Raw genomic sequence first — 57671 nt, forward strand, 5'->3', positions numbered from 1 at the left:
TTACGACCGGTTGGGTGCGGGGATGACTCCGGCGTGCGCGCAGGCGTGCCCGACCGAGTCGATCCAGTACGGGCCCCTCGACGAGCTGCACGAACGGGCCGCGAAGCGGGTGGCGACGTTGCGGGGGCGGGGAGTTCCCGAGGCGCGGCTGTATGGCCATGACCCGAACGACGGTGTCGGTGGGGACGGGGCGTTCTTCCTGCTCCTCGACGAGCCCGAGGTGTACGGTCTGCCACCGGATCCGGTGGTGACCACCCGGGATCTGCCGGCCATGTGGAAACGCGCCGGCCTCGCCGCCCTGGCGATGACCGCCGCCACGGTGTTCGCGTTCCTGGGCAGGCGGCCATGACCCGCGGCGGTGAGCAGCTCACCGTGCCGGCGGCCGACTTCACCTCCTACTACGGCCGGCCGATCCTCAAGGGGCCGGTGTGGAAGCGGGACATCGCCGGTTACCTCTTCACCGGGGGCCTCGCCGCCGGGGGCTCGCTGATCGGCGCGGGGGCCCAACTGACCGGCCGGCCCGGTCTGCGGCAGGTGGGGCGCTGGACAGCACTCGGCGGTGTCACCGCCAGCGCGTACCTGCTGGTGCACGACCTCGGGCAACCCGCCCGGTTCCACCACATGCTCCGGGTCGCCAAGCTGACCTCGCCGATGTCGGTCGGCACCTGGATCCTGACCGCCTTCGGGCCGCTGGCCGGCATCGCCGCTCTCGCCGAGCTCGCGCCGCGGCTCCCGCAGCACGGTGTGCTGGGCCTCGCCCGCCGGCTGGTGCCACCCGTCGGCAACATCGCCGGCCTGGCCGCCGCAGCCACCGCCCCGGCGCTGGCCACCTACACCGGGGTGCTGCTCGCCGACACCGCCGTACCGTCCTGGCACGACGCGTACCCGTCGTTGCCGTTCGTCTTCGCCGGCAGCGCGCTCGCCGCCGCGTCCGGGGTCGGAATGATCGCGGCGCCCGCCGCGCAGACCGCCCCGCTGCGGCGACTCGCTCTCGCCGCCGCGACCACCGAAGTGCTCGGCGGTCGCCAGCTGGAGCGGATGGGGCTGACCGGTGAGCCCTACGAGCACGGCCGCAGCGGCCGGCTGGTCCGGGCCGGACGCGTTCTGCTCGGCGTGGGCACCGTTGCCGCGCTGTTCAGCCGACGCAGCCGGATCATGTCCGCGATCTCCGGCGCCGCTCTCGTGGCCTCGTCGGTAGCCACCCGGTTCGGCGTCTTCGAGGCCGGCCTGGTGTCCGCGCGGGATCCGAAATACACGGTCGTGCCGCAACGCGAGCGGCGCGACCGGAGGGAGGGCCGGCCACCGGCCGAGAAGGGGACGTAGCTCGACCAGCAGGCGCCAGCCAATGAGCCGGCAGACGGGGGACTCAGCTCATGGCACACACCGCAACTGATCCGGGAAGATCCACACCGACGCGTGGCCGATGGGGTCTCGTCGTCGCCGCAGTGCTCGTCCAGCTCGCGCTCGGCGCGGTGTACGCGTGGAGTGTGTTCAACAAGCCGCTCCAGGACGAGTTCGGCTGGGCCAAGTGGGAGGCGGTGCTGCCGTTCGAGGTGGCGATCGGGACGATCTTCATCGGCAGCCTGATCGGTGGCCGCATCCAGGACCGGCGCGGGCCCCGACCGGTCGCGCTCGGTGGCGGCGTGCTCTACGCGGTCGGCAACATGCTGGCCTCGCTCACGTCGTCGAAGGATGATCTCTGGTTGCTCGTGCTCACCTACGGCGTGCTCGGGGGCATCGGCCTGGGCGCCGCGTACATCACCCCGATCGCCATGCTCGCCAAGTGGTTCCCGGACCGACGCGGCCTGATCACCGGCATCGCGGTCGCCGGCTTCGGTTTCGGCGCCGTGATCGTCGCTCCGGTGGCGAAACGGCTGCTCAACGGTACGGACGACCCCACCCACGTGTTCTTCCCGCTGGGCGTCGCGTACCTGATCGCGATCCTGCTCGGGGCGTCCTTCTTCCGGAACCCGCCGACGGGCTACCAGGTGCCGGGGTTCACCCCGAAGACCACCGGTCGGGCCCTCGCGGGCACCCGGGTCTACACCCTGCGCGAGGCGCTGCGTACCCGGCAGTGGTACATGCTCACCGGCATCCTCGCGCTCAACGTCGCCTGCGGCATCGCGCTGATCTCCCAGGCGTCGGACGCCACCCAGGTCATCACCGGGGCGAGCGCGGCCACCGCCGCCACCCTGGTCGGCGTCCTCGGTCTGTTCAACGGCGCCGGGCGGGTGGCGTGGGCGTGGTTGTCCGACCGTACCGGCCGGATGCCGGCGTTCATCGGGATGCTGTTGTTGCAGGCGATCTGCTTCTTCATCCTGCCGCACGCGGCGTCGCTCGCGCTCTTCGCGGTCCTCGCCGCGCTGGTCTATCTCGCCTACGGCGGTGGCTTCGGCACGATGCCGGCCACCGCCGCCGACTACTTTGGCACCCCGAACGGCGGTGCCATCTACGGGGCGATGATCGTGGCCTGGAGTCTCGGGGGAGTGGTCGGCCCGCTGGTCACGTCGCTGCTCTACGAGGCGAGCGGCAAGAGCTACACGCTGCCGTTCACGGTCATCGCGATCGTCGCCCTGGTCGCCCTGGTGCTGCCGCCGATCACCCGGATGCCGTCCGAGCCGGGACGGCCCCAGGCGCGCGGCGGCCGCTGAACGGCGTGGGGTGCGTGCCGTAGTTCGGCACGCACCCCACACTGCCCAAGGGCTCACTAGTTGCGGGCGAAGCCACCCTTCGGCGCGATGATTTCGAGGTTCGTCCCGTCCGGGTCGTTGAAGTAGGCGACCTCGGTGCCGACGGCGTCCGGCGGGTTCACCTCGCCGGACGCGAAGGTGTATGGCTGCCCGAGGAAGTCGAACCCGGCCTCGCTCATCCGGTCGAAGACCGAGCGCACGTCGTCGACCTGGAAGCAGAGGTGCATCGAGCCGGGCCGGTTGGCGGCCACCTGGGCGGCGTCCCCGACCGGCTCCTGGAACTGGATCAGGTCGATACCGAGGTTGTCGAGGTTGAACGTCGCGTACCGCAGCTTCGTCGTCGGCAGCCCCTGGGACTGGGCGAACCCAGCGCCGTGCATGCTCTCGTCCCGTACGACCGGCTCTGCGCCGAGGAGGGCCTGGTAGAACTCGACCGAGCGGTCGAGGTCACTCACCGCGATCCCGACGTGCGCGGCCGTCTTGAGGCCGATGGACACCGTCGAGGGGTTGGGCACTGCCATTTGGGCTCTCCTTACCAACGTTCCGTGTTGCGGGTAGTGCTGCTGATCTTCATCTCCTACCCCGGGTGAGTCAGGCTCATGCCACCTCGTTGTCAGGTCCGTTCGACCCGCGCCTGCTGGTGATCGGTCAGCCGCAGCCCCACCCCGCGAACGACATCGATGGTCGCTCCGGTGCCGATGTCGTGCAGCTTGCGGCGCAGCCGTTTGACCAGCGACTGCACATCCGCCTTGCGTTCGCGTCCCTCGTCACCCCAGACCGACCGGTGCAGCTCGGCGTAGCTCCAGACCCGGGCCGGCTCGGTGACCAGGCAGGTCAGCAGATCGTGTTCCAGGCGGGTGAGGTCGACCTCCCGGTGCCCGCAGCGGGCGCTGGAACGCGCCGAGTCGATCACCAGGGCGGCGACCGGCGCGGGTGCGGGCGGGGCGGCGGCCTGCTGCGGAGCGGCGATCAGTCGTCGTAGCTCGTCGAGGTCGGCCACCAGCAGCAGCGGTGCGATGCCATCCAGGCGCTCGGCGAGCCGGATGCGCTCGGCCGGCGACGAGGTCACCGCGATCAGCAGTGGGAACGGCTCGTCGGCCGGATCACCCCTGTTCAACGTCGCCTCGTCGTCCTCGGCCACCGCACCGCCCGGGATCGATGGGCATCCCTGCCCAGCTCTCGTCATGGTCCTGACAATGATTGGCAAGCATGCCGCGAGCCATGGCGACTCTTAGCGACAACTTGCTCACGGCAAGTTCTTGATCGTCCGTTCTTCTCGATCATAGTGTCCACTCGGGCAACCGGCGTGACCCGCGCGGTGACATGGGGAGATCCACCATGGCCTATTCCACCCTGGGTCGTTCTGAGGGAGGCAGCACCAATGTCCAGACGTCCACAATGGCGGCGCGCAGCCAGATCACTGGTGAGCGCCGGGGCGGCGACGATCCTCGCCGCGACATGCTTGGCCACCATCGGCTCGGGCGCGCAGGCCGCGCCGGGCGGTGCGAGCGCGTCGACCGGAGACAAGATCCGACCGGAGCTCACCAAGCAGTTCCAGGCCAAGAGTGAAGGGGACTTCTGGATCCGGTTCAAGGACCGGGCGGACCTGAGCAAGGCCAGTGCCATCAAGGACTGGTCGAAGCGGGGAACGGCGGTGGCGGACGCTCTGCGCAAGACCGCTGCGGCGAGCCAGGGCAAGATCCGGGCCGACCTGAACAGCTCGGGCGCGAAGTACCAGACCTTCTGGGCGACCAACGCCATCCGGGTGAGCAGCGGCTCGCTGGCGATGGCGCAGAAGTACGCCGGGCACTCGGAGGTAGAGGGCCTCTACGCCCCGGTTGCCTACGAGGTGCCCAAGACCACCACGGGTACCGACGAGAAGACCGTGAACGCCCTCGAGTGGGGCATCACCAACATCAACGCCGACGACGTCTGGTCTCAGTACAACGTCAAGGGCGAGGGCATCACCATCGCGAACATCGACAGCGGGGTGCAGTTCGACCACCCGGCGCTGGTGAACTCCTACCGTGGCAACAAGGGCGACGGCACGTTCGACCACAACTACAACTGGTTCGACGCCGCTGAAGCCTGTGCGGCCGCCCCCTGTGACAACAACGGCCACGGTACGCACACGATGGGCACCATGGCCGGCTCCGACGACGGCGCGAACCAGATCGGTGTCGCCCCCGGGGTCAAGTGGATCGCGGCGAACGGTTGCTGCCCCAGCGACGCCGCTCTGATCCAATCCGGTCAGTGGATGCTCGAGCCGGTGGACCTCATGGGCCAGCACCCGGACGCGAGCAAGCGACCGAACATCATCAACAACTCGTGGGGCACCATCAACCCGTCCACCACGCCGTTCATGGAGGACATCACGCTGGCGTGGACCGCCTCCGGGATCTTCGGCGTCTGGTCCAACGGCAACAGCGGCCCGTCCTGCCAGAGCAGTGGCTCGCCGGGCAGCCTCGTCAGCAACTACTCGGCTGGCGCGTACGACATCAACAACAACGTCGCCGACTTCTCCGGCCGTGGCGTCGGCCAGAACGGCGAGATCAAGCCCAACATCTCGGCACCGGGCGTGAACGTCCGGTCGAGCTACCCAAACAGCACCTACCGCAGCATCAGCGGGACCTCGATGGCCGCACCGCACCTCGCGGGTGCGATCGCGCTGCTGTACTCCGCAGCTCCGTCGCTCATCGGTGACGTCGAAGGGACCCGCGCGCTGCTCAACGGCACGGCTGTCGACAAGGCCGACGACCAGTGTGGTGGCACCGCCGCCGACAACAACGTCTACGGCGAAGGTCTGTTGGACGCCCTCGCCCTGCTCAACACCGCCCCGACCGGCGAAACCGGCACCCTGGCCGGCACGGTCACCGACGCGGCCTCCGGCGCCCCGATCGCCGGCGCGACCGTGACGCTCACCGGCCCGGCCGGGCGTGAGCTGACCGCCGGCGCCGACGGCAAGTTCTCGAACCCGCTCCCCGCCGGCGACTACCAGGTCACCGTCTCGGCGTTCGGTTACGGCAGCACCACCAAGCCGGCAACTGTCAACAAGAACGCGACCACGACGCTCAACGTCGCCCTCGCGGCGGTGCCGACCGTCAACGTCAGCGGAGCGGTCACCGACGGCTCCGGTCACGGCTGGCCGTTGTACGCGAAGGTGAGCGTGACGGACCGGTCCGGCGTCTACGACTACACCACCCCGTCGAACGGCCGCTACAGCCTCAAGCTGCCGGTCGGGCAGACGTACACCCTGACCTACGAGTCGCAGTACCCCGGCTACGAGACCGTCACCAAGCAGGTCGTGGTCGGTTCGGGCAACGTCACCGCCAACGTCGCCGTACCGGTAAAGTTCAACTCCTGCAAGACCGCGCCCGGTTACACGACCGGCTCCGACGGTGCGTACGAGACGTTCGACGGCACGACCACGCCGGCCGGCTGGACGGTCGTGGACAACGCGGGCAGCGGTCAGGTCTGGAAGTTCACCGACGAGGCCCTCCGGGGCAACCTGACCGGCGGCAGCGGTAACTTCGCGATCATCGACAGCGACGCCTACGGGCCGGGTGCCAGCCAGGACACCTCCCTGGTCAGCCCGGTGGTCAACTTGACCAACGTCGCGACTCCGGTCATCCGGTTCAACCAGGACTTCAACCAGCTCAACGACGACATCGCCGATGTCGACCTGAGCATCGACGGTGGTGCCACCTGGGCCAACGTGCTCCGGCAGGAGACGGACGTCGCGGGACCGAGGGTGACCGAGATCGCGATCCCGCAGGCGGCCGGTAAGGCGCAGGTGCAGGTCCGCTTCCACTACTACGACGCCTCGTACGAGTGGTGGTGGGAGGTCGACAACGTCCTGATCGGCAGCCAGGTCACCTGCGTGCCGCTCGACGGTGGTCTGGTCGTCGGTCACGTCCGTGACAAGAACGACGACAGCTACGTCAACAGCGTGACCGTCACCAGCAAGGACCGTCCCGCCGAGAAGGCCGTCAGCGCGGCGACCCCGGACGACCCCGGGCTGGCCGACGGCTTCTACTGGATGTACTCGTCGCTGACCGGCGAGCACCCGTTCACCGCCACCGCCGTCAACTACGTCAGCCAGACCAAGACGGTCGACGTCGAGGCCGACTGGACGACCGCGGCGAACTTCCAGCTCGCGGCTGGTCGACTGGCGGTGACGCCGACGCAGCTGAGCGCGACGCTCCAGATGCCCAACGGCAAGACCAGCAAGACGTTCACGGTGACCAACACCGGCGGCGCGCCGGTCGAGGTGAAGTTCGGTGAGCGGGACAACGGGTTCGAACTCCTCCGGGCGGACGGGTCCAAGGTCACCAAGCAGCAGATTCTCGGTGCCAGCGGTGCGCCGGAGCAGCGGCTCGCTGTTCCGACGTCGTTCGGCGCGAAGTCGTCCGGCAAGGAGGCCAAGGCCGCCGCGGCTGCGGTCGGCCCGCAGGAGGCGCCGTGGACCGACATCGCCAACTACCCGGCCAAGATCATGGACAACCGGGTGGTGAGCCTGGACGGCAGGGTGTACTCGATCGGTGGTGGTGACGGAGAGTCTTCCACCGCCAAGAACTACGCCTACGACCCGGCCGCGCAGACCTGGACGGCGATCGCGGACCTGCCCAGCGCCCGTAACGCCATGACGGTGGGCGTCCTGGGCGGGAAGATCGTCGCCACCGGTGGCTGGGCCGCCGAGGGCCCGGACTCCGCCACCTGGTCGTACGACCCGGCGGCCAACGCCTGGACCGAGGTGGCCGACAACCCGGCGCCGCGGTCCGCGGCCGGTCAGGCCGTGGTCGGCGGCAAGCTGTACGCGATCGGTGGCTGCACCACCTCGAGCTGCCTGCCGATGTCGAACAGCGTGGTCCGGTACGACCCGGCCGCCGACAAGTGGGAGACGATGGCCAACTACCCGAAGTCGGTGGCCTTCGCCTCCTGCGGCGGGATCGACGGCATCATCTACTGCACCGGCGGCAACGACGGATCCGTCCCGCAGAAGGCCAGCTACGCGTTCGACCCGGATGCCAACACCTGGACCGCCGTCGCCGACGCGCCGTCTGACAACTGGGCCAGCTCGTACGCGGTGGCCGGCGGCAAGCTCCTCGTCGTCGGTGGTTCGCAGGGTGGGGCCATCAGCAACGCCGGCTTCGCCTTCGACCCGGCCGCCGGATCGTGGTCCAACCTGCCGAACGCCAACACTGCGAAGTACCGCGGTGGCGCGGCGTGCGGTTTCTACAAGATCGGCGGCGCGGCCGGCAGCTTCAACTCGGGGGTCGACAGCGAGGTGCTCCCCGGCCTCGAAGGGTGCGCTGAGGCGGCGGCCGAGGTCAGCTGGATGACCATCGACAAGTCCGCCGTGACTCTCGCGCCGGGCGCGAAGGTCACGGTCACCGTCGGCATCTCGGCGAACGTGGACCAGCCGGGCACCTACTCCGGCGGCGTCGGGATCTCGGAGAACACGCCGTACTCGGTGGCGCCGGTCGCGGTGACCATGACCGCGAACCCCCCGAAGACGTGGGGCAAGCTCATGGGTACGGTCACCGGCACCAGTTGCCAGGGTGCGACCAACCCGCTCACCGGCGCGGTCGTCCAGGTCGACTCGTGGGCGTCGTCGTACACCTTCGCGACCGACGCCCAGGGCAAGTACGCCTACTGGGTGGACCGCCGCAACAACCCGCTCACGATGATCGTCGCCAAGGACGGCTGGAAGCCGCAGACCCGTCAGACGAGGATCGACACCACCACTCCCACGGTGGAGAACTTCGGGTTGGCGCCCATCCGGTGCTGACGCCTGAGCGGTAGCTACACAGTCCGGCCCGCCTGGTCTCAGACCAGGCGGGCCGGACCCTGTTCGGCTCGTCAGACGGGGGAGAGCCGGAAGCCGACCCCGCGTACCGAGTGGATCGTCGCCGCCGCGTTCAGTCGAGCGAGCTTGCCACGCACCCGGCGCACCACCGAGTGCATGTCGGAGCCCCGGCCGAGGTGCCGGTTGCCCCAGACCTCCAGGTGCAGGCGCTCGTAGGTCCACACCTGCCCGGGTGCGTGCACCAGGCACAGCAGCACGTCATGCTCCAACCGGGTGAGGTCGATCTCTTGGTCGCGCCACCGCAGCACCCGGCGGTCGGAGTCGACGGTCAGATCCGGCGGCGGTGGCTGTGGGCTCGGCGTCGCCTCGGCGAGCACGGCCCTGGGCGGGGGAGCCGCGACGGCGGGCGTCTCGACCACCCCGAGGAACTCTCGTGCCTGCTCGACGGTCGAGACGATCAGGAAGGCGTCACTGCCGCCGAGCAGCCGGGCCAGATGTCGGCGTTCGGCCGGCGAGGACGCGATGCCGATGACCAGGCTGGCGACTGGAACTTGCTGCATTCCCCCAACACCTTCCGGTTCCCCAACTCACTCCGGATGGATTTTTCGCACCACCAACCGAAACATCGATCGGCGTCCTGACCCTAGTGGTGGCTGATCTCGGCTGGGTAAAACATAGTTGCATGTAAGCATGTAGATCTCTTCGTGCCGCCAGGTCCACCCGCCCCGCCGTCGACGATCCGCTTTTCCGGAAGCGGTGAGGATGGTTGTGACAGAACCAAGACAATCCGAGCACGGGGTACGGACCTGCCGGGGCGAGCATGGTCGCCATGTCCATCGGATCGTTGTACTCCGTCGGGCGGTCGACACCCGCCCCGCAGCCGGCACGCCCGCTGCCCCACGCCCGCGCGGCGGTGCCGCTGGGGCTCCGGCTGCTCGCGGCGGCGTTGTTTGGGCTGTTCGCCCTGGCCCTCACCGCCGCTGTCTTCGTGCGGACGTACACCGGGCAGTGGCTGGACGGTGTGCTCCTGCCGCGCGCCGAGCGGGGCGGAGGGTACGAGCAGCAGACCGTGCTTGTGGGTCCGGCCAAGACCGTGCTGGCCACCTTCGGCAGCCCGACACTCATCGCGACCCTGCTCGGCGCGGTGCTGCTGGTGGGTGTGCTCCGCCGACGGCTGGTGGCGGGGATCGTCGCTGTGGGCATGGTGGTCTGCGTGGCGCTGGTGGCCGGCGCGTTGAAGTCGGCGCTGCCCCGACCGGATCTGCAGATCGAGAGTTCCACCACCCACAACAGCTTCCCCAGCGGCCATGTCGCGGCGGCGACCGCCCTGCTGCTGGCGTTCATGCTGGTCCTGCCCGGGTGGGCCCGGCGGTGGCTGGCGGTGCCGGGCGCCGCGGGCGTCTCGGTGATCGCCTCGGCCACGATGATCGCGGGTTGGCACCGGTTCAGTGACGTGCTCGGTGGCGTACTGCTCGGGGTGACCCTGTTCTGCCTGGCCGCCGCCGCGTTGACGGCCTGGCCCACCGACCGCGACGCGGCCGGCCGTTCCGACGGCGGTCGCCTCTGGCACCGGTTGGCCGAGGCGGGGTTCGGGCTGGCCGTTCTGCTCTGGGCGCTGGTGGTGGTCGTGCCCGGTCTGGTCGCGTCGGTGCAGCGAGGGCTGCTGATCGCCATCGTGGCGGCGGGCGCGTTGACGATGTTCCTGGTGTGCGCGGTGGTGTTCCTGGTGCGTTCGACCGATTTCGCGGTGCCGCTCTCCCGGCGGAGCCGCACGCACCCACAGCCATCGCCCGAGCCGCAAAAGATCTCATGATGGGATACTTGACGACATGTCCCAGGTCCTACTGATCGAAGACCACCAGACGGTACGCGACGGACTGCAGTTGGCGCTTACCCGACAGGGGCACACGGTGCACGCCGTGGGCACCGGTGAGCAGGGGTTGGAGCAGCTGCGGGCGACCCCGGCGGATGTCGTGGTCCTCGATCTCATGCTGCCCGGGATGGACGGCTTCGAGGTCTGTCGCAGGATTCGCCAGCTCGGTGACCTGCCGATCATCATGCTCACCGCTCGCAACGACGACATGGACGTGGTGGCCGGCCTGGAGGCCGGCGCCGACGACTACGTGGTCAAGCCCGTGCAGGCCCGGGTGCTCGAAGCGCGCATCCGCGCGGTGCTCCGACGCACCGGCGGCGAAACGCGGCGTACCGGTGGTGAGCGGGTCGGCCTGGAGCAGCACGGCGCGTTGACCATCGACCGGGCGGCGCTGGTGGTCAGCAAGGATGGGATGCCGGTCAGCCTCGCCCCGACGGAGCTGCGGCTGCTGCTCGAACTCTCGCACACGCCGGGTCAGGTGCTCAGTCGCCAGCAGTTGCTGGAGGCCGTGTGGGAGCACGGCTACCTCGGCGACTCGCGACTCGTCGACGCGTGCGTCCAGCGGGTACGCGCCAAGATCGAGGTCGACTCGTCAACGCCGGTCTTCATCCAGACCGTGCGTGGTTTCGGATACCGGTTCGGCCCGCTGTGACACTGTGGCGCTGGGTCGGCGCGCGGGTCTCGGGCCTACGGGTCCGGCTGGTCCTGGCGTTCGCGCTGCTGGGCGTGATCACGACGGTGGCCGTGGCCAGTGGCAGCTACTTCCAGGCCCGCAACGTCATCCTCCAGCAGGCGCAAGACGCCGCGGTGATGTCGTTGACCGATCAGCTCACGAAGGTCTACCCGATCACCCAGCTCCCGCCGACCCAGGGCGAACTCGATCTGTTGGCCCAGCGCCTCTCCGACCGGGAGGGCTCCGTGGTGGTCATCTACCGGGACCTGTGGGCGCAGGGCTCCGACTCGCTCGATCTGCTCACCCCGGAGCTGCGCCAGGACGTCGGCGACGGCCGGATCGCCTGGCAACGTGTCTCGTCCGAGGGAGAACCCTGGTTGCTCATCGGCACTCAGTTGAGGTTCGCGCGGGCCGACGGTTCGTCCCGGCCGTCCGGGCTGGAGGTCTACTCGGTGCGCAGCCTGGTGGCCGAGCAGCAGAGCATCGACCGGCTCGCCACCCTGGCGTGGCTGACCGGCGGACTGTCCCTGGTCCTCGCCGTCCTGCTGGCCCTGCTGGCGGCCCGTGGTGTGCTGCGACCCGTCCGCGACCTGGGCCGGGCCGCCCGCCGCCTCGGCGAGGGCGACCTGAGCACCCGGCTGACGGTCCGGGGCGTCGACGAGTTGGCCGACGTGGCGCGGACCTTCAACGACACCGCGCGCACGCTGGAGCGGCAGGTCGGTGAGCTGCGGCGGCTGGAATCCGACGCCCGCCGCTTCGTGGCCGACGTCTCGCACGAACTCCGTACGCCATTGGCCGCGATGACGGCGGTCACCGACGTGCTCGACGAGGAGGCCGAGCACCTGCCCGGCGACGCGGGCCGGGCCGCCCGGCTGGTCAGCCAGGAGACGCAGAACCTCACGCAGCTTGTCAACGACCTCATCGAGATCAGCAGGTTCGACTCCGGCACCGCGCGGCTCGCCCTGGACGACGTGGACGTGGCCGCGGCGGTGACTGCGGCCCTGCGGATCCGCGGCTGGCTGGACCGGGTGCGAACGGAGTTGCCACCCGGAGTCGTGGTCCGACTCGACCCCCGCCGGCTGGACGTCATCGTCGCCAATCTGGTCGGCAACGCCTTTCGACACGGTGCCGAGCCGGTGTCGGTGCGCCTGAGCGCCGACCCGGACTGGGTCACCATCGAGGTTGCCGACCAGGGGCCGGGACTGGACCCGGAGGTGTTGCCGCACGTCTTCGACCGCCTCTACAAGGCTGACACCGCGCGAACCCGCTCCGAGGGCAGCGGCCTCGGCCTCGCCATCTCCTGGGAGAACGCGCGCCTGCACCGCGACGGCGAACGACGGGGGAGCCTCGTCGCGGGCAATCGCCCCGGTGGCGGCGCGGTCTTCACCCTGCGCCTGCCCCGGGACACCGCAGACGCCGGAGATGCCCGGTGATCGGCCGGCGGACGGGTCAGACGCTGCTCGCCGGTGGGCTGCTCCTCACGCTCGCGACGGGTTGTGGAGTACGGCCCAGCATCGTCATCACCGGTCGCCCCGCGGTCAGCGGTCCATCGCAGGGCATCGGGCTCTACCTGCTCAGGCAGGGTGAACTCGTGTTGGTCCTGCGGCCGGCGAAGGCGCAAGGCACGCCCGACACCGCCCTCGCCCTGCTCGCGGCCGGCCCGGATCAGACCGAGCGCGGCCGAGGCCTCACCAGTGAGGTGCCGGCCGGGATCGCCCCGGTCACGTCCGAGGTCGACCAAGCCGGTGACCTCACGGTGCGGACGGCCAGTGCGGCGCGGGCGTTGTCGGAGAACGCGGTCAACCAGATCGTCTGCACCGCGGCCGACGCCGCAGCGCAGGCCGGCCTCGTGGTGAGTTTCGCCCCGGTCACCATCGTCGGGCCCGACGGCACCCGACCACCTCAGCCATGTCCAATCAAGTGACCGGGGCGCCACCGGCGCGTCACACCAGGCCGACCGCTCGTTCCTGCCGGGCCAACCCGCCGTGGTGGCCCCGGTCCTGGTCGGCCAGCGCGCCGGCGATCAGGATGTCGATCAGGTCGGCGAACCCGAGGCCGGCCTTCTGCCAGATCTGCGGGAACTGCGACGCGGCGGTGAAGCCGGGGAAGGTGTTGACCTCGTTCACGATGGGCTCGCGCGACCCCTCGGTGGGCAGGAAGAAGTCCACCCGCAGCAGCCCGCGGCAGTCGAGGGCCTCGAACGCACGGATCGCCCGGTCCTGAAGCACCTCGGTGGTCGCCGCGTCGAGCAGGGCGGGAATCTGGAAGATCGCCCCGCCGTCGTACTTCGCGTCGTAGTCGAAGAAGCCGGCGCCGGTCACCCGGATCTCCAGCGGCGGGCCGGCCTCCACCCGACCGTCCGGGTGTTGCAGGACGGCCACGTCGATCTCACGCCCCCGCGCGCCCTGCTCGATGAGCACCTTCGGGTCGACCTGGCGGGCCTGCTCCAGCGCGGCGGGAACTCCCGCCCAGTCGTCCACCTTGACGACGCCGAGGCTCGACCCGGCCCGGGCCGGCTTGACGAAGACCGGCAGCTCCAGCCGTCGCTGGTCGTCGGGCGACAGGTCCTCGCCGGGAAGCAGGGTCACCCCGGGGCTGACCCGCAGGCCCTCCGCCGCGAGGAGCCGCTTGGTGACCCCCTTGTCCATGCCGGCGGCGCTGGCGAAGACGCCATTGCCGACGTACGGCACGCCGAGCCACTCCAGCAGCGACGACACGGTGCCGTCCTCGCCGTACGGGCCGTGCAGGGCCGGGAACACCACGTCCTGGGCACGCAGGACGCGCAACGCCTGCGGCAGTGGCGTCGGCTTGCCGCCGACGTGCCACCCGCCGTCGCGGTCGATGAGCACCTCGGTGACCTGGTACCGCTCACGGTCCAGGTGGGCGAGGATGCTCGCCGCCGAGCGGCAGGACACCTCGTGCTCGCCGCTCTGCCCGCCGAACAGGACTGCCAGTCGGGTTGTCATGAGATTCGTGCCCTTCCATGGAGGTGGTCGCGGGCCACCCGGGCCCCGATGCCAGTCAAGATCTCGTGTGGGTTGGTGTCGGCCCAGCGGGCCCACTCGACGACGCTCGGTGGGCTCTGGTCACCCTCGGTGGGGCCGAACACCACGACCGGGTCGCCGATCGTCACCGGAAGGTCCCCGGCGTCGACCACGCACTGGTCCATGGCGATGCGTCCGACGATCGGGCACCGCCGGCCGGCGAGCCACACCGAGGCGCGACCACCCGCGGCCCGGGGCAGCCCGTCGGCGTAGCCGAGCGGCAGCAGCGCCAGCGTCGTCGGTGCGCTGGTGACGTGCTCGGGCCCGTAGGAGACGCCCGTGCCGGCCGGCACCCGCTTGACGTTGACCACGCTCGTGCGCAGGGTCATCGCGGCGTGCAGCCCGAACTCGCCCGGGCCGCTGACGCCGAACGGGTCCACGCCGTACAGGGCGATCCCGATGCGGCAGAGGTCGAAGCGGGTCTGTGGTGCGCAGAGCGCGGCCGCCGAGTTGGCCAGATGGACGAGGTCGGGGTCCAGGCCAGCCGACCGCGCGTCCCGCAGCGCCTCCTCGAAGATCGCCACCTGCCGGGTCAGCTCGGGGGCGCCGGGCAGGTCGGCATCGGCGAGGTGGGACCACACCCCGCGCACCCGGATCCCGCCCTCTCGTTCGTACTTGCGGGCCCAACCGACCAACTCGGGCCAGTCGTTCCCGGCAGCCCCGTTGCGGGACAACCCGGTATCCGCCTTGAGCTGCACCATCGCCGGCACGCCGAGCAGTCGGGCCGCGTCGGCGACGGCGTGCAGGTGCGTCGTCGTCGACACGCCGACGTCGACGCCAGCGTTGATCAACATACCGAAGTCGTCGTACGGGCTGTGCAGCCAGCTCAACATGGGCGCCGTCACACCGGCTGCGCGCAGGGTCAGCGCCTCGGCCGCCGAGGTTACCCCCAACCACGTGGCACCGGCTCGCAGCGCGGCCTGGGCCACCGGCACGGCGCCGTGGCCGAACCCGTCCGCCTTGACCACGGCCATCAGGTCGGTGCCGGTGTGCGACGCGATCGTCCGCACGTTGCTGGCGATCGCGGTGAGGTCGATCACCGCCTCGGCCAGGGTGCTCATTTGGCCGCCTCCACCCGTCCGGATCCGGGGAGCGCGAACAGCCAACGGGCGTGCGCCGCCAGCAGCCCGCGGTGGATCGCCAGGCTCAGGCTGATCACCAGCCCGCTCAGCACAACCGGATAACCGAGCACGATCAGGCCCTGGGCGGACTTGGGGAGCCCGGAAACCGGTACGAGCAATAGCCGGTGCAGCAGGGCCAGGACCGGCATGTGGATGACGTAGATCGGAAGGGTGATGCGGCCGAGCCTAGCCAGTGGATCACTGAGTGCCGACCACCGGGCTAGCCGGGCAGCGGCGGTTATGCCGAAGATCACTGCCACCACGGAGACTGCCAGCCATACCCCGAACCACTGCTGGGCTCCGGCCACCGCCATCGCGGCCAGCGCGAGGGCGTACGCGCCCGAGGTCAGCAGTAGCCGGGGGCGGCTGGCGGTGGCCGCCCACCGCTGAATCTGCGGCCGCAGGTACAGGCCGGCGAGGAAGAAGACCAGGTTCTGGTAGAGGCCGGCGCGGTTGCCCGGGGTATCGAGCAGGCCGGCGGCGGCGACGGCGGACAGCACGGCGGCGGGTACGAGGATCAGCACCCGGGGCACCCGACGGGTCGCCTTGGCGATCGTGAAGTACAGCGCCAGGGCGTACAGGTACCACAGGTTGGACGGCGTGATGGTGAGCTGCTCCAGCAGGCCGAGAGCCGAGGTGGCACGGTCGGTCGGCAATTCCGGCGCGGCGGTGAGGATCGCGGTGTGGATCAGCAGCCAGACGACGTACAGGTAGAGGAACCCCGCGATCCGGCTGCGGGCGACGACCCGCCACGGCCGCTGTGCGGCGTTCGCCGCGAAGACGCCCGAGATGGTGAAGAACAGCGGCATCCGCAGCGGAAGGAACTGCTCACCCAGCGTTCCCCACAGGCCCAGCACCGGTACGGTGATGTGCCAGTTGATCTGCAGGTAGTCCTTCACGATGACGTGCCACAGGACGACCAGGATGATGCAGACGCCCTTGGCGGCATCGGCCCACTGCGCCCGGTGTGATTCGGAGGCGGGGGTTCCGCTCCGGTGCCGGTGGCGGAACCGGACGCGTGTCGCGTCGGGGTCCATTTCGGCGGGCCGGGGCTTGGTGGGAGACAGCTGTTGGATCACTCACCAGAAGCTGCCAGCCGGATATCCGCAGGTGATCCACGCTTTGTCATGAACAGGTAATGGACGCGGCCAGGCCCGGCTGGCAGGCGAATCCGTGCCGCCCCCCGGGTGCCACCGGGCGGCACTAGGCTCCGTGGTGGAGGTACCGAACATGAAGCTCGGGCTGCACTACTGGAACTACTCGACCCCGGCCGACCCGGCCGCGATCGCACCGACCCTGGCGCAGACGGCGACCACCGCCGAGCAGGCCGGCGTGGCGTCGTTCACGGTGATGGACCATTTCTTCCAGATGGACGCGGTGTTCGCGGCCGAGGAGCCGATGCTGGAGGCGTACACCACGCTGGGCTTCGTCGCGGCGCTGACGCAGCGGATGACGCTGGGTGTGCTGGTCACCGGTGTGATGTACCGCTACCCGGGGTTGCTCGCCAAGACCGTGACGACCCTCGACGTGCTCTCCGGCGGCCGGGCCCGCCTCGGCATCGGCGCGTCCTGGTACGAGCGGGAGCAGCTCGGGCTCGGCGTGCCGGTCGTCCCGGTGGCCGAGCGGTTCGAGCGGCTGGAGGAGACGCTGCGCATCTGCCGACAGATGTGGAGTGCCGACGACGGCCCGTTCAATGGCCAGCACTATCAGCTCGCCGAGACGATCAACTCGCCGCAGCCGTTGAGCCGCCCGCACCCGCCGATCATGATCGGCGGTGGCGGCGAGAAGAAGACCCTGCTGCTGGTGGCCCGGTACGCCGACGCCTGCAACCTGTTCGGCCGGGGCGGCACCGACGACATCGCGCGCAAGCTGGATGTGCTGCGCGGGCACTGCGCCGCCGAGGGCCGCGACTACGACACCATCGAGAAGACGGTGGTCGCCTCCCGGTCGCCCCTGGATGACCTCGACGCGTTCCTCGCCGAGGTGTCCGACTACGCCGCGCTCGGTGTCAGCGAGGTGCAGGTGACACCGGATCGGCACCCGGTCGAGTTTGCCCAGCGGCTCGGCGACGAGGTGCTGCCGCGCCTGGCGGAGATCGGCTGATCCCGCGACATCCGTCTACCGACGCCACAAGCCGATGATCGATAGGACGATCACGGCTGCGATCGAGCAGGCCAGCGTGGCGAAACCGTATTGCAGTCGGCGGGTCGCCCGGCGCAAGAAGCGATATCGATAGTTGAGCGTCTGCAGGACAACCCACAGGTTGACGGTGGCCGACATTCGTTCGGCGGATGCGGTCTGCGCTGCGAACGCCGCCCCGAAATCACGAAACGTGGGGGTGACTGCCAGCGTGTCCGAGTGCAGGTAGAACATGCCAGGCGGGGGGTCCGATCCGTAGATGTCCCGCCAGCGCTTGGCTGCAAGGAGGGCATTTGTCGCGGCGACTATGGACGTGGCCGCGAGGATCAGCACTCCGAGTGCCGCCACCCCCATGGCGATGACCGTTACCTGACCTCCGTAGATGTCCTGATTGATGGCGCTCGGGAAGAGGAGTGCGACGCCACCGATGAGGACGGCGTTGGCGCTGATGACGAAGGAAGCCCGATTCGCGATGGAACTGCGAAGTCCGTCATAGCGAGTGATGTGCCAACGAGCTGTCTCGATCAGCCTCCGATTCTCGTCGTCGGAAGGAGTTGCCTCGCGATTCTCCTCGGCCATGACTGGATGTTACGAATGCGGCGCAACGTGCAACCATCGTGGACCTTCCAGGCAGTCTCCAGGTCCAGTGATCGAGGGGCTGTCCTCCATGGCGTCCAGGACAGCCCCTCGATGCTCAGCTGTGTCAGGCGACCGAGGCGGGGAACCGTTCCCACACCCGGTGCGCGGCCAGCAACTGCTGCACCGCCGTCAGAGCCTCGGCGCCTGAGCCCGCCGCCACGACGCCCGGGGTGCCGGCGACGCCGACCTGCTCCAGCACGGTGACGCCGGCTCCCCAGGCGCCGATCGCCTTGGCGTGCCGCCAGCACTCCTCGACGAGCAGCCGTACGCGCGGATCCACCGCGGCCGGACCCGGCTTGCCCGCCTTGTCGTCGCGGCCAGGTAGGGCGTCCGGTGCGGGTGCTGGCGCTCCGGCCAGCAGGATCGCGTCGAACTCGACCGACCGGCCGGTGGCGAACGTGCGCTGCACCGGCAGGTCCGCCACCGTGCCGCCGTGCGGGGCGATCAGCAGCGGCACCATGCCGGCCTCGAAGACGGCCCGGCGGACCTCGTCGATCGCGTCCAGGTCGCCGTCCGGGTCGACGACGATCCCGATCGTGCGACCGTCACTCGGCCACTCCCGACCGACCTGCGACAGCGCCGGGCTGGGTGTGGCGTCGACCAGCGGCACGGTCGGCTGCGGTGCGGGCAGGCCCAGGCCGGTGGCGACCTGCTCGCAGAGCACCGGGTCGATGTTGGCGAGGCTGCGCAGTTGACGTTCCTTGATCGCCTGGTGGTAGCACTTGCCCAGCTCGAAGGTGTACGCCCGGATGATGTGCTCCTTCTCGACCGGCGACATGCTCAGCCAGAACAGACGGACCTGGCTGTAGTGGTCGTCGAACGAGGCCGGGTTCGCCCGTACCTTCGGTGCCTGCGCCACGGTGACCGGCACGTCGAGGAACGCGTGCTCGGGGTCCCCGGCCGGGGAGGGGTTGCCGCCGTCGAGCGAGTTCGGTCGGTACGGCGCGACGCCCGCGTGCACGGCCTGCTGGTGGAAGCCGTCGCGCAGCATGTCGTTCACGGCGGCGTGCGGGCGGTTGATCGGGATCTGCGAGAAGTTGGGCCCACCCAGGCGGGTGAGCTGCGTGTCGACGTACGAGAAGAGTCGGCCCTGCAACAGCGGGTCGTTCGTGACGTCGATGCCCGGCGGGAGGTGGCCGAGGTGGAAGGCGACCTGTTCGGTCTCGGCGAAGAAGTTCGTCGGCGTCCGGTTGAGCACCAGCTTCCCAATGGGCTGCACCTCGGCCAGCTCCTCCGGCACGATCTTCGTCGGGTCGAGCAGGTCGATCCCGTCGAAGGTCTCCTCGGGGGTGTCCGGGAAGACCTGGATGCCCAGCTCCCACTCGGGGTACGCGCCGGCCTCGATGGCGTCGTAGAGGTCGCGGCGGTGGAAGTCCGGGTCCATGCCGCTGAGTAGCTGAGCCTCCTCCCAGGTCAGCGAGTGCACGCCCAGCTTCGGCTTCCAGTGGAACTTGGCCAGCACCGTCTCCCCGGCCTCGTTCACGAGGCGGAAGGTGTGCACGCCGAAGCCCTCCATCGTCCGGTACGACCGCGGGATGCCCCGGTCGGACATGTTCCAGATGGTGTGGTGCTGCGCCTCGGTGTGCAGCGACACGAAGTCCCAGAAGGTGTCGTGGGCGCTCTGCGCCTGCGGGATCTCCCGGTCGGGGTGCGGCTTGGCGGCGTGGATGATGTCCGGGAACTTGATCGCGTCCTGGATGAAGAAGACCGGCATGTTGTTGCCGACCAGGTCGAAGGTGCCCTCGTCGGTGTAGAACTTGGTGGCGAAGCCACGGGTGTCGCGGACCGTGTCGGCCGAACCCCGCGAACCGAGCACCGTGGAGAACCGCACGAAGACCTCGGTCTCGCGTCCCTTCTTGAGGAAGCCGGCCCTGGTGACCGCCTCGGCGGTGCCGTACGCGGTGAAGACACCGTGCGCGCCGGCGCCTCGGGCGTGCACCACCCGCTCCGGAATGCGTTCGTGGTCGAAATGCGTGATCTTCTCGCGCAGGTGGTGGTCCTGCAGCAGCACCGGGCCGCGCGGGCCGGCCTTGAGTGAGTGGTCGGTGTCGCGCAGCCGTGCCCCGTTCGCGGTCGTGAGGTAGGCCCCCTGCTGACCGTTCGCGGTTGTCGGCGCGCCGGTCTGGGCACCGGTCGGCGTGCGGGTCTGCGGTGCCCCCTGTTCCGGCTTCGGCGGCAGTGGGTCGTGCGGCGTCGTCGGCTCCTCGAGTGGCGGTGGCGCGCTCCCCGGCGCACCGGGGACGTCCGGGGTGAGGGCATCGGCGATCTTTCCTGAGGCGGTCTTCACGACGTTCTTGACCGCCTCGGCGGGCTTGCTGGAATCCACTGAATGAACCTCTCCATGGCGCGTGTGCGGGCCGGCGCCTGCCCTGCTACCCCAGGTCAGAGGGTCGAAACACAACTCGCCTCGCCATCCTCGGCAGGGACTGGTGATTTCGCCGATGCCAGGATCGGCGAGGCGGCCAAAACTGACACACGTCGATATCCCTCGACTTTAGGGAGTGCCCGACGTGTCCTCACCAACCACCACCAGTCCCCGTTCCGTCGCAGCCCGTGCCACCCGGTTCGCGCTGGCCGCCGTCCTGGCCGCCGGTGGCGTCCTGGCCGGATCGTCCGGCGCCGCGCAGGCCGCCGGCCCCTACGAGCGGGGCCCGGCCCCGACCACCGCGATCCTGGAGGCCAGTCGCGGCCCGTTCGCCACGGCCTCGCAGAACGTCTCCTCGCTGAGCGTCACCGGCTTCGGCGGCGGCGTCATCTACTACCCGACCAGCACCAGCGAGGGAACCTTCGGGGCCATCGCCATCTCGCCCGGTTACACCGCCGCCTGGTCCAGCATCAGTTGGCTCGGGCCGCGCATCGCCTCGCACGGCTTCGTGGTGATCGGCATCGAGACCAACAGCCGGCTCGACCAGCCGGACAGCCGGGGCCGGCAGTTGCTCGCCGCGCTGGACTACCTCACCGAGCGAAGCTCGGTGCGCACCCGGATCGACAGCAGTCGACTCGCGGTGGCCGGCCACTCCATGGGTGGCGGTGGCAGCCTGGAGGCGGCCTCGGCCCGGCCCTCGTTGCAGGCCGCGGTGCCGCTGGCACCGTGGAACCTGGACAAGAGCTGGTCCGAGCTGCGGGTGCCGACGCTGATCGTCGGCGGTGAGAGCGACACCGTCGCGCCGGTCGCGTCGCACTCGGTGCCGTTCTACAACAGCATCCCGGCCTCTGCCGAGAAGGCGTACCTGGAGCTGAACGGGGCGAGTCACTTCTTCCCGCAGACGACGAACACGCCGACCGCACGGCAGATGGTGGCCTGGCTGAAGCGGTTCGTCGACGACGACACCCGCTACGAGCAGTTCCTCTGCCCCGGCCCGAGCGGCTCGCAGATCGAGGAGTACCGCAACACCTGCCCCAGCGCCTGACGGCGGTTCGCGGGGGGCGGTCGCCGCTGGCGGCCGCCCCATCCGCAGGTGGAAGCGGGCATTGAAGGTCTTGACGGGATTCCCGAGAAACGTACACTGCGAGTGTAAATAACACCCGCCACGACAGGGGGATGGGTGATGGAGCGCGGCCTCGAACTGCACCACATCGGCGTCCGTTTCGGCGGCCTCACCGCCCTCGACGACGTCTCCCTGCGGGTGCCACCCAACCGGGTGGTGGGCGTGATCGGGCCCAACGGCGCCGGCAAGACCACGCTCTTCAACGTGATCTGCGGATTCGTCGCACCGGAGTCGGGCTCGCTCACCCTCGACGGTCGGCCACTGCGGCCACGCCCGCACCGGCTGACTCGGCTCGGCATCGCCCGGACCCTGCAGGGCACCGGGCTCTTCGCCGGGCTGAGCGTGCTGGAGAACGTGATGACCGGCGCCTCGCACACCGCCCGCGCGGGCTTCGTCCCGGCGCTGCTCGGGCTGCCGGCCAGCGACCGCGACGAGCGCCGGCTCCGTCGGCACGCCCTGGCCATCCTCGACGACCTGGGCATCGTCGAACACGCCGAGGCCGCGCCGACCACACTGCCCTTCGCTGTACGCCAGCGGGTCGCCCTGGCCCGCGCGCTCGCCGCCCGGCCCCGGCTGCTCCTGCTCGACGAACCGGCCGGGGGCCTCGGCGCCGACGACATCGCCGAGCTGGCGGAGCTGGTCCGACAACTGCCTCGGCGGGACACCGACCCCTGCGCCGTGCTCCTGGTCGAGCACCACATGGACCTGGTGATGGCCGTCTGCGACGAGCTCGTGGTGCTCGACTTCGGCCGGGTCATCGCCGCCGGCACCCCGGACGAGATCCGCGACGACCCGGCGGTCACCGACGCGTACCTCGGTGCCACCGTCGAGGAAGAGGTTTCCCCATGACCGCGACCGACCTGCTCGTCGTGCGGGGGCTGGTGGCCGGTTACGGTGCCGCGCCGGTGCTGCGGGCCATCGACCTCACCGTCCCGGCCGGCACGATCGCGGCGGTCGTCGGTGCCAACGGCGCCGGCAAGACCACCCTGCTGCGCGCGCTCTCCGGCATGATCCGCCCGGCCGCCGGCCAGGTCCTCCTCGCCGGGGAGGACCTGCGGGGTACGCCGGTGGAGCAGCTCGTCCGACGCGGCATGGCGCACGTCCCGGAGGGTCGGGGCGTGATCAGCGAGCTGACCGTCGACGAGAACCTGCGCCTCGGCGGGCTGTGGCGACGCGACCGGGCCGACGCGGGGCGGGCCCTGGACGAGGTCTACCAGCTCTTCGAGCCACTGGCCCGACGCCGCCGGCACCTCGGCCACCAGCTCTCCGGCGGTGAGCGGCAGATGCTCGCGCTCGGCCGGGCCCTGGTCGGCCGACCCCGTCTGCTGCTCCTGGACGAGCCGTCGCTGGGCCTGGCGCCACGGGTGGTCGCCCGGACCATGGCGCTGCTGCGTCAACTGCGTGACCGCACCGGCCTGACCGTCCTGCTGGTCGAGCAGAACGTGCGCAGCGCGCTCGCCGTCGCCGACCAGGGCGTGGTGATGTCCCTCGGTCGGGTGGTGATCGCCGCCCCGGCGGTGCAGCTGCGCGACGACGTCGACCTGCGCCACGCGTACCTCGGTTTCTGACCACCACCTCGTCCCCCCGGAGGGAGGACTGTTGGACCGCTTCGTCTTCCTCACCGTCGACGGCCTGTCCCGCGGCGCGGTGTACGCAGCGTTCGCGCTGGCCCTGGTGCTCATCTGGCGGGCGGCGCGGGTCGTCAACTTCGCCCAGGGGGCGATGGCCGTCGCCGCCGCGTACGTCGCCTTCACCGTCAGCACCGCGACCGGCTCCTACTGGCTGGGTTTCGTTGTCGCGATCGTCGCCGGTCTGCTGCTCGGCGCGCTCGTCGACCGCGTCGTGATGCGGCACGTCGACCACGCCTCACCGCTCAACCCCGTGATCGTCGCGCTCGGGCTGGTGCTGCTGATCCAGGCCGTGCTCGGCATGGTGTACGGCAACGAGTTCCGCCCCGCCGAGGCGCCGTTGCGCCGGTCCGCCCTCACCGTGGGCGGGTTCGCCGTGCTGTCGCCGTACGACCTGTTCGTCTTCGCCACGATCGGGGTGGTGGTCAGCGGCCTGGCCTGGCTTTTCGCGCGTACCCCGGTGGGGTTGCGGATGCGCGCGGCGGCCTTCGCGCCGGAGGTCTCCCGCCTGCTCGGGGTAAACGTCGGTGGCATGTTGACCCTCGGCTGGGCGCTCGCCTCCGGGGTGGGCGCACTGGCCGCCATGCTGGTCCTGCCGACCGAGTTGGGTCTGCACCCGCACGCGATGGACCTGGTGTTCGTCTCGGCGTTCACCGCGGCGGTGGTCGGTGGGCTGGACAGTCCACCGGGGGCGGTGGTCGGCGGCCTGGTGGTGGGGTTGCTGCTCTCCTACGTGAGCGGCTACGCCGGCAGTGACCTCACCCCGCTCGCGGTGTTGGTCCTGCTGCTGGCGGTGCTGCTGGTGCGGCCCGGCGGGCTCTTCGCCCCGGTCGTGGCGAGGCGGGTGTGAGCGCCACGAGGGCGGCCCTGCCGCCGAGACACCAGCTCGCCGAGGCGGGCCGACCGGTTGACCGGCCACGCGGCTCCACCCTGCTGCGTCACCTCGCGGTGGTGCTGGCCGCCGGGTTGCTGCTGGTGGCGGTCAGCTATGCCGTCGAGCCGTTCCGCAACTTCCAGCTGGCCACCGTGGCCGCCTATCTCTGCGCGACCGCCGGGCTGACCGTCCTCACCGGGCTCAACGGTCAACTGTCGCTCGGGCACGGTGCCCTGATGGCCACCGGGGCGTACACGGTGGCGTTGTGCCAGAACGCGTTCGCCGACCGGGGGATGACCGGCGGTTGGCTGTTGGTGCTCTCGCTGGGTGCGGCGATCGTCAGCACGGTCGCGGTCGGCGCGGTGGTGGGTGTGGCAGCGGCCCGGCTGCGTGGTCCCTACCTGGCCGGGGTCACCCTCGCGGTGGCCGTGGTCGTGCCGGCGTTGGCGGTCACCTTCGACGGGGTGTTCAACGGCGAGCAGGGTCTGTCGGTGCCCGTGGAGCCGCCGCCGCTGGCGCTCGGCCCGTACTTCCCCTACGAGCGGTGGCAGCTCTGGCTCACCGGCGCGGCCACCCTGCTCGCCCTGCTGTTGTTGGCGAACCTGATCCGCAGCCGGTACGGGCGTACCTTCCGGGCGGTCCGCGACGACGAGGTGGCGGCCCGCCTCGCCGGCATCCACGTGGCCCGTACCCAGGTTCTCGCGTTCGTGGTCAGCGCCGCCACCGCCGGGCTCGGTGGCGCGTTGCTGGCGGTGCTCGCGCTGAGCGTCTCCCCCGGGGCGTTCTCGCTGACCCTGTCGCTGTTCCTGCTGATGGCCGTGGTGATCGGCGGTCTCGGCCGGCTCGCCGGCGCGCTGTGGGGGGCGATCCTGTTGGTCGCCCTGCCCGACCTCACCCACTCCGTGACCGAGCTGTTCACGCTATCGCCCGCAGTCGCGCAGCGGCTGGAGGGAAATCTGCCGCTGGCGATCTTCGGGGTCACCCTGATCGTCGTCATGATCGCCGCACCCGGCGGCGTGCAGGGTCTGTTGTCCCGCCTTGGTCGGCGCCTGCGGGCCCGGCGTTCCTGAGCTGTCCCCAGCCCGGCTCCGGCCGGGCGCCCCACCACCACACCGTTCCCTGACAACCGGACCGAGAAAGGTCGGTGTTCTCCATGCGCCGTTTGGCACAACGTGGTCTCGCGATCGCCAGCACCATCGCCCTGTTGGCCGCCGCCGCTGGTTGCAGCGGTGACAACGGGTCCGGTCCCGGCGGCGCATCGGTGCCGGGCGTCACCGACACCGAGATCACCGTCGGCACCCACATGCCGCTCACCGGGCCGGCCTCGGCCGGCTACTCCAAGATCGCCCCGGCGACGAAGGCGTACTTCGACTACGTCAACGCCAACGGCGGCGTGCACGGCCGGAAGATCACCTACAAGATCATGGACGACGGCTACAACCCGGCCAACACCCAGCAGGTGGTCCGTCAACTCGTCCTGCAGGACAAGGTCTTCGCCGTCCTCAACGGCCTGGGCACGCCGACACACACCGGGGTGCTCGACTTCCTCAAGAGCAACCGGGTGCCTGATCTCTTCGTCGCCTCCGGCAGCCGCAGCTGGGACCAACCAGACAAGTATCCGGGCACCTTCGGGTTCAACCCGGACTACACGATCGAGGGCAAGATCCTCGCCAACTACGCGAAGCGGGACCTGGCCGGCCAGAAGGTCTGCTTCCTCGGCCAGGACGACGACTTCGGCCGCGACAGCCTGGCCGGCGTGGAGAAGGTGCTCGGTGCCGCGGCGGTGGCGGTCAAGCAGACGTACGTCACCAGCAACACCAACGTGGCGCCGCAGATCGGCGCGTTCAAGGCGGCCGGTTGCCAGGTCGTCATGCTCGCCACCGTGCCCGGCTTCACCGCGCTCTCCATCGGCACCGCCGCACGGCTGGGCTTCAAGCCGCAGTGGCTGGTCTCCAACGTCGGCGCCGACCACCCCACCCTGGCCAAGCAGCTCGGCGCTGCCGCGCCGCTGCTGGAGGGCATGGTCGGCACCAACTACCTGCCGATGCAGAACGACACCGCGAACCCGTGGATCCAGCTCTTCACGAAGGTCAACAAGGAGCACAACGGGGACGCGCCGTTCGACGGCAACACCGTCTACGGCATGTCGGTCGGTTACCTCTTCGTGCAGGTGCTGCTCGCCGCCGGCAAGGACCTCACCCGGGAGAAGGTGCTGGGCGCCGTGCAGAAGGGCGGCTTCCAGGGCCCTGGTCTGGCACCGCTGCGGTTCTCCGCCACGGACCACTCCGGGTACGGCGGGCAGCGGCTGTCCCGGGTGACCGGGGGAGTGCAGAGCTACTTCGGCCCGACGTACGAGACCGACGAGGCGGACGGGTCGGTCAACGAGTACACCGCCGCACCGGCCGCACCGCCGGCGAACGGGGTGCCGACCGTCTCCTGACGGCAGGCACACCCGACGTCCGACCGGGCCTGGTCTCGCCTGACCACGCCCGGTCGGACGGCTGCGCGTGGGTTGGCGGGGTGGCCGGCCCGGCCGATCGTCCGAGCGTTGACCGACACCGATCAGCACTCCTACTATCTGCACCGTGAATGCATATTCGGGCCGGCTCGCCGCCCGACGACGCCACCTGGGTCATCGTCTGCGACGGCGGCACCGCGCCGACCGGCCGGGCCGACCGGCCGCGTCGGCCCAGCGTCCGGAGCTGCTGATCATCGCCTGTCTAGACTCGGCGGTGCGGCGGGGGACGCCATGGCGGTGAGGGGGCGGGGGCGGATGGACGGGGTCGAGGTCGTGGGCCGGGTCGACGGGCGCACCGCCCGTGCCGAGCGCACCCGTGCGGCCATCGTCGAGGCGCACCTCGCGCTCATCTCCGAGGGTGACCTCCGCCCGACCGGGGAGCGCATCGCCGAACGGGCGGGCATCTCGCTGCGGACGCTCTGGACCAACTTCAAGGACATGGAGACGCTCTTCGAGGCGAGCGGTGCCGAGGTACTTCGCCAGCAGGACGCCGCCTACCGGCCGATCTCACCCGGGCTGCCGCTGGTGAAGCGCGTCGACGCGTACTGCCGGCAGCGCGCTCGGCTGCTCCAGCTCATCGCACCGTCGGCGCGGGCCGCCCAGATGCGGGAGCCGGTCTCCGAGCAGCTGCACCGCAACCGTCTCAAACACATCGACCGGGTCCGCGACGAGGTCGAGGAGCTCTTCGCCGTCGAGCTGGGCGAGGCCGGTCAGGGGCGGGAGCAGTTGCTCAACGCACTGGTGGCGGCGAGCACGTGGCAGGCCTGGTCGATGCTGCGCTACGGGCTCGGTCTGGGCGTGGATCAGGCCCGCGCGGTGATGTCCCGGACCGTGGGCGCCCTGTTGGCCGAGGTCGCGCCCGACTGATTCCGGCCCGGCCCGATATCGCACCCTCTTTCCATTCGGTTTCTGATGGGTAACACTGGCTGTCATGGTTACTGCATCAGGAGTGCAACTAACCGTGCTGCGTGGCCGGGATGACGAGTGCCGGGCGGTCCGAAGCCTGCTGGACGGCATGACCACCGCCGCCGGTGCCCTGCTGATGCGCGGAGAGCCCGGATCGGGCCGGACGGCGCTTCTCGGCTACGCCCACCGACACGCCAAGGGCTGCGCCGTGCTCGCCGGGAGCGGGCTCGCCGAGGAAGCCGACCTGCCGTACGCCGGCCTGCAACGCCTGGTCGACCCGGTACGCGACCGGGTCGCCGCCCTGCCGAACGAGCAACGCTTGCTGCTGCGGCGCGCGCTGGCCGGACAGAGCTGCCCGGCCGATAAGCAACTGACGCTGTCGATGGCGGTGCTCGGGCTGCTCGCCGCCGCCACCCGGGACCAGCCGTTGCTCGTCACCATGGACGACCTCGACCGAGGTGACCCGCAGACCGCGCAGGTGCTGGCGTTCGTGGCCCGCCGACTGCGGCACCTGCCGCTCGCCGTGCTGCTGACCGCGGACGTCACCGCCAACCTCGACGGGATACCGGCACACCGACTCCGAGCGCTGACCGAGAGCGAGAGCGCTGCCGTCCTCACCGATCGGCTCTCTCGGCTGACCGAGCGCGAGAGCGTCGACCGGCTCCCCGAGCAGCCCGCCGCGTCGGCCCTGACCGCGTTGGCCGCGATCGGCGGCGGCAACCCGCAGGCCCTGGTGGACCTCGCCGAGGTGCTCACCGCAGGGCAGTGGCGTGGTGAGGAGCCGCTGCCCGCCGCACCACCGGCGGACGGGGCGCTGGGCCGCGCGTACCGCGCTCGGCTGGACCGGCTGCCACCGGAGACCCGCCGGGTGCTGTTGCTCGCCGCGCTCGACGAGGACGGCGAGCCGGGCACCCTGATCCGGGCCGCTGGGGCCGCCGGCACCGAGGTCGAGGCGCTCGCCCCGGCGGAGGTCGCCGGCCTGGTCCGCGTCGAGCAACGAGGTGTCACCTTCCCGCAGCCGTTGGTGCGCACGATGATCGCGGCCAGCGCGCCGCTCGCGGAGCGCCGCGCGGCGCACCGACTGCTCGCTGAGGTGCTGGTAGGGGACGGGCAGCGGCTGCGCCGGGCGATGCACCTCGCCGCCGCGACGGCGGGCGCTGATCCGGTCCTCGCCGCCGAGCTGGAACAGGCGGCCGTCGGCGGCGCAGGCGGCTGGGCTGCCGCCTCGGTGGCCCTGCGGTGGGCCGCCGAGCTGAGTGATCATCCGAAGCTGACCGCCACCCGCCTGTTGACCGCCGCCCGCTACGCCTGGGTCGGAGGTCAGCCCGACGTGGCCCGGCTGCTGCTCGACCGCCTCCGCGCGGTCTGCGCCGACCCGGTTGTCCGGGGGCGTGCCGACCTGCTCCGCGGTGAGCTGGAGCTGCGCTGCGGCACCGCGTCCAGCGCGTCGGTCACGCTGCTGGACGCCGCCGCGGCGGTGCACGGCGCCGACCGTGCCCTGGCCTTGGCCGGGCTGGTACGGGCCGGCGAGGCGGTCTGCTTCGCCGGCGACCAGTACCGCTACGCCGAGGTCGGCCGGCGGGCGCTGGCGTTGCGACGTCCGAGCGACCCGCCGGCCCTGGAGCTGATGAGCTGCCTGATCACCGGGGTGGCGGCGACCCTGCGGGGCGACCACGAGCGAGCCGGTCCCGTGCTGCGCCGCGCCGTCGTGCTGGGCGGCCGGCTGACCGGCCCGGCGCTGACCCCCACCGCGCTCACCTGCGCTGCGGCGGCCGGACTGCTGGTGGCCGTGGACGGCGCGGCCCACCGACTCGCCGAGCGCGCCGTCGGGCTGGCCCGCGAGCGGGGCGAGCTGTCCAAGCTGTCCCGGGCGTTGGAGCTGCGGGCGATCGCCGAGTACTGGTTGGGTCGACACGAGACAGCGGCGCAGACGTCCCGCGACGGGCTGCGCGTCGCCCGCGCCACCGGTCAGGTCAACTGCGCCAACGTCCATCTGGGCATGCTCGCCGTCCTCGCCGCGATCCGGGCCGACCGGGACACCAGCCTGCGGCGGATCCGTGAGATCGGCGAATCGCCGACGCCGGGCAGCCGCCCGCACGCGCTCGCCGCGTGGGCCCTGGCGGTGCTCGACCTGGTCGACGGCCGGCACGCCGAGGCCGCGGACCGGCTGGCGTCGCTGGCCCGGCTCGGCACCGGTCGCGGTCAGGTCCTCGTGCAGGTGATGGCCACCCCCTACCTGGTGGAGGCGGCGGCGCACCTGGCGCACCGACCGGCGGCGACGGCCGCGCTCGCCGTATTCGACAGGTGGGCCAGCAGCACCGCGAGCCCGCTGCGCCGGGCCCTGTCCGCGCGATGCCACGCGCTGCTCGCCCCCCGGGGCGGCGCCGAGGCGGAGCGCGACTTCCAGGCGGCGCTGCGGCTGCACCCGACCGAGGCCGGCACGTTCGAGCGGGCCCGCACCGAGTTGCTCTTCGGCCAGGAGTTGCGGCGTAGTCGACGCCCACGTGACGCGCGGACGCACCTGCACCAGGCCCGTGAGATGTTCAGCCTGCTCGGGGTGGAGTGCTGGGCCGAGCAGGCCACCACGGAGCTGCGGGCGGCCGGGGAGTCGATCGGTCCGCCGGACCTGCCCGCCGCGCGGCTGTTGACCGGCCAGCAACTGCGGATCGCCGAGCTGGTCGCCGAGGGCGCCACCAACCGGGAGATCGCCGCCCGGATGTTCCTCTCCACCCGTACGGTCGACCACCATCTGCGCAACGTGTTCCACCGGCTGGGCATCCGGTCGCGTACCGAGTTGGCCCGCGCGTTCGCCACCGAACGGCACGTCGGTCTGGCCTCCGACCGGTGACCATCCGGTCTGGACGGCGTAAACTATCACCGCTAGTTTGAGCGCCATGGACCTCACTCTCTCCGCCGAACAGGCGGCGGTCCGCCAGCTGGCCGCCGAGTTCGCCGACCGCGAGCTGCTGCCGCACGCGGCCGCCTGGGATCGCCGCGAGTCGGTCGACCCCGCCATCGTCGGCATGCTCGGTGACCTGGGTTTCCTGGGGCTGACCATCGCCGAGGCCGACGGCGGGTCCGGCGGCGACCACCTCGCGTACTGCCTGGTCCTGGAAGAGCTCGGCCGGGGCGACTCCGCCGTGCGCGGCATCGTCTCGGTCTCACTCGGCCTGGTCGCCAAGTCGATCGCCGCGCACGGGAGCGCGGACCAGCGGGCCGAGTGGCTGCCTCGGCTCTGCTCGGGCAGCGCGCTCGGCTGCTTCGCGCTGACCGAACCGGACAGCGGCTCGGACGCGGCCGCACTGCGCACCCGTGCCGTTCGCGACGGCGGCGACTGGCTGCTCACCGGCACGAAGACGTTCATCACCAACGGCACCACCGCCGACGTCGCGTTGGTCTTCGCCCGCACCGGCGGCCCCGGGCACCGGGGAATCAGCGCGTTCCTGGTGCCCACCGCCAGCCCCGGGCTGACCCGCCGGGAGATCCACGGCAAGCTCGGCCTGCGCGGTCAGGCCACCGGCGAGCTGAGCTTCGACGAGGTGCGCGTGCCCGACACGGCCCGCCTCGGTGCCGAGGGCGCCGGGTTCCGGCTGGCCCTGGGCACCCTCGCCAAGGGCCGGATGTCGGTGGCCGCCGGGTGCGTCGGCATCGCCCAGGGCTGCCTCGACGCGGCGGTCGGTTACGCCGGGCAGCGGACCCAGTTCGGCAAACCGATCGCCGGGCACCAGCTCGTCCAACAACTGCTCGCCGCCATCGCGGTGGACACCGCCGCCGCCCGGCTGCTGGTCTGGCAGGTGGCCGACCTGATCGACCGCGACCAGCCGTTCGCCACCGAGGCGTCGATGGCCAAACTCTTCGCCAGCGAGGCCGCCGTCCGCGCGGCCAACAACGCGGTCCAGGTGTTCGGTGGGTACGGCTACATCGATGAGTACCCGGTCGGCAAGTACCTGCGCGACGCCCGGGTAGCCACCCTCTACGAGGGCACCAGTCAGATCCAGCAACTCCTCATCGGACGCGCGCTCACCGGCGTCAACGCCTTCTAGCTGTAGGGAGACCTGGCATGAGAGTCTTCGCCTCGTTCGAGGAGTTGGCCGCCGCGACCGGCGAGAGCATCGGGCCCGGTCCGTGGCAACGCATCGAGCAGAGCCGCGTCGACCTCTTCGCCGACGCCACCGACGACCACCAGTGGATCCATCTCGACCCGGTCCGAGCCGCGGCGGGCCCGTTCGGCGCGACGATCGCGCACGGCTACCTCACCCTGTCGCTGTTGCCGGCGTTGGCGGGCCGGCTCTATCGGGTCGAGGGGGTGGCGATGGGGGTCAACTACGGGCTGAACCGGGTGCGTTTCCCCGCCCCGGTCCGGGTTGGCGCCGCCGTACGCGCCACCGCCACCATCGCCGAGGTGTCGCCGGTGAGCGGCGGTGTGCAACTGGTCGTGGCGGTCACCGTGGAGAGCGACAGCGGCGGCAAGCCGGTCTGCGTGGCCGAGACGGTGAGCCGGCTCTACCGCGGCGTGCAGCAGTAACCGCGGCGTTGTCAGGGTGGGTAGGGTCCGAGAGAAGTTCCGGAAAGTGCGATGCGCTGCTGTCCCCGTGAACTTGCCCGGCTGACGCGGCAGGGCCTCGTCGCTGCCTGTGATGGGCTGCTACCTGGGCAGCCGGGTCCGGCCATGTCTGCCGGAGCGGACCAGGTCTCGTAAACCTTCCGGAAATTATTGCTCGTCGATCAGTGGCGCTGACATACTCCACATCCATCGGAGTCGACGGTCGGCAATCGGCAACGCCGCAGGCTGAGGGCGGCGACGGATCCCGTCGCCGCCCCGCTCCGTCCGGTTTGCGGGATCAGCGGGTGGCGGTGCGGCCCGGGTCCAAGAGCCCGCGGGTGCGACGACGTGCACACCGGCGCCGGCCCTGCGGTGGTGAGCGCCCGCCAGGGGTCGGCGATGGCGGGCGCTCACCGTCCAGCGCCGCGTCATCCGCGGTTCGCCTCTTGCTGGACGGTCTGTGCCGGCCCGAGCGCGGTGCCGAGCGGGTGGGGCCCGGCACCGCCCTCGGGTGGTGTCAGGCGACCGCGCAGGTGGTGCCGTTGAGAGTGAACGCGGACGGGCGGCCGGTGTTCCCCGTGTGGGTTGCCTGGAAGCCGATGTCGACCGAGGTGTTCGGCGCGATCGTCGCGTTGTAGGAGACGTTGCGGGCGGTCACCGCTGCGTTCGACGAAGCGTAGGTGGCGTTCCAACCGCTGGTGATGCTCTGCCCAGCCGGCAGGGTGAACGCCAGTGCCCAGCCGTTGACCGGCGTGCTGCTCGTGTTGGTCACCGAGACCGACGCGGTGAAGCCGCTGTTCCAGGCGTTGACGGTGTACGCGACGCGGCAGTCACCGGACGGCGAGGGCGTGGTGGGCGGGGGCGTGGTCGGTGGGGGCGTGGTCGGAGTCGTGTCGCCCCCGATGCTGCCGGGCACCGTACGCAGAGCGGCGTACCAGGCGTCGGCCATCTTGCGGTAGCCCGTGGCGTTCGGGTGCACACCGTCGGCCAGGTCGCTGAGCGTCAGGGCCCGGTACATGTCGACCAGATGTACGCGCTTGCCGGCGGCGGCCCTGCTCTGCACGATTCCGGGGATCGCGTTGTTGTAGCCACGGACCTGATTATCCGCACCGGACTTCGGGATGATCGTCGCGACGAACACGTCCGCGTTCGGGGCGGTGTTGGTGATCCGGTCGACGAGCGTGGCCAGTCGGGACGGGGCTCCGGACGTGTCGCCGTACATGTCGTTGGTGCCGATGTGCAGCAGCACGGTCCGCGGATTAGTGGCCCGCAACCAGTTGACCACGTTGGCGTCGATCTGGGCGATCGTCCAGCCGGAGTGCCCCTGGTGGTCGTGGTCGCCGAGGCTGGCGGGCCCGTTGAACTGGGAACCGACGAAGTCGATCCGGTAGCCACCGGACGTGAACCGCTGCCACAACTCGTTCCGGTAACCGCCGGGGACGTTGAAGCCGTCGGTGATCGAGTCGCCGAGCGGCATCACGCGTACCCCGCCGTTGGACTCCGCGCTCGCGGGGGTGGTCGCGATCGGTACGGCGGCGACCATGGCGGCGACGGCGGCCAGGGCCGTCCACAATCGGTGAGCCCGCCAGGGCCTCGACGTCGTCACGCTGGCGGTCGGTGCGAGAGGGGCAGGTTGGACGAGCGTTGGACTGCGCATCGGACTTCCTCTGGTGGGGGTGCGCGACATCAGCGGCCACCGACGAGAGGGCTGCCGCCATGACGCGGTACGCGGAGGTGGGTTGCGCGCAACGACCAAGAACCCGGACGTCTTCACTGGTGGTCGTGGCGCTGAAGGTGGCACTGGCCATCGAGGCTTGGCCGCGACGGGCCGATGAGCCGTGGCGGAAGTGTGCCCTGCACTCGCCGGACGCACCATAGCGTGTTATCGCTAACACCGGCAACAGATCGCGGTCCATATCAAGGATCGAGCACGATCATGCGGGAGCCGGGTGGAGCACCGAGTCCAGCCAGCGCAGCTGACGTCGGACGTGGATCGCTTCGCCACCCTCGTGGCCGTTGAACGGGTAGACGTGCATCTCCCGCTCTGGTGGGACGGGTCGCCCGTTCGAGGCCCCGTAATGGTTGTAGGCGGCGAAGGCGGTTCGCGGTGGGCAGACGGTGTCGCGTTGGCCGACTCCGAAATGCGCCGGCGCCGTCGCGCGCCGCGCGAAACTGACTCCGTCGACATAGGACAGCGTGCGCCACACCGCCTCTTCGGCCTCCCGGTGCACGGCCAGGTATCGGGCGATCTCGCCGTAGGGCGCTAGGTCGGTGAGCGCAACGGTTCGGCGCATGTCGCAGAGGAAAGGGGCGGTGGTCAGCACCGCGCTGAGGTCGTCGACGAGACCGGCAACAGCCAGGGCGATGCCGCCGCCCTGGCTGTTGCCGACCACGGTGACCCGGTCACCCTCGACGCCCGGCAGGGCGCGGACCGCGTCGACCGCCCGGACCGCGTCGGTGATCAGGCGGCGGTAGTGGTAGTCACCCGGGTCGAGGATCCCCCAGGTGACTGGCGTAGGGCCGCCGGGAGCGCCGTGCGGGTCGGGGGTGTCCCCGGCCCCGTGCTGCCCCGCCTGGCCCCGGTTGTCCATCAGCAGGTGCGCGTACCCGGCCGTCGGCCAGGTCAGCCGTTCGTGGGGCAGACCACGGCCGCGGCCGTATCCGGCGTACTCGATGACGGCCGGCAGCGGCTCTCGAACCCCAGCCGGGCGGGTGTACCAGGCGCGCACCCTCTCACCGCCGAAGCCGGCGAACGTGACGTCCCAGGAGTCGAGCAGCCGCAGGTCGGTGGGCTCCGGACGGACGTCGACGAGCACCGGCACGCTGGACGCCTCGGCGAGCGTGTCCCGCCAGAACGCGTCGAAGTCGTCGGGCTCGGCCACCTCGGGGGCGTACCGCTGGAGTTCGTCGAAGGTGAAGGCGGAGTGGGGCACGGGTCCTCGCAGGGGGCCGGGGTCAGTGCGGATTGGCGGGAGGCGCGGTGCTCTCCCGGACGACCAGTTCGGTCACCAGGTCGATCCGGCTGGTCGCCGGCTCGTTGCCCCTGGTCAGGTCGAGCAACATCTGGGTGGCGATGCCGGCCATGTCACGCAACGGCTGGTTGATCGTGGTGAGGGCCGGGTCGGTCCAGGCGGAGACCGGCAGGTTGTCGTACCCGATCACCGAAAGGTCCTCGGGCACTCGGAGGCCGCACTGGCGGGCGGCCCGGAGCACCCCCATGGCCTGGGTGTCCGACCCGGCGAAGATCGCCGTCGGGCGGTCAGGTCGCTGGAGCAGTTGCAGCCCGTGAACGTGCCCGGCCCCGGCGGAGAAGCTGCCGTAGCGGATCAGCTCGCGGTCGACCGCGATCCCGGCTTCGTCGTGGGCCGACTGGAAGCCGGCGGCGCGGGCGCGGCTGCACAGCACATCGGGTGGCCCAGAGATGATGGCGATCCGCCGGTGCCCCAGCTCCAACAGGTGCCGGGCGGCGAGTAGACCGCCGTTCCAGTTGTTCGACCCGACGGTGGGCACTGAGGCTGAGGTCGCGCTGTCGGTGTCGACCACGACGAACGGTATGCCCTGTCGCCGCAGGTGCTGCTGTTGGGCCTCGGCTAGATGGGACAGGACGAACACCACGCCCAGTGGGCGGTCGGCGAGAAGCGCCTCCAGCCATCGCGCTGGCGGGCGGTGCGCGCCGTCGAGTTGGGTGATCGACAACCCGATGCCGGCCGCGGAGGTCACCGCCTCGACGCCCTTCAGGATCTCCATCGCCCAACCCGTGTCGAGCTCGTGGAACACGAGGTCGACACGGCCGCTGCTGGTCGGGTGTCGCCGAGCGCGGCGCTGGTACTGGTGGCGGTCGAGGCTCGCCTCCACGCGCGCTCTGGTGCTGGGCGCCACATCGCCGCGTCCGTTGAGGACCTTGGACACGGTCGCGACGGAGACGCCGACATCGTTGGCGATGGTCGCGATGGTGGTGGAGGCGGGTGGGTCGAGCGGGCGGTGCTCTGTCATCGCAGCCTCATACAGCATCCGAAAGTTTCGGGCGACCTTAACACGATCAGACATTCACGCTAGTTGGTGTCGCAGTCAGGCCGCCCGTTCGCGGGTCATTGCGCGGCTGATCGGCAACTGAGCGCCGATGGCGGAGTCACCGTGTGCAGGGAACAACCGCTGGTAGTCCGAATGAGACTCTTGACACACATCGATGCGGCACTTAGGTTGCCGAAAAGGTTGCGCAGGTTTCCGGAAAGTTTCGGATCGTGAGAAACGTCCGCCACGGAACTGATTCCGCGACGCGGGGATGTGGCTGGAGCTAAGGGGTCAAGGCATGAGAAGTCAGTTGCCCGGGGACAGCGGCGCCGCGCCGTGGCGCGATCAGCGGCTGTCGCCGACCGAGCGGGCCGAGGCGCTCCTGCCGAAGATGTCCCTGGAGGAGAAGGTCGCCCAGCTCTTCGGGGTCTGGGTCGGCGCCGAGGCCAGCGGCGAGGGCGTCGCACCGCACCAGTCGGACATGATCAGCGAGCTGCCGCCGTGGAGCACGGTCATCCAGTACGGGTTGGGCCAGCTCACCCGCCCGTTCGGCACCGCCCCGGTCGACCCGGTGCTCGGCGCCCGGTCGCTGGCGGCCTCGCAGGCACAGATCGTGGCCGCCAGTCGGTTCGGTATCCCGGCGCAGGTGCACGAGGAGTGCCTCACCGGGTTCGCGGCGTGGCGGGCCACCGTCTACCCGACCCCGCTCAGCTGGGGTGCGTCCTTCGACCCCGAACTGGTCGAGGCGATGGCCGACCGGATCGGGCGGTCCATGCGCGCCGCCGGAGTGCACCAGGGTCTCGCACCGGTCCTGGACGTCACCCGCGACTACCGCTGGGGTCGCACCGAGGAGACCATCGGCGAGGACCCCTACCTGGTCGGGACGACCGGTGCCGCGTACGTGCGGGGCCTGGAGCGGGCCGGCGTGGTGGCCACGCTGAAGCACTTCGCCGGATACTCCGCCTCCCGGGGCGGACGCAACCTCGCACCGGTGCCGATGGGTCGCCGGGAGTTGGCCGACGTCATCCTGCCGCCGTTCGAGATGGCGCTGCGCCACGGCGGTGCCCGCTCGGTGATGAACTCCTACGCCGAGATCGACGGCCTGCCCGTCGCCGCTGACCACGGGTTGCTGACCGGGCTGCTGCGCGACGAGTGGGGCTTCACCGGCACCGTGGTGGCCGACTACTTCTCCGTTCGCTTCCTGCAGACCCTGCACGGTGTGGCCGCGGGCGCTGCCGACGCGGCCCGGCTCGCCCTGCGGGCCGGCATCGACGTCGAGTTGCCCACTGTGGACACCTTCGGTGAGCCGCTGGTGGCGGCGGTGCGCAGCGGCGAGGTCGACGAGGCGCTGATCGACAGCGCGCTACGTCGGGTGCTGATCCAGAAGATCGAGATCGGTCTGCTCGACGAGGGCTGGCAGGCGCTGCCCGGGGACGTGGCGTCCCTGCGCTTCGACGACGAGGCCAGCCAGGACGTCGCCGTACGCCTGGCTCGCGAGTCCGTCGTCCTGGTGCGCAACACCGGCGTCCTCCCGCTGCCCGGTGTCGGCCGGGTCGCCCTGGTCGGGCCGGTCGCCGACGACCCGATGGCCATGCTCGGCTGCTATTCGTTCCCGAACCACGTGGGCGTGCACCACAGCGATGCCGGGCTCGGCCTGGACATCCCCTCACTGCGCGACGAGTTGGCCCGCCGCGTCCCGATGCTCACCCACGAGCCGGGCTGCGCCATCACCGGCGACGACACCTCGGGTTTCCCGGCCGCGGTCGCCGCGGCAGCCGCCGCCGACGTGTGCGTGCTGGCCGTCGGTGACCGGGCGGGCATGTTCGGCCGGGGCACCTCCGGTGAGGGCTGCGACGCCGCCGACCTGCGGCTACCCGGCGTGCAGGCCGACCTCGTCCGTGCCGTCCTCGCCACCGGCACCCCGGTCGTCCTGGTGTTGATGACTGGTCGCCCCTACGCGCTCGGCCCGGAGTTCGACCGCGCGGCAGCCGTGGTGCAGGCGTTCTTCCTCGGCCAACTCGGCGGGCAGGCGCTCGCCGAGGTGCTCACCGGCGCGGTCAACCCCTCCGGGCGGTTGCCGGTCAGCATTCCCCGCGATGCCGGCGGAATGCCGAGCACCTACCTCGCGCCGCCGCTCGGCCGGCGCAACAAGGTCTCCTCGATCGACCCGACCCCGGCGTACCCGTTCGGCCACGGGCTGAGCTACACCACCTTCGAGTGGTCCGACGCGATGGTGGTCGAGCCGCGCGACGAACCGGCTACCTGGCCGGTCGACGGTGAGGTGCGGGTGCGCGTGACGGTCGCCAACACCGGTGACCGGGCCGGCACCGAGGTCGTGCAGCTCTACCTGCACGACCCGGTCGCCCAGACCACCCGTCCCGTGGTCCGGCTGATCGGCTACACCCGGCTGCCGTTGGAGCCTGGCGAGGTGGCGCACGTGACGTTCGGCGTACCGGCCGACGTGGCGTCGTTCATCGGGCTGTCTGGTCGGCGCATCGTCGAGCCCGGCGACGTCGAGCTGCGGTTCGGCCGATCGAGCGGCGACGTGGCGGCGAGCCTGCCGCTGCGACTGGTCGGCGCCGAGCGCCAGGTCGGCTACGAGCGGGAACTGCTCACCTCGGTGCGGGTCGAGCCCCTCGTGGCTGTCCGGCAGCCGGCATAGGAGGCCGAGGAATGACATCCACGCTGCGGCCACCGCCGCCGGCGCCACCGACGTCTCCGGCGGAGGCGGCTAACCCCGCCCCACGGTCGCCGCGACGCCGTCGCAGCTGGCGGCAGGCGCTGCGCCGGGACTGGCAGCTCTACTCCCTCGCCGTCCTGCCGTTGCTGTTCTTCCTGGTCTTCCGGTACCTGCCGATGGTCGGCAACATCATCGCCTTCCGCCGTTTCAAGCCGGGCGGCAGCATCTTCGGTGAGTACTGGGTCGGGCTGCGGTACTTCCGGATGTTCCTCACCGACCCGACGTTCTGGGAGGTGTTCACCAACACCATCGTGCTCGGGACACTGACCCTGCTGTTCTGTTTCCCGCTGCCGATCGTGCTGGCGCTGCTGCTCAACGAGGTCCGGGCCCGCCGCTTCAAGAGGTTCGTCCAGTCCGTCTCCTACCTGCCGCACTTCCTGTCGATCGTGATCGTGGCGGCGATGGTCATGCAGCTCACCTCGATCGACGGCACGGCCAACCAACTCGTCCGGCTGTTCGGTGGGGACGCGGTGGCGTTCCTGCAACAACCGGAGTGGTTTCGCACCATCTACGTCTCGTCCGAGGTCTGGCAGACCGTCGGTTGGGGCACGATCCTCTACCTTGCAGCCCTCACCACAATCGACGAGGACCTGTACGAGGCAGCCCGGATCGACGGCGCCAGCCGGCTCCGGCAGACCTGGCACGTCACGTTGCCGGGCATCCGGCCGACGATGGTGACGCTGCTGATCCTCAACATCGGCAGCTTCCTGGCGGTCGGGTTCGAGAAGATCCTGCTGCTCTACAACCCGCTGACCTACCCGACCGCGGACGTGGTCTCCACCTACCTGTTCCGGATGGGCTTCCAGTCCAGCAACTTCAGCTACGCCGCCGCCATCGGCCTCTTCGAGGCGGTGATCGGGCTGATCCTCGTCCTGTCGGCGAACGTCATCTCCCGTCGCACGGTGGGGACGAGCCTGTGGTGACCCTCGGTACGAAGATCGACGCCCCGAAGACGCGCGGGCCGGTGGACAGCCGGGGTTATCGGATCTTCCGAATCGTCAACACTGTCGTCCTGCTCGGCGTCGTGGTCGTGACGCTGTATCCGTTCCTCAACATCGTGGCCCGGTCACTGAGCGACGAGGCGTACATCATCGCCGGGAAGGTGAACATCGTCCCGCGTGGGTTCGACCTGACCGCGTACAAGCTGGTCATGTCCGACGCGATGTTCTGGACGAACTACCGCAACACGGTGGTGTACACGGTGGTCGCCACGCTCATCTCGATCGTGCTGACCACCTGTTACGCGTACGTGCTGTCGAAGCCACAGCTGCGAGGGCGCCCCTTGCTCATCGGTATCGCGCTGTTCACCATGTTCTTCTCCGGTGGCCTGATTCCCAACTACGTGCTGGTCACCAGCCTGGGGATGAAGAACACCATCTGGGCCGTGGTGATCCCCAACGCCATCAGCGTGTTCAACCTGCTGGTCATGAAGGCCTTCTTCGAGAGTCTGCCAGGCGAGCTGGAGGAGGCCGCGGCGGTCGACGGGCTGAACACGTACGGCATCCTGCTGCGGATCGTGCTGCCGTTGTCGAAGGCGATCATCGCCACGATGGTGCTCTTCTACGCGGTCTCCTTCTGGAACTCGTGGTTCACCGCGTTCCTCTACATGGACCGGCAGGACCTGCTGCCGGTCACCGTCTACCTGCGCAACCTCATCGCGGGTGCCACCGACGCACAGCAGTCCGGCGCCGCCGACGCCGACGTCGTGCAGGCCGCAGCGACCCTCCAGGCCGTGACGATCGTGCTCACCACCCTGCCGATCCTGGCGGTCTACCCCTTCGTCCAGCGGTACTTCGTCTCCGGCGTCATGCTCGGCGCGGTCAAGGGATGACGTCGAGCGCCACACCGCTTCCGCCAACCCCACCACCGAAAGGACGAGCCATGCTCCACAAGACGTGGCGCCGCGTGGCGATAGCCACCGCGGGTCTGCTCGCGCTGACCCTTACCACCGCCTGCTCCGAGGACCCGGCTGAGTCGACTGACCTCTCCGAGAACCGGGTCGGCGCAATGGCCGACTACAGCGTCGGCGACCAGTTCAAGGCCACCGAGGCGCTCTCGTTCTCCACCCTCTACAACAACCACACGTTCTACCCGCTCAAGGAGGACTGGCTGTTCTGGTCGGAGCTGACCAAGCGGACCAACGTCAAGATCGACCCGGTCGCCGTGCCGCTGAGCGACTACGAGCAGAAGCGCAGCCTGCTGATCGGTGCCGGGGACGCTCCACTGATCATTCCGAAGACGTACCACCCGCAGGAGGACGCGTTCGTGTCCTCCGGGGCGATCCTCCCGGTGAGCGACTACCTGGATCTGATGCCCAACCTGAAGGACAAGATCAGCAGGTGGAACCTCAAGCCGGAGATCGACAACCTGCGGCAGTCCGACGGTAAGTTCTACCTGCTGCCCGGCCTGCACGAGAAGCCGACCCAGGACTACACGGTGCTGGTGCGCACCGACATCATGCAGGAGCTCAACCTCGCCGTCCCGAAGACCTGGGACGAGCTGTACACGGTGCTCAAGGCGATGAAGGCGAAGTACCCGAACGTCTACCCGTACTCCGACCTCTTCAGCAAGCCCAACCCGACCGGCGCCCTGCTGAACCTCCTCGGCTCGGCCCACGGCACCTTCGCCGGCTGGGACTTCCAGCACGCCACCTGGGACCCGGCGGCGAAGAAGTTCAACTACACCGGCTCGTCCGAGCAGTACAAGCAGATGGTCACGTTCCTGCACAAGCTCGTCGCCGAGGGTCTGCTCGACCCGGAGAGCTTCACCCAGACCGACGACCAGGCGCGGCAGAAGCTCGCCAACGGGAAGTCGTTCGTGGTCACCGGCAACGCGCAGACCCTGGTCAACAACCACCGGCCCGACCTGGCCAAGACGCTGCCGAAGGCGAAGATGGCCAAGATCCCGTTGCCGGTCGGCCCGGCCGGAGAGATCAACCCCTTCTCCCGACTGGAGAACGGCATCATGATCTCCACGAAGGCCCGGGAGAGCAAGAACTTCGTGGCCATGATGCAGTTCATCGACTGGCTGTGGTATTCCGACGCCGGCATGGAGTTCGCTCGCTGGGGCGTCGAGGGCACCACCTTCACCAAGGACGCCTCCGGCAAGCGTGCCGTCACCGCCGACGTCGACGTCCTCGGGCTCAACCCCAAGGGCACCAAGCACCTGCAGAAGGACTTCGGCTTCTACAACGGCGTCTTCGCCTACGGCGGCACCCCCGACCTGGTCCGTGGTTTCTTCTCCCCGGAGGAGTTGGAGTTCCAGAAGGTGATGGACGCGCGCAAGCCGAGGGAGGTCCCCCCGCCGCGCCCGTTCACCGATGAGGAACGCGAGCAGGTGTCGCTCTGGGAAACCCCGCTGAAGGACTTCGTCACCCAGAACACGCTGAAGTTCGCCCTGGGGCAGCGTCCGCTCAGCGAGTGGGACGCGTACGTGGCCGAGCTGAAGGCCAAGAACTCCGAGCAGTACATCGACCTGGTCAACAAGGCGTACGAGCGGTTCCAGAAGAACAACGGCTGATCAGCGGGGTCCGGTCGGGCAGCCCGTCGCGGCCCGACCGGACCCCGGCGAGGACGGGTCAGCTACGTCCACCGGAGGGAGCGATCGTGGGTGGCGCGGCCCAGACCTGGAGGCAGTTCGGCGACGGACCACTGTCGCGGATCACCTCGCGCGTCTACATCCTGCTCGTGGTCGAGCTGCTCCTGTTGCTCACCACGGTGCCCGCCCTGCTCCCGCTGCTGGTGCTGGGCCGCGACCCCAGCAACCTGCCGCTGGCCGCGCTCTTACTGGTGCCGGTCGGCCCGGCCTTCTCCGCCGCCCTGTACACCCTGCGCCACCAGCAGGCCGACCTGACCGACCTGCACCCGGCAGCCCTGTTCTGGCGTGGCTACCGGGCCAACGCGTTCGGGGCCCTGCGCATCTGGGTGCCGACGCTGCTGTGGCTGACCGTGCTCGCCATCAACCTCGCGTACTTCGGTGCGGTCGGCCTGGCGAGCTGGTGGGCGGTGCCGCTGGTGCTGATCGCAGTGGGCGTGACGCTCTGCGCGGCCAACGCCCTGGTGATCACCTCGCTGTTCGACTTCCGCACCCGGGACGTGCTGCGGCTGGCCGTGCACTTCCTCGTGCGTACCCCCGGTGTCTTCATCGGCAATGCCCTGCTGCTGGCCGCGGCGGCCGGGATCACCGCGGTCTTCTCCGAGGCGGTGCTGATGCTGCTCGCGTCGATCGCGGTCCTGGCGTTCCTGCGCATCAGCGACCCGATGATCCACCTGATCCGGAAGGAATTCGTCGCATGAGCCTGCCCCTCAGCGCCAAGGTGCCCTTCGGGGGCGACTACAACCCGGAACAGTGGCCCGAGGACGTGTGGAAGCAGGACTACCGTCTTTTCGACACCGCCCGGATCGACCTGGTCACCCTCGGCGTATTCGACTGGGCGCTCACCCAACCCGCCGAGAACACCTACGACTTCGCGCTGCTGGACAAGATCGTCGAGCGGGCCAGTGCCGAGGGACGCGGGATCTGCCTGGCCACCGGCACCGCAGCCCACCCACCGTGGTTGGCCAAGGCGTACCCCGAGGTGACCCGGACCGACTTCGACGGCCGTAAGCGCCGGTTCGGTCAGCGCCACAACTCCTGCCCCAGCTCACCGGTCTTCCGTCGGCTCTCGGCCGAGCTGGCCCGCCGGGTCGCCCGCCGCTACGCCCACGCGCCAGCGGTGCTCGCGTGGCACGTCGGCAACGAGTACGGCGGCGCCTGCTACTGCGCGCTGTGCGCGGCCGGCTTCCGGCACTGGCTGCGCAACCGCTACGGCACCCTCGACGAGCTGAACGCGGCCTGGTACACCACCTTCTGGTCGCACACCTTCACCGACTGGGACGAGATCGAGCCGCCGTCGGCGTTGACCGAGCACTGGCGCGACCCGGACCACACCGCGTTCCCGGGCATCACCCTGGACTACCTGCGGTTCACCTCCGACGCGATGCTTACCAACTTCCGCGACGAGAAGGCCGCCATCCGAGAATCCAGCCCCGACCTGCCGGTGACGACGAACTTCATGGGCATGTACCGGCCGATCGACTATCACCGCTGGGCCGCCCATCTGGACTTCGTCTCCTGGGACAACTACCCGCCCGACGACGAGTCCGCAGCCCGGATGGCGCTGACCCACGACCTGATGCGCGGGCTCAAGGACGGCCAGCCGTTCTGGCTGATGGAACAGACCCCGAGCGCCACCGCGTGCCGCGACGTCAACCCGTTGAAGCGCCCCGGCCTCATGCGGTTGTGGAGTTGGCAGGCCGTGGCGCACGGCGCCGACGCGGTCCTCTTCTTCCAGCTGCGCGCCTCCCGCGGGGCCAGCGAGAAGTACCACGGCGCGATCATCGGCCACGCCGGTCGTGCCGACACCCGGGTGTTCCGGGAGATCGCCGAGCTGGGCGCCGAGTTGGAACGGCTCGGCGACGCGTCGCTGGGCGCGCGAACCCCGGCCCGGGTGGCGCTGCTGTTCGACTGGGACAGCTGGTGGGCGTTGGACATCTCCGACGGCCCGTCCCGGCTGGTCCGCTACCAACAGGTCGTGCTCGCGTACCACCGGGCGCTCTGGGAAGCCGGTGTGGACCTGGACGTCGTCGCGGTGACCGCCGACCTGTCCCGCTACGACGTGGTCGTCGCGCCGGCCCTGCACCTGATCAAGGATGACCTGCCGCAGCGTCTGGAGGCGGTGGCGGCGCGCGGCGGGTCGGTGCTGACCACCTTCCTTTCCGCTCGGGTGGACGAGCACGACCAGGCGTTCCTGATGGACGTGCCGGGCCCGTTCGGGCAGCTCATGGGTGTCCGGGTCGACGAGTGGGACGCACGGGGCCCGGAGGTGGTCAACCCGGTCCGCCTCGGCGACGGCGCCGATCAGGTCGACGTCGACGCGCGGCTGCTGTTCGAGCTGGTGATTCCGCAGGGTGCGGAGGTGGTCGGCACCTACCAGGCCGACTTCTACGCGGGCACCCCGGCGGTGACCCGCAACTCCTTCGGCGCCGGCGACGGCTGGTACGTGGCCGCCGGCCTGGACCAGGCCGGGGTGTCCTGGGTGGTGCGGCAGGTGCTCGCCCGGCACGACGTGCTCGGGCCGTATGCGGACGTGCCGGACCTGGAATCCGCCGTCCGGGTCGCGGCGGACGGTTCGCGGCTGCTGTTCCTGCTCAACCACCGCGCCGAACCGGTCGAGGTGACCGCCCCGGCTGGCGGCGTCGACCTGCTCACCGGTGACCCTACGGCGGCCGGCGCTTCGCTGCGGCTGCCGGCGTACGGGGTCGTCGTGCTGAAGGAGGACCGATGAACGCCGAAGAGTCGCTGGAGTTGGAGCAACTGATGTTCGTCGAGGAGCCGATGGACGGCGACGAGCCGCGCGTCCACCCGGCCTGGCTGCCCCCGGAGGCGTTCCGGTCGCTCGGCGCGCGCCGCGTCCTCGTCCACGGGGACGGGTTGCTCGTCGACACCGTCCTCAACGAGGTGTCGCGCGCCTGCGCGCGCTACGGCGGGCGGGTGTGGCACTCACCCTGCTGGGACGTCGACGTCGATCTGGTGTTGGCCCTGCGGGACGCCGGCGAGCTGCCCAACCCGGCGGTGGAGGCGGCGCGGGCGGTGGGGGAGACGGCACTGGCCGAGCTGGGCGACGGCGAGACGCTCGGCGATGAGGGTTTCCTGTTGGCGCGGGCCGGTGACGTGACGGTGGTGCTGGCCGATGCGCCCGCCGGCCTGCTGTACGGGCTCTTCCACGTGGTCCGGCTCTGCGCGGCGGCCTTCGACCCGGCCCGCCCACCGGAGCGGCACCGGCCGGCGCTGCGCCGACGAATGCTGAACCACTGGGACAACGTGGCCGTGCACCCCGTGATGGGCCAGGTCGAACGGGGGTACGCGGGCGGCTCGATCTTCTGGCAGGACGGCCGTCCGCGCGGCGACCTGGCCCGGGTGCGGGAGTACGGACGGCTGCTGGCCTCCTGCGGCGTCAACGCGATCTCGGTGAACAACGTCAACGTGTCCCGGACCGAGGCGCTGCTGCTCACCGACCGGCTCGGCGACGTGGCCGAGATCGCGGACGTGCTGCGCCCGTACGGCATCCGGGTGCACCTGTCGGTCAGCTTCGCCGCGCCGGTGCTCCTCGGTGGCCTGCCGACCGCCGACCCCCTGAACGAGACCGTGCGGGTCTGGTGGGCCGCGACCACCCGGCGGGTGTACGACCGCATCCCGGACTTCGGCGGTTACCTGGTGAAGGCCGACTCGGAGGGGCAACCCGGCCCGTTCACCTACGACCGGGACCACGCTGACGGGGCTAACCTGCTGGCCGAGGCGCTCGCCCCGCACGGGGGAGTGGTGCATTGGCGGGCGTTCGTCTACAACCACCACCAGGACTGGCGGGACCGGTCCACCGACCGAGCGAGGGCCGCGTACGACCATTTTGCCCCGCTCGACGGGCGGTTCCGCACCAACGTGGTCGTCCAGGTGAAGTTCGGCCCGGTGGACTTCCAGCCGCGCGAGCCGGTCTCCCCGGTGCTCGCCGCGATGCCGGCGACCCGGCTGGCGGTGGAGTTGCAGGTCACCCAGGAGTACACGGGCCAGCAGCGGCACGTCTGCCACCTTGGCCCGTGGTGGAGTGAGGTGCTGGGCTTCGCCCCCTGGGGGCCGGGTGGACGGACGATCGCCGACGTGGTCACGGGAGAGGCGGCGGCGGGTGGTGGGCTGGTGGCCGTCGCCAACGTCGGCGACGACCTCTTCTGGACGGGGCATCCGCTTGCCCAGGCCAACCTGTACACGTTCGGTCGGCTCGCCTGGGACCCCCGCCGAGATCCGACGGCGATCCTCGACGAGTGGATCACGCTGACCTTTCCGCCGTCGGCGACCGCCGACGCCGACCTGGTGCGGCGCACCCTGCACGAGATCATGGACGACTCGTGGCGCACCTATGAGCGCTACACCGCCCCGCTGGGCGTCGGCTTCATGGTCAACCCCGGCGACCACTACGGTCCCGGCGTCGACGGGTACGAGTACACGCGGTGGGGTACCTACCACTTCGCCGACCGCGACGGCGTCGGCGTGGACCGCAGCCGCGCGTCGGGAACCGGCTTCGCCGGCCAGTACCCGCCGTACTGGGCGCAGGTGTACGAGTCACCCGAGAGTTGCCCCGACGAGTTGCTGCTCTTCTTCCACCATGTGCCGTACGGGCATGTGCTGCACAGCGGAGCGACAGTCATCCAACACATCTACGACACCCACTTCGCGGGCGTCGAGGAGGTGAAGGCAATGCGACGACGGTGGCAGACGTTGAACGGCATGCTCGACCCGAGCGTGTACGAGCGGGTCGCCGAACGCCTCGACGAGCAGGTGCGGTGTGCCACCGAGTGGCGCGACCAGATCAACACGTACTTCTTCCGCAAGTCCGGGATGCCGGACGAGCGAGGGCGGGACGTCTACTAAGGCGGCGGCGAGGGCGGCCCGGCCATCCGGTCGGGCCGCCCTTGTGCCGTGTGCGCCAGACGTTCGGTACGTTCCGAAAACGTCCCGATAATATCTCGCGACCTATCGCCGTCGACGATGTCTGCCGACACCCGCTGGTGCGCAGGTAACCGCTGAAACCCTTGCAGCGAAAGGTTTCCGGAAGTCTTGACAATCGAGTGTTCTCGATTGAAGCTGGCATGGTCACGCGAGCCGCGGTCAAGGTCGGGCGAAGGGCAGTCCTCGACTTAAGTCCCCTTCCACGCGCCTTTTTCGCAAGGGATCGCGACGATGACACTGAAGACGAGAACGCTTGGCGTCGTCATGGCGGCCGTGACGTTGGCCGCCGCCGCATTGACGTTCGCCACTCCCGCGTCAGCGGCGACGCTCACACAGGTGACCAACTTCGGCACCAACCCCACCAACCTCCAGATGCACCTCTACGTCCCGGACCGGGTGGCGACCCGACCGGCGATCCTCCTGGCCATGCACTACTGCACCGGGACGGGCCCCGCGTTCCACTCGGGCACCCAGTACGCGTCCCTCGCGGACCGGTACGGGTTCATCGTGATCTACCCGTCGGCCACCCGCAGCAGCAAGTGCTGGGACGTCTACTCGCCGCAGGCGTTACGCCGTGGCGGCGGCAGCGACCCGGTCGGGCTCATGTCGATGGTCGACTACGTGAAGCAGCGCTACTCGGCCGACCCGGCGCGGATCTTCGCCACCGGCACCTCGTCCGGGGCCATGATGACGAACGTCATGCTGGGTGACTACCCGGACGTGTTCGCGGCGGGCGCCTCGTTCGCCGGGGTGCCGTTCGCCTGTTTCGCCACCGGCGGCAGCTCGGAGTGGAACAGCCAGTGCGCGAACGGGCAACTCATCCGGACGGCCCAGCAGTGGGGGGACCTGGTCCGCGAGGCGTACCCGGGCTACACCGGCCAGCGGCCCCGGATGCAGATCTGGCACGGCACCAACGATGAGACGCTGCGCTACCCGAACTTCGGCGAGCAGGTCAAGCAGTGGACCAACGTGCACGGGCTGAGCCAGACCGCGACGTACACCGACTCCCCGCAGTCCGGCTACACCCGCACCCGATACGGCAGCAGCGGCCCGATGGCGCCGGTCGAGGCGATCAGCATGCAGGGTGTCACGCACAACCTGCCGGTCGACGCCGCGCAGGTCATCCGCTTCTTCGGGCTGGACGGCACCGCGCCGCCGACGACTCCACCCCCGACCACCCCGCCGCCGACGACTCCACCCCCGACCACCCCGCCGCCGACGACTCCACCACCGACCACCCCACCCCCGACGACCCCGCCGCCGACCGGCGGTGCCTGCCGGGTCGGCTACACGGTCAACGCCTGGAACAGCGGTCTCACCGCGAGCGTGATCATCACCAACACCGGTGCCACCGCGGTGAGCGGATGGGCGCTGACCTTCACGCTGCCCACCGGCCAACGCATCACCAACGGCTGGAACGCCCAGTACGCCCCAGCGAGCGGCGCGGTGACCGCCAGCAACGTCTCCTACAACAGCACCATCGCCCCGAACGCATCGGTCGAGATCGGCTTCCAGGCCACGCATGAGGGCGGCACCGGCAAGCCCTCGTCGTTCGCCCTCAACGGTGCCGCCTGTTCGGTGTCCTGACTTCCCTCCCCACCCACCACCACAAGAGGAGTCGCACGATGAGAAACACCAGATGGAAGGCGGCATCCAGAGCCGCCATCGCGCTGACCAGCGCGGGTGCCCTCGCCGCCGGTATGGCGCTGATCCTGACGGCGCCGGCCGCCGCCGGGACGACGCTCGGCGCGTCCGCCGCCGAGAAGGGTCGCTACTTCGGTACGGCGGTGGCTGGATTCAAGCTCTCCGACAGCGCGTACACCACGATTTTGAACCGTGAGTTCAACATGGTGACGGCCGAGAACGAAATGAAGATGAACGCCACTGAGCCCCAGCAGGGTCAGTTCAGCTACGGGGCGGCGGACCAGATCGTCAACCACGCGCGCAGCCGCGGGATGAGCGTGCGGGGTCACACGCTGGCGTGGCATTCGCAGCAGCCCGGCTGGATGGAGAGCATGAGCGGCAGCGCGCTGCGGTCGGCGATGCTCAACCACGTGACGCAGGTGGCCACCCACTTCCGTGGTCAGGTCGTGGCATGGGACGTGGTGAACGAGGCGTTCGCCGACGGCAGCTCCGGAGGCCGTCGTGATTCCAACCTCCAACGCACCGGCAACGACTGGATCGAGGCGGCGTTCCGGGCGGCGCGGGCCGCGGATCCGGGTGCGAAGCTCTGCTACAACGACTACAACACCGACAACTGGACGCACGCGAAGACCCAGGGCGTCTACAACATGGTGCGGGACTTCAAGTCTCGTGGCGTGCCGATCGACTGCGTAGGGTTCCAGTCGCACTTCAACAACGACTCCCCGTACGTGAGCAACTACCGCACCACGCTGTCGAGCTTCGCGGCGCTGGGCGTGGACGTGCAGATCACCGAGCTGGACATCCAGGGCGCGTCGGCGAACACCTACCGCAGTGTGGTGGAGGACTGCCTGGCCGTGGCCCGCTGCAACGGCATCACGGTGTGGGGCATCCGCGACAGCGACTCGTGGCGGGCATCGCAGACCCCGCTGCTGTTCAACAGCAACGGCTCGAAGAAGCCGGCGTACGACGCGGTCCTCGCCGCCTTGAACAACGGCACCACGCCGACCGACCCGCCCACGGATCCGCCGACCGACCCGCCGACCGACCCGCCCACGACCCCGCCTCCGGGGCAGGGCGGCTGCACCGCGACGGTGTCGGTGAACCAGTGGACGGGTGGCTTCGTGGCCACCGTGCGGGTGACGGCCGGCTCGTCGGCCATCAGCGGCTGGACGGTCACGATCGGTCTGCCGTCCGGCGCGACAGTCACCAACGCGTGGAACGCCAACCGCAGCGGTAACACCGGCACGACGAACTGGACCAACGTGGCGTACAACGGCCAGGTCGGTGCCGGACAGACCACCGAGTGGGGCTTCCAAGCCAACGGCACCGCCGGCACCCTCAGCCCCACCTGCTCAGCCCGCTAACCACACCCCCAACCCCCAGCCCTCGGTGATCAAGAGGTTCGCGTCACGCCACGCCAGACAGGATGACGCAAACCTCTTGATCACCAGGGTGGGGCAGGGTTGGGGTGGGGTTAGTCGCCGGAGAAGCCCCAGAAGTAGATCTCCTCGGGCTTGCCCTGGGCGTCGTGCAGGACCGCGCAGCGGCCGAACCACCTCTGCTCGGCCAGCCCTTCGATCGCGGCCAGGTGCTCGCGGGTGAGCCGTTCGGTGCCGGTGTGCCGCAGCGCCTCGGCGGCGCTCACCGGCTCGACCGTGCCGAATTCGGGCCGTTCGCCCTCATCGAGGACTCGGTAGACGTCGAGGATCGAATGGGTGCCCGACTCCTGCACCCACTCGTCGTTGAACAGCTCTTCCATCGTGGCGGGACGGTTGGGATAGTCGCTCGCCGAGTTGGGGGTCTCGCCCCGGGCCCACCAGTACTGGCCCTCGGCGAAGACAGTGTCCCGCAGGGCATCTAACGCCGCGTCCAGGTCTGGCTGGTACGCGACGAAGTAGCTCCACCCAGATGCGCCCACCACTGCCTCTTTCCCTCACGTGTGAACAGTGCGGCGACGGTAGCGGGCACCACCGACATCGCGACCGAGACGTCGGCGTGGCGTTTGTCGTGCCCACTCGTACCGCCGCCTTGATCAGGTGTGATGTCTCGACTGGTCCCGGACATAAGCCCGATAGGGGGTGCTGTGGACGTGGTGGAGGAGCAGTTCACCGAGTTGTACCGGCGTCATCACGGCGACGTGTGGCGGTACGTGGCGCGTCGGGTCATCGGGTCCGACGTCGGGGACGTGGTCGCCGAGGTGTTCCTGGTGGCGTGGCGTCGCCTGGCCGACGTGCCATCGGCTTCGGTGTTGCCGTGGCTGTACGGCGTGGCGCGGTTGGTGCTGGCCAACGAGGCGAGGGGGCGACGGCGGTGGCGGGAGTTGGCGCTGCGGGTCGCGGCGGAGCCGGACCGGTCGGTGGTGTACGACCACGCGGACGAGGTGATCAGCCAGCATGATGTCGCGATCGCCTTTGCTCAGGTGTCCGGCGCTGACCAGGAGATCCTGCGGTTGGTGGCCTGGGAGCGCCTGACCCCTGCCGAGGCGGCGGTCGTTCTCGGGTGTTCACGAGCGACGTTCGCGATGCGGTTGATGCGTGCCCGTCGTCGGCTGCGAGCGCGCCTGGATGTGGCCGCTGACGGGGTGGGCCACACGTCGGCCGAGGTGCCGTCGATGACGAATTTGGGTGGGTGAGATGAAGAGCCTCGATGACGTCCGCCAGTTGTTGGGCGGTCTGGATCCGGCACGCGACGTTCTTCCCGCCGATGAAGAGCGTCGGGCTGCGGACCTCGCCCGTATCCTCGCCACGGATCGTGCGGGGTCCAGCGGTCGTCGTGTCCTCCCGCGACGCCGCCTCGTGCTGGCGGCCGGCGCGGCGGTGCTGACGACGGCAGCCGGGGTTGTCGCGCTTGAGATGGCACGGGAGCCGCAGCCGGCGTGGGCGGTCACCCCGGCGATGCTGACCTACGGCCCGCCGGTGACCACGGAACGGGCTGACGTTCGGCTACGGCGCCTAGCCGAGGTCGCGGCGGCACAGCCGGCGACCCCGAGGCCGGTCGGAACGGTGGAGCACCTGGAATCGACGAACTGGTTCCTCAACTCATCGATCTCCGGCGGCCGGACGACGTCCGCCGTCGTACCGCAGCAGTGGCGGTCGTGGCGAACCGACGACAACGCCGGTCGGAGGGTGAAGAAGGACCTGCCTCCGATCTTCCGCTCCGATGCCGACCGGAAGGGGTGGCAGCGGCGGGGCGGCCGGGTCGATTCGTCCCGGGAGACGACCGACTACGCCGCTGGTGAGTTCACCTCGCGCTGGCAGGGGGCGGTGCCGACGGACGTCGCCGCGCTGCGCGAGTGGTTCATCGCAGGCGGGTCGCCGCCCGAGGCGCCGGTGCAGTATCTGGAGGACATCGCTGAGTTGGCTGGGGTGCGGCTGCTGGGCCCGGCGCAGCGGGCCACGACGCTGCGGCTGCTGGCCGACCTTCCGGGCATCACCGTGACCGGCACCGTCACCGACCGCGCCGGCCGCGCCGGCGAGGCCTTCTCGATCACGTCCAGCGCCCACGGGCTGCCCGCCCAGTACACGGTCATCATCGATACCGACTCGGGTGCGCTGCTCGGCTACGAGGAGATGTTGACCACGACAGCGGGCATGTTGAACGTGACGATCCCCGCGGTGATCACCTACCGCTCGTACCTGGTTGCCGAGTATGCCCCGCTGCCGGGCTGAACGGTTCAGCCGTCGATGCGGGTGATGTTGCGGATCTTGTTGGAGGCGTCCAGGGCAGCCACCTTGTACGCCTCGGCCAACGTCGGATAGTTGAACACCGTGTCGACCAGGTAGTCGATAGTGCCACCGCAGCCCATCACCGCCTGACCAATGTGGACGATCTCGGTGGCGGCGGTGCCGAACACGTGCACCCCGAGCAGCCGGCCGTCTTCAGGGGAGACGAGTAGCTTCAGCATGCCGTACGAGTCGCCCACGATCTGACCCCGGGCCAACTCGCGGTAGCGGGCGATGCCCACCTCAAACGGTGTGGAGCCCTCGGTGAGCTGCGCCTCGGTCTGCCCGACGAAGCTGATCTCCGGGATCGTGTAGATGCCGATCGGTTGCAGACCGTGCATCTCCCGGATCGGTTCACCGCAGGCGTGCTGCGCGGCCAGTCGGCCCTGCTCCATCGAGGTGGACGCGAGCGCGGGAAAGCCGATCACGTCGCCGACGGCGTAGATGTTCTCCACAGAGGTGCGGTAGTTGGCGTCGACCTTGATTCGGCCGCGTCGATCCGCCTCCAGCCCGGCCGCCTCCAGTGCCAGGTCGTCGGTCTGGCCCTGCCGGCCGGCCGAGTACATCACGGTGTCGGCGACGATCTTCTTGCCACTCTTGAGGATGCACAGCGCCGCCGTCTGGTGCTTCTCCACGGCGGCGACCTCCTCGCCGAAGCGGAACGCCACAGAAAGGTCGCGCAGGTGGTACTTGAGTGACTCGACGACCTCGTCGTCGCAGAACTCCAGCATCCGGTCGCGGCGTTCCACCACCGTCACCTTGGTGCCGAGGGCGGCGAACATCGAGGCGTACTCCATGCCGATCACGCCAGCGCCGACCACGACCATGCTGCGGGGTACGGCTTGGAGGTTGATGACGCCGTCGGAGTCCACGATCGTCCGGTCGTCGAAGTCGACGCTGTCCGGGCGGGCCGGGCGGGTGCCCGCGGCGATGACGATCTTGTCAAAGGTCACCTTGGACTCGCGGCCGGAGCCGCCGTCGACCCAGATCGAGTGCGCGTCGGCGAAACGCCCGGTGCCGGTGATCATCGCGACCCGGTTGCGGGCCAGTTGATTGCGGATGACGTCGGTCTGCCGGGTGATCACGTGCTGGGTTCGGGCGGCCAGATCGCTGACCGTGATCTCCTCCTTGACCCGGTAGCTGCTGCCGTAGAGGTCTCGCTGGCTCAGGCCGGTCAGGTAGAGCACGGCCTCACGCAGCGTCTTGGAGGGGACGGTGCCGGTGTTGATGCACACCCCACCGATCATGTCGCGTCGTTCCACGATGCCGACCCGCCTGCCGAGCTTGGCGGCGGCGATCGCGGCCTTCTGACCGCTGGGTCCGGAGCCCAGCACCAACAGGTCGTAGTCATACACAACCGCTAGCGTCGCAAGATGTCGTGGCCGGCGCCAGACCCCGGACTGGAGCGTTATTCGTCTGCCACCACACAGAGGCCGCCGTTCAGCGTGATCTCCTGCGGCAGTTGCGTGCCGCTGGCGACGAGCCCCAGCGACACCGAGCCGCCCGGCGGGATCACCGCGTTGTGGCCGGTGTTGCGCACCCGTAGGTAGCTGTTGTTGACACGGTCGACGACCTTCGCGCCCCAGATGCCGTGGACCTGCTGGCTGGCCCAGAACCGCCACGTCATCGTCCACCCGTCGATAGCCGTGGTGCCGGTGTTCTTGACGACGAGGTGCGCCACGAAGCCGTCCGACCACTGCCGCACGACGGACCGGACCGCGCAACTCGGCGGCGGTGGCAGGGTGGTCACGGTGACCGGTGCGGACAGTGGGGACAGGTGTCCGACCTCGTCGCGGGCCTGCACGACGAAGGTGTACGTGGTGTTCGGCGCCAACCCGCTGATCTGGGCACTGTTGACGGGCGGGTACTGGGACACCTCACGGACCCGGGTGAGAAGGCCGCCAGCGTCGACCCGGAACACCTCGTACCGGTCGAGCACGACGTTCTCCACCGAGTGCGCCCATCGCAGCCAGACCACAGTGGCGGCGACGTCGTACGCCACCGGTTGACCCGGCGCGCTCGGCGGTTGGTCGTCCCCCGGTGGCATGGTCAGCCGCAGGGTCGGGTTCGACACTGAGCTGTTGCCGGCCGCGTCCAGAGCCCACACCGAGATGGTGTACGTGCGCGAGGGCCGCACGTCGGTGATCCGGATGCTGTTGGTGTCGGTCGAATACTGGGCGCCGAAATCCTCGAATCGCGCGCCGACCGAGTAGCGGACCACGCCCACGTTGTCGGTCGAGGCCGTCCAGGTCAGCTCGACTGAGGTGGTATCGATGGCGACGACCGTGATCGGGCCGGGGGCGGTGGGGCGTTCGGTGTCGTCGTCGGCGGCGTACGCCGGGGTCGAGCCGGCGGCGACCAGGGTCACCGCCAGCGCGCACGCGGCCAGCGCGGCGGCCCTGGACCAGATTCCTCGGAACGGATGATGCACGATGAATTCCTCGCTTCCGAAATCACCGCAGCGGACCACACATAGACTGCCCTAAATGGTAAGGCGGTTGTGGTCAGGGCGTTGTCCCGTCAGCCGACGAGTCGGCGTTCCCAGGCCCAGGCGGCGATCTCCACCCGGTTACGGGCCTTGAGCTTCATCTGCACGCTCGCCAGGTGGGTCTTGACGGTGCCGACGGCGATGAAGAGCCCGGCGGCGATCTCGGCGTTGGTCAGGCCCCGGGCGACGAGCTTCACCACGTCGAGTTCCCGGGGTGACAGGCCACTGTCGTCGCGCGCAGGGGCGGGGGAGCTGAGGTGCTCCAACAGCCGTACCGTGATCGAAGGGCTGATCAGCGCGTCACCGGACACGGCCGCGCGGACCGCCTCCACCAGCAGGGCCGGGCCGGAGTCCTTGAGCAGGAAGCCGCACGCGCCGTTGGAGAGCGCGGTATGCACGTACTCGTCGAGGTCGAAGGTCGTCACGACGACCACCCGGATCGGGTCGGCGACGCCCGGTCCGGCGAGCAGCCGCAGTGCCTCCAGACCGTCGAGGCGGGGCATCCGGATGTCCAGCAGCACCACGTCCGGGCGTAGTCGTCGGGCCAACTCGACGGCGTGCACCCCGTCGGCGGCCTCGCCGACCACCTCCATGTCCGACTGGGCGCCGATGATCATGCCGAAGCCGGTCCGGACCATGGCCTGGTCGTCGGCGATCAGCACCCGGATCACCGCGCCACCGCCAGGTGCAGCGGGAACGCCGCGTCGAGCACCCAGCCGCCGGCGACGCCGGGCCCGGCGGTGATCGTGCCGCCCAGGGCACGTACCCGCTCGGTGAGGCCGATCAGGCCGAAGCCGTGCCCCCGAGCCGGCGCGGTGCGCGGCGACGCGCCGTCGTCGGCCACCCGGACCAACAGCCAGTCGGGGGTACGCCGCACAGCGACCTGCACGGACCGCGCGTCCGGCGCGTGCTGGCGGGTGTTGGTCAGCCCCTCCATCACCACCCGGTACGCCGACGTCGAGACCTCCACCGGCAGCCCGCCCAGGTCGCCGTCGACGTGCAGTCGTGCCGGCGCGCTCGCCGCGCCGTTGAACCCCGCCAGCAGCGGCTCCAGCTCGGTCACGCCGGCCAGTGGGGCCAGCGGGGCGTCCGGTGGCGCGTCCGGGTTGCGCAGGATCCCGACCATCCGCCGCATCGAGGCCATCGTCTCCGCGCCGGCCCGCTCGATCTGCTCCAGGGCGACGATCACCCGCTGTGGGTCCTGCTCGGCGACGAACCGGGCGCCCTGCGCCTGCACCACGATGCCGGTGACGTGGTGGGCGATGAAGTCGTGCAGGTCGCGGGCAAACTCGGTGCGTTGCTCGGCCCGCACCAGCGCGATGGCCCGCTCTCGGCCGGCGGCCATGACCCGCAGGTAGAGGCCCACCCCGGCGGCGCCAGCCGCGGCGATCACCTGGAGCAGACCGAAGATCACCAGCAGGTTCTCGGTGCCGGCGCGCAGCGGCAACGCGGCGACGGCGAGCCCGGCGGCCACCGCCGCCCACGGGGCGAGCCGGGGCGTGCCCCAGCGGGCCACCACGAAGACCACCCCGATCAGCCCGGCCGACTCGGCGAGCCCCCAGCTGCCGCCGATCAGGTAGTGGCCGTCGGAGAGGACCAGGATCGCCGCGGTCACCGCCAGTGAGGCGCAGGCGAGCACCAGCGCGGCCAGCGGCAGTAGCCGCGAACCCAGCCGGTGCGCCGGCAGCCAGAGTGGCACGGTGGCCACCGCCAGCCCCATCCGCACCAACAGCAGCAGCAGACCTGCCATGCTCTCCGGCGCGCCGCGCCGCAGGTCGAAGAGGGTGAGCAGCCCCATGGCCACCAGTCCGGCGGCCTGGGCCAGGCGTACCCACCATCGTCGAAGATCCGGCGTGCTCATGGTGACCCAGCGTAGCCAGCCGGGCGGAGCTGCCGGATCGGCCAAAAGGCAGACCCGGTGGCGGCGATACCCGGCCCCGGACCGATGCGCCCACCCGCCGGTGCCGGCGACGCTTTCCGGGTCACCACGCAGCCACTGGAGGAACGATGACAACCCACGCCCCGCCGCAGACCAGCCACGCCGCGGTCGCCGCGGTCGACCTGGTGAAGGTGTACGGCAGCGGCGACACCGCCGTCCGTGCCCTGGACGGGGTCTCGGTCGGCTTCGGCCGGGCCGAGTTCACCGCGATCATGGGCTCGTCCGGGTCCGGCAAGTCGACCCTGATGCACTGCCTCGCCGGCCTCGACACGGCCACCTCCGGTCGCGTCCTGCTCGGCGGCACCGAGCTGACCGGCCAGTCGGACCGGACCCTGACCCGGGTACGCCGCGAGCGGGTCGGGTTCGTCTTCCAGTCCTTCAACCTGCTGCCGCAGCTCACCGCCGCGCAGAACATCACCCTGCCGCTGGACCTCGCGGGCCGGCAGCCCGACGCGGAGCTCCTCGCGCACCTGGTGCGGGTGCTGGGCCTCGCTGACCGCCTGAACCACCGGCCCAGCGAGCTGTCCGGGGGCCAGCAGCAGCGGGTGGCGCTGGCCCGGGCCCTGGTGGCGCGGCCCGAGGTGGTCTTCGCCGACGAGCCGACCGGCAACCTCGACTCGCGCTCCGGCGCGGAGGTGCTCACC

Annotated in this window: 46 protein-coding genes and 1 pseudogene (1 of these 47 running past the window's edge); 31 read left to right on the forward strand and 16 right to left on the reverse strand. The window is 70.2% G+C overall.

What is annotated here, in order from left to right; translation table 11 throughout:
* The 3 genes and pseudogenes from IF46_RS0124470 to IF46_RS0124480 all read left to right on the forward strand — a co-directional run.
* A pseudogene (locus IF46_RS0124470) lies at positions 1-349 on the forward strand (4Fe-4S ferredoxin); the annotation flags it as partial.
* Positions 346-1323: an NrfD/PsrC family molybdoenzyme membrane anchor subunit gene (gene nrfD / locus IF46_RS0124475; RefSeq protein WP_036393111.1), complete on the forward strand. Its 978-nt coding sequence runs from the start codon at positions 346-348 to the stop codon at positions 1321-1323. The pseudogene IF46_RS0124470 and the gene nrfD, both read left to right, overlap by 4 nt.
* Before the next feature lie 50 nt (positions 1324-1373).
* A complete protein-coding gene (locus tag IF46_RS0124480) occupies positions 1374-2651 on the forward strand; it encodes an OFA family MFS transporter (RefSeq protein WP_051724140.1) in 1278 nt (425 codons plus the stop codon).
* A 56-nt stretch (positions 2652-2707) separates the two neighbouring features.
* Here IF46_RS0124480 and IF46_RS0124485 read toward each other — a convergent pair whose 3' ends face one another.
* Both IF46_RS0124485 and IF46_RS0124490 read right to left on the reverse strand, forming a co-directional pair.
* Complete coding sequence (locus IF46_RS0124485; protein WP_051724141.1) at positions 2708-3211, reverse strand: VOC family protein; 504 nt, start codon at positions 3209-3211, stop codon at positions 2708-2710.
* Positions 3212-3303: 92 nt separating this feature from the next.
* Positions 3304-3876 (reverse strand): winged helix-turn-helix domain-containing protein, encoded by a 573-nt coding sequence (locus IF46_RS0124490; RefSeq protein ID WP_084598032.1) that lies wholly within the window; start codon positions 3874-3876, stop codon positions 3304-3306.
* A gap of 237 nt (positions 3877-4113) precedes the next feature.
* On the opposite strand from IF46_RS0124490, the gene IF46_RS0124495 reads away from it, so the two are divergent.
* Positions 4114-8481 carry a S8 family serine peptidase gene (locus tag IF46_RS0124495; protein ID WP_232234149.1) on the forward strand — a complete coding sequence of 1456 codons (4368 nt, stop codon included), beginning with the start codon at positions 4114-4116 and terminating at the stop codon, positions 8479-8481.
* Positions 8482-8552: 71 nt separating this feature from the next.
* On the opposite strand, the gene IF46_RS0124500 is transcribed toward IF46_RS0124495, so the two are convergent.
* Positions 8553-9059 carry a winged helix-turn-helix domain-containing protein gene (locus IF46_RS0124500; RefSeq protein ID WP_030490728.1) on the reverse strand — a complete coding sequence of 169 codons (507 nt, stop codon included), beginning with the start codon at positions 9057-9059 and terminating at the stop codon, positions 8553-8555.
* 269 nt (positions 9060-9328) lie between these two features.
* On the opposite strand from IF46_RS0124500, the gene IF46_RS0124505 reads away from it, so the two are divergent.
* The 4 genes from IF46_RS0124505 to IF46_RS32790 are packed head-to-tail and all read left to right on the forward strand — an operon-like array spanning position 9329 to position 12969.
* Positions 9329-10312, forward strand: a complete 984-nt coding sequence (locus IF46_RS0124505) for a phosphatase PAP2 family protein (RefSeq protein WP_198041525.1) — start codon at positions 9329-9331, stop codon at positions 10310-10312.
* A gap of 16 nt (positions 10313-10328) precedes the next feature.
* Entirely contained in the window at positions 10329-11024 is a 696-nt protein-coding gene (locus tag IF46_RS0124510; RefSeq protein WP_030490730.1) for a response regulator transcription factor, read from the forward strand.
* Positions 11021-12478, forward strand: a complete 1458-nt coding sequence (locus tag IF46_RS0124515) for a sensor histidine kinase (protein ID WP_051724142.1) — start codon at positions 11021-11023, stop codon at positions 12476-12478. Before IF46_RS0124510 ends, IF46_RS0124515 begins: the two co-directional genes overlap by 4 nt.
* Positions 12475-12969 carry a hypothetical protein gene (locus tag IF46_RS32790; protein WP_232234150.1) on the forward strand — a complete coding sequence of 165 codons (495 nt, stop codon included), beginning with the start codon at positions 12475-12477 and terminating at the stop codon, positions 12967-12969. Before IF46_RS0124515 ends, IF46_RS32790 begins: the two co-directional genes overlap by 4 nt.
* A 19-nt stretch (positions 12970-12988) precedes the next feature.
* Here the strand turns inward: IF46_RS32790 and IF46_RS0124525 are convergent, their stop codons facing one another.
* From IF46_RS0124525 to IF46_RS0124535, 3 genes are read right to left on the reverse strand one after another with little or no spacing between them, the layout of a single operon-like run.
* Positions 12989-14011: a D-alanine--D-alanine ligase family protein gene (locus IF46_RS0124525; RefSeq protein WP_030490733.1), complete on the reverse strand. Its 1023-nt coding sequence runs from the start codon at positions 14009-14011 to the stop codon at positions 12989-12991.
* Entirely contained in the window at positions 14008-15150 is a 1143-nt protein-coding gene (alr, locus tag IF46_RS0124530) for an alanine racemase (RefSeq protein ID WP_030490734.1), read from the reverse strand. The genes IF46_RS0124525 and alr overlap by 4 nt, the downstream gene beginning before the upstream one ends.
* Positions 15147-16289, reverse strand: coding sequence for an acyltransferase family protein (locus tag IF46_RS0124535; protein WP_030490735.1), 1143 nt, complete (start codon positions 16287-16289; stop codon positions 15147-15149). The genes alr and IF46_RS0124535 overlap by 4 nt, the downstream gene beginning before the upstream one ends.
* A gap of 136 nt (positions 16290-16425) precedes the next feature.
* Between IF46_RS0124535 and IF46_RS0124540 the strand changes: the two genes are divergently transcribed.
* Positions 16426-17313: an LLM class F420-dependent oxidoreductase gene (locus IF46_RS0124540; protein ID WP_232234151.1), complete on the forward strand. Its 888-nt coding sequence runs from the start codon at positions 16426-16428 to the stop codon at positions 17311-17313.
* Between the two features lie 15 nt (positions 17314-17328).
* Here IF46_RS0124540 and IF46_RS0124545 read toward each other — a convergent pair whose 3' ends face one another.
* Together IF46_RS0124545 and IF46_RS0124550 are read right to left on the reverse strand one after the other, a co-directional pair.
* Positions 17329-17928, reverse strand: coding sequence for a hypothetical protein (locus IF46_RS0124545; protein WP_030490737.1), 600 nt, complete (start codon positions 17926-17928; stop codon positions 17329-17331).
* Positions 17929-18052: 124 nt separating this feature from the next.
* Positions 18053-20314, reverse strand: a complete 2262-nt coding sequence (locus IF46_RS0124550; protein WP_030490738.1) for a catalase — start codon at positions 20312-20314, stop codon at positions 18053-18055.
* Positions 20315-20498: 184 nt separating this feature from the next.
* Between IF46_RS0124550 and IF46_RS0124555 the strand changes: the two genes are divergently transcribed.
* The 10 genes from IF46_RS0124555 to IF46_RS0124605 all read left to right on the forward strand — a co-directional run bounded on the left by IF46_RS0124555 (position 20499) and on the right by IF46_RS0124605 (position 31927).
* Positions 20499-21398, forward strand: coding sequence for an alpha/beta hydrolase family protein (locus IF46_RS0124555; protein ID WP_030490739.1), 900 nt, complete (start codon positions 20499-20501; stop codon positions 21396-21398).
* A gap of 138 nt (positions 21399-21536) precedes the next feature.
* A complete protein-coding gene (locus tag IF46_RS0124560) occupies positions 21537-22325 on the forward strand; it encodes an ABC transporter ATP-binding protein (protein WP_051724143.1) in 789 nt (262 codons plus the stop codon).
* Positions 22322-23044, forward strand: a complete 723-nt coding sequence (locus IF46_RS0124565; RefSeq protein ID WP_030490741.1) for an ABC transporter ATP-binding protein — start codon at positions 22322-22324, stop codon at positions 23042-23044. Before IF46_RS0124560 ends, IF46_RS0124565 begins: the two co-directional genes overlap by 4 nt.
* A gap of 31 nt (positions 23045-23075) precedes the next feature.
* Positions 23076-23954 (forward strand): branched-chain amino acid ABC transporter permease, encoded by an 879-nt coding sequence (locus IF46_RS0124570; RefSeq protein ID WP_030490742.1) that lies wholly within the window; start codon positions 23076-23078, stop codon positions 23952-23954.
* On the forward strand, positions 23951-25048 hold the full coding sequence (locus IF46_RS0124575; RefSeq protein ID WP_030490743.1) for a branched-chain amino acid ABC transporter permease: 1098 nt from the start codon (positions 23951-23953) through the stop codon (positions 25046-25048). The genes IF46_RS0124570 and IF46_RS0124575 overlap by 4 nt, the downstream gene beginning before the upstream one ends.
* Positions 25049-25131: 83 nt before the next feature.
* On the forward strand, positions 25132-26418 hold the full coding sequence (locus tag IF46_RS0124580; protein WP_030490744.1) for an ABC transporter substrate-binding protein: 1287 nt from the start codon (positions 25132-25134) through the stop codon (positions 26416-26418).
* 333 nt (positions 26419-26751) lie between these two features.
* Positions 26752-27363, forward strand: a complete 612-nt coding sequence (locus tag IF46_RS0124590; RefSeq protein ID WP_030490745.1) for a TetR/AcrR family transcriptional regulator — start codon at positions 26752-26754, stop codon at positions 27361-27363.
* Between the two features lie 64 nt (positions 27364-27427).
* Complete coding sequence (locus IF46_RS0124595; protein ID WP_051724144.1) at positions 27428-30250, forward strand: LuxR C-terminal-related transcriptional regulator; 2823 nt, start codon at positions 27428-27430, stop codon at positions 30248-30250.
* Between the two features lie 46 nt (positions 30251-30296).
* Entirely contained in the window at positions 30297-31445 is a 1149-nt protein-coding gene (locus IF46_RS0124600; RefSeq protein WP_030490747.1) for an acyl-CoA dehydrogenase family protein, read from the forward strand.
* Between the two features lie 17 nt (positions 31446-31462).
* Positions 31463-31927, forward strand: a complete 465-nt coding sequence (locus IF46_RS0124605; RefSeq protein ID WP_030490748.1) for a MaoC family dehydratase — start codon at positions 31463-31465, stop codon at positions 31925-31927.
* 535 nt (positions 31928-32462) lie between these two features.
* Here the strand turns inward: IF46_RS0124605 and IF46_RS0124610 are convergent.
* From IF46_RS0124610 to IF46_RS0124620, 3 genes are all read right to left on the reverse strand, one after another.
* A complete protein-coding gene (locus tag IF46_RS0124610) occupies positions 32463-33488 on the reverse strand; it encodes a cellulose binding domain-containing protein (protein ID WP_036393131.1) in 1026 nt (341 codons plus the stop codon).
* Positions 33489-33879: 391 nt separating this feature from the next.
* On the reverse strand, positions 33880-34878 hold the full coding sequence (locus IF46_RS0124615; RefSeq protein WP_030490750.1) for an acetylxylan esterase: 999 nt from the start codon (positions 34876-34878) through the stop codon (positions 33880-33882).
* Between the two features lie 22 nt (positions 34879-34900).
* Positions 34901-35938, reverse strand: coding sequence for a LacI family DNA-binding transcriptional regulator (locus IF46_RS0124620; protein ID WP_030490751.1), 1038 nt, complete (start codon positions 35936-35938; stop codon positions 34901-34903).
* Between the two features lie 316 nt (positions 35939-36254).
* On the opposite strand from IF46_RS0124620, the gene IF46_RS0124625 reads away from it, so the two are divergent.
* The 9 genes from IF46_RS0124625 (at position 36255) to IF46_RS0124665 (ending at position 50242) form a co-directional block, all read left to right on the forward strand.
* Entirely contained in the window at positions 36255-38618 is a 2364-nt protein-coding gene (locus tag IF46_RS0124625; RefSeq protein WP_030490752.1) for a glycoside hydrolase family 3 N-terminal domain-containing protein, read from the forward strand.
* An 11-nt stretch (positions 38619-38629) separates the two neighbouring features.
* Positions 38630-39619 carry an ABC transporter permease gene (locus IF46_RS0124630; protein WP_030490753.1) on the forward strand — a complete coding sequence of 330 codons (990 nt, stop codon included), beginning with the start codon at positions 38630-38632 and terminating at the stop codon, positions 39617-39619.
* Positions 39616-40527 carry a carbohydrate ABC transporter permease gene (locus IF46_RS0124635; protein ID WP_232234152.1) on the forward strand — a complete coding sequence of 304 codons (912 nt, stop codon included), beginning with the start codon at positions 39616-39618 and terminating at the stop codon, positions 40525-40527. The genes IF46_RS0124630 and IF46_RS0124635 overlap by 4 nt, the downstream gene beginning before the upstream one ends.
* A gap of 50 nt (positions 40528-40577) precedes the next feature.
* Positions 40578-42215, forward strand: a complete 1638-nt coding sequence (locus IF46_RS0124640; RefSeq protein ID WP_030490755.1) for an extracellular solute-binding protein — start codon at positions 40578-40580, stop codon at positions 42213-42215.
* Positions 42216-42301: 86 nt separating this feature from the next.
* Positions 42302-42991: a DUF624 domain-containing protein gene (locus IF46_RS0124645; RefSeq protein WP_030490756.1), complete on the forward strand. Its 690-nt coding sequence runs from the start codon at positions 42302-42304 to the stop codon at positions 42989-42991.
* Positions 42988-45021, forward strand: a complete 2034-nt coding sequence (locus tag IF46_RS0124650; RefSeq protein WP_030490757.1) for a beta-galactosidase — start codon at positions 42988-42990, stop codon at positions 45019-45021. Before IF46_RS0124645 ends, IF46_RS0124650 begins: the two co-directional genes overlap by 4 nt.
* Entirely contained in the window at positions 45018-47156 is a 2139-nt protein-coding gene (locus IF46_RS0124655; RefSeq protein ID WP_198041526.1) for an alpha-glucuronidase, read from the forward strand. The genes IF46_RS0124650 and IF46_RS0124655 overlap by 4 nt, the downstream gene beginning before the upstream one ends.
* Positions 47157-47465: 309 nt before the next feature.
* A complete protein-coding gene (locus IF46_RS0124660; RefSeq protein WP_030490759.1) occupies positions 47466-48821 on the forward strand; it encodes a PHB depolymerase family esterase in 1356 nt (451 codons plus the stop codon).
* Positions 48822-48859: 38 nt separating this feature from the next.
* Complete coding sequence (locus IF46_RS0124665; protein ID WP_030490760.1) at positions 48860-50242, forward strand: endo-1,4-beta-xylanase; 1383 nt, start codon at positions 48860-48862, stop codon at positions 50240-50242.
* Positions 50243-50352: 110 nt separating this feature from the next.
* Here the strand turns inward: IF46_RS0124665 and IF46_RS0124670 are convergent, their stop codons facing one another.
* On the reverse strand, positions 50353-50796 hold the full coding sequence (locus tag IF46_RS0124670; RefSeq protein ID WP_030490761.1) for a hypothetical protein: 444 nt from the start codon (positions 50794-50796) through the stop codon (positions 50353-50355).
* A gap of 165 nt (positions 50797-50961) precedes the next feature.
* On the opposite strand from IF46_RS0124670, the gene IF46_RS0124675 reads away from it, so the two are divergent.
* Both IF46_RS0124675 and IF46_RS0124680 read left to right on the forward strand, forming a co-directional pair.
* Positions 50962-51510: an RNA polymerase sigma factor gene (locus tag IF46_RS0124675; RefSeq protein ID WP_232234153.1), complete on the forward strand. Its 549-nt coding sequence runs from the start codon at positions 50962-50964 to the stop codon at positions 51508-51510.
* 1 nt (position 51511) lies between these two features.
* Positions 51512-52546 carry a CU044_5270 family protein gene (locus IF46_RS0124680; RefSeq protein ID WP_030490763.1) on the forward strand — a complete coding sequence of 345 codons (1035 nt, stop codon included), beginning with the start codon at positions 51512-51514 and terminating at the stop codon, positions 52544-52546.
* A 5-nt stretch (positions 52547-52551) separates the two neighbouring features.
* Here the strand turns inward: IF46_RS0124680 and sthA are convergent, their stop codons facing one another.
* The 4 genes from sthA to IF46_RS0124700 form a co-directional block, all read right to left on the reverse strand.
* Complete coding sequence (sthA, locus tag IF46_RS0124685; RefSeq protein ID WP_030490764.1) at positions 52552-53955, reverse strand: Si-specific NAD(P)(+) transhydrogenase; 1404 nt, start codon at positions 53953-53955, stop codon at positions 52552-52554.
* A gap of 53 nt (positions 53956-54008) precedes the next feature.
* On the reverse strand, positions 54009-55031 hold the full coding sequence (locus tag IF46_RS0124690; protein WP_198041527.1) for a cellulose binding domain-containing protein: 1023 nt from the start codon (positions 55029-55031) through the stop codon (positions 54009-54011).
* 89 nt (positions 55032-55120) lie between these two features.
* Entirely contained in the window at positions 55121-55759 is a 639-nt protein-coding gene (locus tag IF46_RS0124695) for a response regulator (protein WP_030490766.1), read from the reverse strand.
* Positions 55756-56949 carry a sensor histidine kinase gene (locus IF46_RS0124700; protein WP_030490767.1) on the reverse strand — a complete coding sequence of 398 codons (1194 nt, stop codon included), beginning with the start codon at positions 56947-56949 and terminating at the stop codon, positions 55756-55758. The genes IF46_RS0124695 and IF46_RS0124700 overlap by 4 nt, the downstream gene beginning before the upstream one ends.
* 146 nt (positions 56950-57095) lie before the next feature.
* Here IF46_RS0124700 and IF46_RS0124705 point away from each other — a divergent pair, with 146 nt between their 5' ends.
* Positions 57096-57671 carry the 5' portion of an ABC transporter ATP-binding protein gene (locus tag IF46_RS0124705; protein ID WP_030490768.1) on the forward strand. It continues 183 nt past the right edge of the window, so only the first 576 of its 759 coding nucleotides appear in the window; the start codon lies at positions 57096-57098; the stop codon falls past the right edge of the window.

This window comes from Micromonospora chokoriensis (genome assembly GCF_000718555.1).
Classification (GTDB): domain Bacteria; phylum Actinomycetota; class Actinomycetes; order Mycobacteriales; family Micromonosporaceae; genus Micromonospora; species Micromonospora chokoriensis_B.

Coding starts and splice junctions, on each gene's coding strand:
- nrfD (WP_036393111.1), top strand. CDS start 346: ATGACCCGCGGCGGTGAGCAGCTCACCGTGCCGGCGGCCGACTTCACC.
- IF46_RS0124480 (WP_051724140.1), top strand. CDS start 1,374: ATGGCACACACCGCAACTGATCCGGGAAGATCCACACCGACGCGTGGC.
- IF46_RS0124485 (WP_051724141.1), bottom strand. CDS start 3,211: ATGGCAGTGCCCAACCCCTCGACGGTGTCCATCGGCCTCAAGACGGCC.
- IF46_RS0124490 (WP_084598032.1), bottom strand. CDS start 3,876: ATGACGAGAGCTGGGCAGGGATGCCCATCGATCCCGGGCGGTGCGGTG.
- IF46_RS0124500 (WP_030490728.1), bottom strand. CDS start 9,059: ATGCAGCAAGTTCCAGTCGCCAGCCTGGTCATCGGCATCGCGTCCTCG.
- IF46_RS0124505 (WP_198041525.1), top strand. CDS start 9,329: ATGTCCATCGGATCGTTGTACTCCGTCGGGCGGTCGACACCCGCCCCG.
- IF46_RS0124510 (WP_030490730.1), top strand. CDS start 10,329: ATGTCCCAGGTCCTACTGATCGAAGACCACCAGACGGTACGCGACGGA.
- IF46_RS0124525 (WP_030490733.1), bottom strand. CDS start 14,011: ATGACAACCCGACTGGCAGTCCTGTTCGGCGGGCAGAGCGGCGAGCAC.
- alr (WP_030490734.1), bottom strand. CDS start 15,150: ATGAGCACCCTGGCCGAGGCGGTGATCGACCTCACCGCGATCGCCAGC.
- IF46_RS0124545 (WP_030490737.1), bottom strand. CDS start 17,928: ATGGCCGAGGAGAATCGCGAGGCAACTCCTTCCGACGACGAGAATCGG.
- IF46_RS0124560 (WP_051724143.1), top strand. CDS start 21,537: ATGGAGCGCGGCCTCGAACTGCACCACATCGGCGTCCGTTTCGGCGGC.
- IF46_RS0124565 (WP_030490741.1), top strand. CDS start 22,322: ATGACCGCGACCGACCTGCTCGTCGTGCGGGGGCTGGTGGCCGGTTAC.
- IF46_RS0124580 (WP_030490744.1), top strand. CDS start 25,132: ATGCGCCGTTTGGCACAACGTGGTCTCGCGATCGCCAGCACCATCGCC.
- IF46_RS0124590 (WP_030490745.1), top strand. CDS start 26,752: ATGGACGGGGTCGAGGTCGTGGGCCGGGTCGACGGGCGCACCGCCCGT.
- IF46_RS0124595 (WP_051724144.1), top strand. CDS start 27,428: ATGGTTACTGCATCAGGAGTGCAACTAACCGTGCTGCGTGGCCGGGAT.
- IF46_RS0124600 (WP_030490747.1), top strand. CDS start 30,297: ATGGACCTCACTCTCTCCGCCGAACAGGCGGCGGTCCGCCAGCTGGCC.
- IF46_RS0124605 (WP_030490748.1), top strand. CDS start 31,463: ATGAGAGTCTTCGCCTCGTTCGAGGAGTTGGCCGCCGCGACCGGCGAG.
- IF46_RS0124610 (WP_036393131.1), bottom strand. CDS start 33,488: ATGGTCGCCGCCGTACCGATCGCGACCACCCCCGCGAGCGCGGAGTCC.
- IF46_RS0124620 (WP_030490751.1), bottom strand. CDS start 35,938: ATGACAGAGCACCGCCCGCTCGACCCACCCGCCTCCACCACCATCGCG.
- IF46_RS0124625 (WP_030490752.1), top strand. CDS start 36,255: ATGAGAAGTCAGTTGCCCGGGGACAGCGGCGCCGCGCCGTGGCGCGAT.
- IF46_RS0124630 (WP_030490753.1), top strand. CDS start 38,630: ATGACATCCACGCTGCGGCCACCGCCGCCGGCGCCACCGACGTCTCCG.
- IF46_RS0124640 (WP_030490755.1), top strand. CDS start 40,578: ATGCTCCACAAGACGTGGCGCCGCGTGGCGATAGCCACCGCGGGTCTG.
- IF46_RS0124650 (WP_030490757.1), top strand. CDS start 42,988: ATGAGCCTGCCCCTCAGCGCCAAGGTGCCCTTCGGGGGCGACTACAAC.
- IF46_RS0124655 (WP_198041526.1), top strand. CDS start 45,018: ATGAACGCCGAAGAGTCGCTGGAGTTGGAGCAACTGATGTTCGTCGAG.
- IF46_RS0124660 (WP_030490759.1), top strand. CDS start 47,466: ATGACACTGAAGACGAGAACGCTTGGCGTCGTCATGGCGGCCGTGACG.
- IF46_RS0124665 (WP_030490760.1), top strand. CDS start 48,860: ATGAGAAACACCAGATGGAAGGCGGCATCCAGAGCCGCCATCGCGCTG.
- IF46_RS0124680 (WP_030490763.1), top strand. CDS start 51,512: ATGAAGAGCCTCGATGACGTCCGCCAGTTGTTGGGCGGTCTGGATCCG.
- IF46_RS0124700 (WP_030490767.1), bottom strand. CDS start 56,949: ATGAGCACGCCGGATCTTCGACGATGGTGGGTACGCCTGGCCCAGGCC.